This is a genomic window from Blattabacterium cuenoti (assembly GCF_014252095.1).
Taxonomy (GTDB): Bacteria; Bacteroidota; Bacteroidia; order Flavobacteriales; family Blattabacteriaceae; genus Blattabacterium; species Blattabacterium cuenoti_F.
The window spans coordinates 455,078-501,251 of record NZ_CP059210.1 but is presented as its reverse complement, the minus strand read 5'-3'; the positions used below and the strand labels follow the sequence as shown (position 1 = coordinate 501,251).

Genomic DNA, 46,174 nt, shown 5'->3' with positions numbered 1-46,174 from the left:
AAATAACGGACATATTTTGTAGGATAAAAAAAAAGTAGATCTTCATATGTATGAATTTGTAATTCTATATTAAATAAACGTGTTTTTTTTAAACTGAATCCCTTTAAATATTCTATAGATTTTTCTAATACATTATGTGACATTTTTTTTATATTATATCTCGCATTAAAATGATACAATGATGATTGTAATAATAATAAAAATATTTAATTTTGTCCTGAAAAATGGACATTTAGCTCAGGTGGTTTAGAGCGCTACTTTGACAGAGTAGAGGTCGTCGGTTCAAATCCGATAGTGTCCACATTGTTTTTTTACATTATTTTTTATGGTATTAATTACAACAGTTAGAGAGGGAGAATCCATTGAGAAAGCTTTGAAAAAATGCAAAAAAAAATTTGATAAAACGCGGATTTTAAAGGAATTTAGAGAAAAACAACAATATATAAAACCTTCTGAAGATAGGAGAAATGAAATTTTACGAGCTAGATATAGAGAACGTATGCGATTAAAGAAAGAAGAATAAAAAAAAATAGAGATACATCATTCTATGTATCATGATAGCTTTTATAAAAAACGAGTTTTTGGATTAGTAGGAAGAGGAATTAGTTATTCTTTTTCAAAAAATTATTTCATGAAAAAATTTAAAAAAGAATCTATTTCTGAAGTCACTTATGAAATCTTCGATATTCCAAAAATAGAAGATGTTTTATGGATTTTTAAAACCCCATCCTTGAAAGGATGCAATATCACTATTCCATATAAAAAGAGCATTATTCCCTTTTTAAATAAACTTATGCCAGAAGCAAAATCTATTGGATCTGTTAATGTAGTAAAGATAAATGAAGAGAAACATCGGATTGGTTATAATACAGATGTTTTGGGTTTTGAGTTTTCTTTCAAAAAGGACATAAATAAATTATCATCTAAAAATCAAAAGGCTCTGATTCTTGGAACAGGTGGGGTATCTAGATCAGTTTCCTTTATTCTAAAAAGAATGGGAATCCCATACAGATATGTTTCTCGAAAAAAACATAAAGATTTTTTGGTTTATGAAGAAGTGAACCAGGATCTTTTAGAAGATCATAAAATTATTATTAACTGCACTCCATTGGGAACTTTTCCAAATATCCATTTATGTCCACCATTACCTTATCAATTTCTTTCTTCTAAACACTATCTCTATGATTTGGTTTATAATCCATCTAAAACTTTTTTTTTAAAAAAAGGAGAAGAAAAAGGATCTATGATCAGAAATGGTTTAGAAATGTTACGTATTCAAGCAGAAGAATCTTGGAAAATATGGAATTCATAAAATAGGGAAGAAATGAACCATGATAAAATCTTTATGCATAGGGCTATTCAATTGGCAAAAAATGGATTAGGATTCACTTCTCCTAATCCTATGGTAGGATGTTTAATAGAAAGAAATGGTTTGATTTTATCAGAAGGATGGCATTATAAAGTAGGAATGAATCATGCAGAGGTAAATGCTATCAATAGGGTTAAAAATCCATCTTTATTAACTGATTCGACCCTTTATGTCACATTAGAACCATGCGCGCATTTTGGAAAGACCCCTCCTTGTGTTGATTTAATCATTAAAAGTAAGATACCTAGAGTTGTAATCGGAATACAAGATCCTTGTAATAAGGTAAACGGTTTTGGGATACAAAAATTAAGAAAAAATGGGATAGAAGTGATAGAAAATGTTTTAAAGGATCAGTGTAGAATTTTAAATAAACGTTTTTTTACTTTTTATGAAAAAAAAAGACCTTATATTATATTGAAATGGGCGCAAAGTGATGATGGTTTTATAGACTCATGGAAAGGGAATGATAAAAAAAAAAATCCTTCATGGATTAGTGGAATTTATTCTAGACAATTGAGTCATAAATGGAGATCTGAAGAGGACAGTATTTTAGTAGGAAGAAAAACCGTGTTTAATGATAATCCAAAATTAGATGTTAGAGAATGGTTTGGGTCAGATCCAATTAGAATTTTTATGGATAGAAAATTAAGTATATCTACTTCTTATTTTATTTTGGATGGGACGAAAAAAACAATTGTTTTTACCGAAAAGAAAAAAGAAAATCAGAAAAATATAGAATTTGTTCAGATTTCTTTTGAGAAAGAGATTATCAAACAGATCTTAGATTATCTACATCAGATAAACATTTTTTCTTTAATTGTAGAAGGAGGAAGAACGACCTTAGAGAGTTTTATCAAAGATAATATTTGGGATGAATCTAGAATATTCGTCTGTAATATCTTTTTGAAAGATGGATTAAGGGCTCCTGTCATAAATGGAAGAGTTATCAAAAATATGTATATAGAAGAAAAGGATAAACTTATTATTAAAATTCCATCTTAATTTTTTTCTGTAAGGAACTTGATTGTATCAATATTGTCTGAATAATCCCATAATTTAGGGAATTGAGTTTTTCCAAAATCAACTTCGTTTTTACATATATTTCTTGAGACTAAGCATTGTAAATGTTTTCTATTTTTGTGTATCAATTTTTTTAATTGGTTTACATTGGAATAAAATTCATAATATACCACTGATATTGGACTATGGTAGTCTTTGCTTTCTATTAAAATCATCATAGGATTTCTTTTAATAACTATGTTATTTAGAGTATATATGGAAAGATAATAATTATAATTATCCATGTACTTATAATTTTTCATTACATAAGATGATAAATTTTGATCCAAGATGAGATGAAGATCATAATTTTTAGGAATGAATATCTTTCCCACATTTCTACATCCTCTTCCAGAATAAGTTAAAATGTCTTTATTTAAAGAAATTAAATTTTTTTTACTTTCATTTCCTTGTAGAATAGCTATAGAAGTTCGTCTTTTTCGAAGAATCATGGGGTATTTTCTAAAGTAGTATTCAAAATAACGAGCTGTATTATTACTGCAACTTGCTATAACAGAATCATATTTTTCTTTAAAAAAGTTTTTAGAAAATTTTATTTTTTTTTCGAGTAAAGGATTTATATGAGTGATTATTTTGCATAAAAAAGGAAGTAACAAATTATCCTCTTCGGATAATTTTATTAAAATTCGATGTCCTGATAAAAGAACACATAAAAAATCATGAAACCCTACTAGGGGAATATTTCCCGGCATAATAACTAAAATAGTTTTTATTGGGTTCTTTTTCTTAATAAAAGAATATTTATTTAACCAATATTCTAGTTTTTCTTTTGTAAGTATTTTCCCCCATTGTTCAATAGTGATGAATAAATCTTCTGTTCTAAACCAACTATTGATAATGGAGGTTTTTTTTATAATATTCCGAAATGGAAAAAAAAATTTTTTAAAATTTTCAGAAATATATTTTTCATGTGCATAAAATTTCTTAAATTCTCTAAGAAAAAAACCTAATTTATAGAAAGTCTGAATCAGATTGTTCATTAGATTATAGAATCTACATTAAATTTAATTTAAATGTCTATAAAAATCACAGAAGAATGTATAAATTGTGGCGCCTGTGAATCTGAATGTCCTAATCATGCAATTTATGAAGGAGGAAAAGTATGGAGGATGTCAGATGGAACTTCTTTGTGGAAAAAAAAAATGTCAGAAGGTTTTTTTATGGATCCAATGTTTCCTCAGGAACCAAAAAAAAAGGATATTTATTTTATAGTAGCAGAAAAATGTACAGAATGTGTTGGGTTTTATGAAGAACCACAATGTGTAACAATTTGTCCAGTAAATTGTTGTATTCTAGATGATAATCATGTAGAATCTAAAGAAGATCTTCTTAAAAAGAAAAATTTTTTGCATGATTCTTTTTAAAAGAATTTTTCATTTCAATGAATCCTCAATATTTAGAAATTAAAAAAGCATTTAAAAATTGGAAAGATATAGCAAAACTTTATTATCCAAATAATTGGAAAGCTTTTATTCAAATTTTAAATACTTTTTTTCCTTTTGTTTTCATTTGGATAACAATAGTCTTTTGCATCTTCAATTATTCCAAGTATATAACAGTTTTCTTATCTATATTCAACTCCTTTTTTTTGATTAGAATATTCATCATTCAACATGATTGTGGACATCAATCATTTACCTCTTCAAAAAAAATTAATAATATCATAGGGTTTATTTGTAGTCTTTTTACTTTAATTCCGTTTAAATATTGGGCTAAATCACATAATTATCATCATGCACATAATTCTCAATTGGATTTTAGAGATATAGGTGATATAACTATTTTAACTGTTAGGGAATATCAAAAACTGAATTTTTGGAAAAAAATAAAGTATAGAATGTATCGATCTTTTATCGTCATGTTTTTTTTAGGACCTATCTATTATATTTTTATACATAGTAGATTACCATTAATTCATATAAAAGGTTGGGAAAAAGCAAAAGTAAATCTTTGGATCAGTAATTTTTGTATTTTTTCTTTTTATATTTTTATAGGAAATTTTATTGGTTTTTTTAAATTATTATTTATTCAATTTCCAACTATTGTTTTTTTTTCTATTGTGGCTATATGGGTTTTTTATGTTCAACATCAACATAATCCTAATTACAAAGAATGGAAAACTAATTGGGATTACTGTATAGCCGCTATAAAAGGTAGTTCTTTTTACAAATTACCTAAAATAATTCATTGGTTTACAGGAAATATTGGATATCACCACATCCATCATTTAGTTCCCAGTATTCCATTTTATTATTTACCTGACTGTCATAGTCAAAATCCTATTTTCGATAAATATGTGACAAAAATGAACTTTTCAGGAAGTTTAAAATGTGCAAAATATAAACTTTGGGATGAGGAAAATAAAAAAATGATAAGTTTTAGATCTTATGAAAAAAGAAATATTAATAAAAAAATTTCTGAACATAAATGAGGATTGGTTTTTTTTCATAAAAGAGGAATGGGATCAGCCTTATTTTCAAAAACTATTAAGATTCCTTAGGATAGAATATAAAAATTCTGTTTGTTTTCCAGAAAAAAAAAATATCTTTTCTTCGTTTAATTATTGTTCTTTTTCTAAATTAAAAGTAGTTATTCTAGGGCAAGATCCTTATTATAAAAATAATCAAGCTGATGGTCTATCCTTTTCTGTTCCGGATGGAGTAGCAATTCCTCCTTCTTTAAAGAATATTTTTATAGAAGTGAATAATTGTTTTCAAAAAAAATCATTACCTATTAGCGGCTCTTTAATTTTTTGGGCCACCCAAGGTGTTTTACTACTTAATTCTGTTTTAACGGTAAGAAAAGGACTTCCTGGATCTCATAGAAATAAAGGTTGGGAGATTTTTACCGATAAAATCATTCGAATAATTTCGGATAAAAAAAAGCATATTGTTTTTTTATTGTGGGGAGAGTTAGCCAAAAAAAAAGATTCTCTAATTGATTTTCATAATCATTTTATATTAAAAACCTCACATCCATCTCCTCTTTCTGCAAATTTTGGTTTTTTAGGATCTCAACAGTTTTTAAAAACTAATCAATTTTTGAAAAAAATAGGAAAAAAACCTATAATGTGGTAATTACATGTGTATGGCTTTATTTTCAAAACTCAACAAGGCGGCTTCTTTAAAAGATTCGCTAAAAGTAGGATGCGGGTGGCAAATCCTATAGATATCTTCTGAAGATGCCCTAAATTCAAGAGCTACAGAAGCTTCCATTATCATATCGGAGGCATGATCGCCTATCATATGAACTCCTAATATTTCATCTGTTTTTTTATGAGATAGCATTTTTACAAAACCTTCTGTAGATCCGCTAGCACGAGCTATTCCCAATATTCTCATAGGAAAGAAACCTATATTGTATTCTATTCCTTTATTTTGGATTTCTTTTTCTGTAAACCCAATACTAGATACTTCAGGATTAGTATATAGAACAGATGGAACTAAATTATAATTTAGTTTATTTGGTTTTTGTCCAGCTAGATGTTCTGCGACATATAAACCTTCTTCTTCCGCTTTATGTGCTAACATTTTTCCGCCTATGACATCTCCTATCGCATAGATATTTTCTACAGAACTTTGTAAAAAATCATTAACTAAAATGAACCCTTTTTGATCTTTTTGAATTCCTATATGTTCTAATCCAAGATTTTCTGTATAAGGGGACCTCCCAATTGATATGAGGCAATAATCCCCTATATATTTCATTTTTTTTCCATTATTTTTATTTTTAACATAAACTGAAATTTCATTAGTTTCTAATAAAACTATATCCTGGATTATAAAGGAGGTTTTTATTTGAATTCCAGATTTTTCTAATATTTTTTGGATTTCTTGACTTAAAGAATGATCCATATTTGAAATTATTCTATCCATAGTTTCAATAATAGTTACTTGACTTCCTAACCTATGGTAAATAGAAGCTAATTCTAATCCGATTATTCCTCCTCCAATTATTATTAATTTTTTTGGAATTTCATCCATAGAAAGAGCCTCCGTAGAGGAAATAATTTTTTTTCTTTTCTCAAAATTTGATAATGGAAGACTTATTGGTTTAGAACCTGTAGCTATTATACAATATTTAAATTGTATATCTTCAATAGTTTTTCTATCTGTGATAGAAATCACATGATTTTTTTTAAATGTAGCTATGCCATTATATAAATCAATATTATTTTTTTTCATGAGATATTTCACTCCTTCATTTGTTTTTTTCACGATCTCATTTTTCCTTTTCATCATTTTTTCGAAATCCAAAGATAATTTATCATAAATAATTCCATGGGAATGATGATGATTTTTTGCAAAGAAAAAATATTTAGAAGAATATAAAAGAGATTTTGAAGGAATACAACCCACATTTAAACAGGTCCCGCCTAAATCTTGATATTTTTCTATAAGTGCAGTATGAAGTCCGAGTTGACTTGCACGAATGGCTGAAACATAACCTCCTGGACCAGAGCCTATAACGACAAGATCATATAAATTATTCATGACTTACTAAAAGATTTTATTTAATAAAGTTATACAAATCTGTTTACTTACATATCTAATATATAAGCAAAAATTAATGGTGCTACAATAGTAGCATCTGATTCAATAATAAACTTAGGAGTGTCCTTATCTAATTTTCCCCAAGTTATTTTTTCATTAGGAATAGCTCCTGAATAGGAGCCATAACTGGTAGTAGAATCAGAAATTTGGCAAAAATATGCCCAATAAGGAGTATGTTTCCATCCTATATCTTGGGAAAGCATAGGGACTACACAAATAGGAAAGTCTCCGGAGATTCCTCCACCTATCTGAAAAAATCCTACTTCATTTTTCACAGATTCTTTTTTGTACCATTTAGCTAAATAAATCATATATTCGATTCCATTTTTTACAAGAATTGGTGAAAATAATTTTTTCATACAATATGAAGCGAAGAGGTTCCCTATTGTGCTATCTTCCCAACCAGGAACAACCAGGGGTAAATTTTTTTTTGCGGCAGCCAAGACCCAACTATCTTTTGAATTGATATCATAATATGGTTCTAAAATATTTTCTAATAATAATTGATAAATATATTCATGAGGAAAATATCGTTCAGATTTTTCCTTAGCTCTTTTCCATATATTGAGAATATGTTTTTGTAGAAATTTAAAAGCTTGATCTTCTGGAATACAAGTATCTGTTACACGATTAAATCCTTTTTTTAAAAAAGTTTTTTCTTCATCAGGGGTTAAATCTCTATAATTAGAAATTTTCTTATAATGTGAATGAGCTATTAAATTCGTTATATCTTCTTCTAAATTAGCACCAGTACAAGAAATAATATGAACTTTATCTTGTCTGATCATTTCAGCTAATATTTTTCCTAATTCTGCAGTACTCATTGCACCTGCCAATGTAATCATCATTTTTCCATTATTTTTAATATGATGTTTATAAGCTTTAGCTGCTTCTGATAAAGTTAGAGCATTAAAATGAAGAAAATATTTTTCGATAAAGGAAGTAATAGAATCTTTCATAATTTATAATTAGATTTTATCTAGCTATTTGTACAGCTCTGGTTTCTCTGATCACTGTTACTTTTATTTGTCCAGGATAAGTCATTTCGTTTTTTATTTTCTCTGTTATATCAAAAGATAACTGAAAAGCTTTTTGATCATCTATTTTTTCGCTTTCTACTAAAACTCGTAGTTCTCTGCCTGCCTGTATAGCAAAAGCCTTATTTACCCCATCAAAACTCAAAGCGATATCTTCCAAATTTTTTAATCTTTTAGAGTAAGATTCAAAAGAATTTCTTCTTACTCCAGGACGAGCTCCACTAATAGAATCCGATACTTGTACGATAGGAGATATTAGAACTTTCATTTCTATTTCATTATGATGAGAACCTATGGCATTACAAACTTCTATATTTTCTCCGTATTTTTCAGCCCATTGCATTCCTAAAATCGCATGAGGAAGTTCGGATTCTGTTTCAGGAACTTTTCCTATATCATGTAATAAACCTGCACGTTTAGCTAATTTTGCATTTAATCCTAATTCTGAAGCTAATATTCCTGATAAATGAGCCACTTCTCTAGAATGTTGTAACAGATTTTGTCCATAAGAAGAACGATATTTCATCCTTCCTATCATTCTAATTAATTCTGGATGTATCCCATGAATTCCTAAATCGATTATGTTTTTTTTTCCGATTTCTACTATTTCTTCTTCAATTTGTCTTTCAGTTTTTGCGACGATCTCTTCAATTCTTGCTGGATGGATTCGTCCATCTATCACTAATTTATGAAGCGATAACCTAGCTACTTCTCTACGTATAGGATTGAAACAAGATAATAAAATAGCCTCTGGAGTATCATCTACAATAATTTCTACTCCCGTTGCTTTTTCCAGAGCTCTTATATTTCTTCCTTCTCGTCCAATAATGCGACCTTTTACGTCATCTGATTCTATATTGAATACAGAAACCGCATTCTCAACAGCTTGTTCTGTTCCAATTCTTTGAATAGCTTGAATGACTATTTTTCTTGCTTCCATTTTTGCAGTGAGTTGGGATTCTTCTATAATATTTTGTATATGTGTTTGTGCCTTGACTTTTGCTTCTTCTTTAAGGAATTCAATTAATTCATTCTTAGCTTCTTCAGAAGAATAATTGGATACTTTTTCAAGCAGTTCTACTTGTTTTCTCTGCATGTTTTTAAATTCTTCTTGTTTTTTTTGAAGAATTTTGAATTTTTTTTCACAATCATGTATTTGATTTTCTAAACGATTATTTCTTTTAAAATAAATTTCAATTTCTTTAGATAATCTAGATTCTTTTTCTCTTGTTTGATTTTCTATATCCGTTATTTTTCTTTCTCTAAGACGAATATCTTTTTCATGTTTAGATTTAAGTTCTATAAATCTTTCTTTTGCTTGAATGATTTTCTTTTTTTTTATAGACTCTCCTTCTTTTTCTGCATTTTTTATAATTTTTTTTGCTTGAATTTTAGCTTTTTCTAATAAATGAATATATCTTTTCAAGATGGTTTTTTTTCCAAAGAAATAACATGTAATAATCCCAATTGTAAACCCCATGAGAACCGAAAATCCAACATTTATTTTCATATGTACTCAATTTAAATAAAAATAAAATAGACATTTTAATAACATTTTTAAAACAAAAGGTAATAAGTAGAAGCCTTATAAAAAAAGACTTTAAGAAAGGGTAAATATACAAAATTAATAACGAGAGAATTGGTTTATATTTTTTTAATCAACGGAATTTGAATAAATTAGAATAAAATTTTCTAGTTTTTTAACTAAACTATGCAACTTAATTCTATTCTTTATGAAAAGAGCATACTTAGATAATGCAGCTACCACTCCTGTAAGAAGCGAAGTTATAAAAGTCATGGTAAATACATTAAAATATTCATTTGGAAACCCGTCTTCTACACAACACAGTTATGGAAGGCTAGCACGTTCCATAATAGAAGAATCAAGAATACGTATAGCAAAGGATATCAATGCTTCTCCGTCTGAAATTCTTTTTACCTCTAGTGGAACTGAAGCTAACAATCTAGTTTTGAGATCTGCTGTTTGTGATTTAAAAGTCAAATATATTTTAACTTCTCCATTGGAACATGATTCTGTATTACAAACCGTTATAGATTTAGTTCAGAAGAATAAAGTTGTTGTTGAATTTATTCAAATTCATAATCAAGGAGTTATAGACTTAAATTATCTCGAAAAAATATTAAAAAAAAATTATCCGAATAAAATACTTGTAAGTTTAATGTACGCTAATAATGAAATTGGAAATTTATTGGATATAGAAAAAGTTGGATTTCTTTGCAAAGAATATCAAGCATATTTTCATTCGGATACTATTCAAATCATTGGAAATATTCCTGTCAATATGAGACAATTACCTTTTGATTTTGCTACTGCTAGTGCACATAAGTTTTATGGACCAAAAGGAATAGGTTTTGTTTTTATTAGAGAAAGAATCATTAGAGATATCAAACCATTTATTACAGGAGGTTATCAAGAGCATGGGATTCGTTCAGGAACGGAAAATATTTATGGAATAGTAGGACTAGCGGAAGCTTTACATTTATCCTATTGTGATTTTCCAAACCATATAGAAAAAATTAGGAATTTAAAATTCTATTGTATTTCAGAATTGAAAAAAATCATTCCAGACATTATTTTTAATGGATTATCAGAATCTATGGATAAGAGTCTTCCTAACATATTAAATATTTTTTATCCAAAAAAAGATCATTTATTATATTTTCATTTAGATCTAATGGGAATAGCTATTTCTAAGGGAAGTTCTTGTCAATCAAGAAATTTAAAAAAAACCTCTCATGTGATTCTTTCTATAACCAGCAAACATTTCTTAAAAAGAATGATGCCTATAAGAATTTCTTTTGGAATTTTCAATGAAAAAAAAGATGTTGATTTATTAATTGAAGCTTTTCAAAAAATCAAAAACTGATAATTTTTAAAAAAAAAATAAATATCTTTACGATAGATAGTAATTCGCAATTAAATCAGTGATTCAATCTCGTTTTATTCAATCTTCTATTGGAAGAAAAGTAGTTATGGCAATTACGGGGATCTTCCTGATGTGTTTTTTGTTATTACATTTGAGTGTTAATCTTTTTCTTTTTTATGGAGAAGAAGCGTTTAATAACGCTGTCTCTTTCATGAGAAGAAATTTTCTTGTCAAAATGCTAGAATATGTTCTTGCTTTAGGTTTTATTATTCATATTTTTTTTGGAATTAAATTACATTTAAAAAATAAAAAATCAAAAGGAAAAATGGATTATGCGATGATAAGACCTTTATCGACATTTAGTAGTCGGACTATGGTTTATACGGGAGTTTTAATCTTTTTTTTTCTAGTTCTGCATTTAATAAATTTCATGATTCCTATGAAATATTCTCATACTTCAGATTATATTTTAGTCATCTCCTTATTTAAAAATCCTGTATATACATTCATCTATGTTTTCTCTTTCCTAGTTTTAGGATTTCATTTAAACCATGGATTTCAATCTTCTTTTCAATCGTTGGGGTTATCTAATAAAAAGAAATTATTCTGGATACGAAAGTTTAGTTTTTTTTATTTTTTGTTTATTTGTTCTGGTTTTTCTATTATCGCTATTTGGTTCTTTTTCAAAGGTTATATATAATATATTTCTTGAATGATTAAAAACTCTTTAAAATTAAATTCTAAAATTCCAAGTGGTCCTTTAACTCATAAATGGATCCATCATAAATCTATTTTAGAATTAGTCTCTCCCAACAATAGATCTAATATGGAAATTATTGTAATTGGAACAGGACTTGCTGGTGGATCTGTTTCGGCTACTCTAGCTGAATTAGGATATAAAGTAAAAGTTTTTTGTTATCAAGATTCTCCAAGAAGAGCACATTCTGTAGCTGCTCAAGGTGGTATTAATGCCTCTAAGAATTATAAGGGAGATAATGATTCTGTTTATCATCTTTTTTATGATACTATTAAAGGAGGAGATTACAGATCTCGTGAGGCTAATGTTTATCGTTTATCAGAAATATCTTCAAACATTATTGATCAATGTGTAGCTCAGGGAGTTCCGTTTGCTCGAGATTATGCTGGATATCTGAAAAATAGATCTTTTGGTGGGACTAAAGTTTCAAGAACTTTTTACGCTAAAGGACAAACAGGGCAACAGCTTTTGCTCGCTTGCTATTCAGCTATGTCTAGACAAATAGGAAAAAGAAGAATAAAAATGTACAACCGTCATGAAATGTTAGATTTAGTAGTAATAGAAGGTTTAGCTAGGGGGATTATTGCTAGAAATTTAATTACTGGAGAAATTGAGCGTCATGCAGCTCATGCTGTTGTTATTGCATCAGGAGGTTATGGAAATGTGTTTTTTTTATCTACTAATGCTATGGGGTCTAATGCTAGTGCTATATGGAAAGTTCATAAAAAAGGAGGTTTTTTCGCTAATCCTTGTTATACTCAAATACATCCTACTTGTATTCCAGTACATGGGAACTATCAATCTAAATTAACATTAATGTCCGAGTCATTGAGAAATGACGGACGCATATGGGTTCCAAAACAAATAGAAGATGCTATTTCTATACGAAATGGAAAAAAGAACCCTGAAGATATTAAAGAAGAAAAAAGAGATTATTATCTTGAAAGACGTTATCCATCATTTGGAAATCTTGTTCCAAGAGATATAGCATCTAGAGCTGCTAAAGAACGTTGTGATCATGGTTTTGGAATAGAAAATAATGAAACAAAAGAAGGAGTATTTTTGGATTTTTCTTCTTCCATAGAAAGATATGGAATAGAAAAAGCCAATGAACTTGGAATAAAAAATTCAAATGACATGAAATTTATAAAATTTGGAGAAGAAGTTATGGAATCTAAATATGGGAATTTATTTCACATGTATGAAAAAATTACTAATAAAAATCCTTATAAAACTCCTATGAAAATTTATCCAGCTGTTCATTATACCATGGGAGGAATATGGGTGGATTACAATTTAATGTCTTCTATATCAGGGTGTTATATTATAGGTGAAGCGAATTTCTCCGATCACGGTGCTAATCGTCTTGGAGCTTCTGCTTTAATGCAAGGTTTAGCTGATGGTTATTTTATTTTGCCTTATACTATAGCAGATTATTTATCTAGATATATAGGTATGAAAAAAAACATATCCATAAAACATAAAGAATTTGATAAATCCGAGAAAAATGTAAAAGAAAGAATTCAAAAATTTTTTTCCTCCAATGGAAAAGAATCTGTTGATTTTTTCCATAAGAAACTTGGAAATATCATGTGGAAATATGTCGGAATGAGTAGAAATGAGAATGGGTTATCTAAGGCGATCAAAAAGATCCAAGAACTTCGCGAAGAATTTTGGAAAAATGTTTTTGTTCCTGGAAATATTCGAGATGGATTCAATTCAGAATTGGAAAAGGCAGGACGTGTATCCGATTTTTTAGAATTGGGAGAACTCATAGCTATGGATGCTTTAAATAGAAAAGAATCTTGTGGAAGTCATTTTAGAGAAGAATTTCAAACAACAGAAGGAGAGGCTCTTCGTGATGATCTTCATTATAAATATGTTTCTATATGGGAATATCAAGAAGGAAAATCTATTCGTGAAGAAATTATGCATAAAGAAGATTTAACTTTTAATTTTGTTCAACCGCAATCGCGTTCTTATAAATGAATTATTATGAAAAGATTACTCAATTTTATATTAAAAGTATGGAGACAAAAAAATAGTAAAGAAAAAGGCGAGTTTAAAACTTATAAAGTTGATCAGGTTTCACCTGATAGTTCTTTTTTAGAGATGTTAGATTTGTTAAATCATCAAATTTTATCTAAAAAAAAAGAACTCCCTATTTCATTTGATCATGACTGTCGTGAAGGAATTTGTGGGATGTGTTCTTTATATATTAATGGTAGAGCCCATGGACCTCAAGATTTGATTACAACATGTCAGCTTCATATGCGTCATTTTAATAATGGAGAAACTATATACATAGAACCTTGGAGGGCTAAGTCTTTTCCTATTATTAAGGATCTTGTTGTAGATAGATCTTCTTTTGATAGAATTATGGAATCAGGTGGTTTTATTTCTGTAAATACTTTTGGAAAAACGGTGGATGGAAATATCATTCCTATTCCAAAAGAAGACGCAGACAATGCTTTTGATGCAGCTGTCTGCATTGGTTGTGGAGCTTGTGTAGCTACATGTAAAAATAGATCTGCCATGTTATTTGTTTCTGCAAAAATAGCGCAATTTTCTCTTTTACCTCAAGGAAAGATTGAAAGAAAAAAACGTGTATTGAATATGATAAAAAAAATGGATGAAGAGGGTTTTGGAAATTGTACGAATACTCAAGCTTGTGAAATCGATTGTCCAAAAGGGATTTCTACAGAAAATATCTCTATTATGAATAGAGAGTATATTCAGTCTTTTATATAATCATGGAATATTTAGATTTTGAAAAACCTATACAAGAAATTCAGGATCAATATATTAATTGTTTGATGATAGAAAAAAAGAGCGGAGTGAATATGAAAGAAGTCTGTAATCAGTTACAACATAAGTTAGAAAAAACCATCAAACAACTACATAATCACTTAACTCCTTGGCAAAGAGTCCAACTATCTCGTCATCCTAATAGACCATATACTTTAGATTATATATTATCTATAACAAAAAAAGAGTCTTTTATTGAATTGCATGGAGATCGTCATATTGGAGATGATAAAGCTATGATAGGAGGATTTGGGAAAATAGAAAATCAGACTTTTATGTTTATCGGAACACAAAAAGGAAAAAATACAAAAGATAGACAATATAGAAGATTTGGAATGCCTAATCCTGAAGGATATAGAAAAGCGCTACGTCTTATGAAATTATCGGAAAAATTCCGTAAACCTATTGTAACATTTATAGACACTCCAGGAGCTTTTCCTGGAATAGAAGCAGAAGAAAGAGGTCAAGGAGAAGCTATTGGAAAAAATATTTATGAAATGATGTGTCTGAAAGTTCCTATTATTGTTCTAATTATAGGAGAAGGAGCTAGTGGAGGCGCATTAGGAATAGGAATAGGAGATAAAGTTTCTATGATGGAGAATTCCTGGTTTTCTGTTATCTCTCCTGAGAGTTGTTCGACAATACTTTGGGGGAATTGGAAAAATAAGGAACAATCTGCAGAAGCATTGAAACTCACAGCAGGAGATATGCATAAATTAAATCTTATAGATGATGTAATCAAAGAACCCTTAGGAGGAGCGCATTTTTGTCCAGAACAAGCTTATAAAACGATCAAGAAAAAAATAATAAAATACTATAAAGAATTATCTTGTATTGATATAGAAGAACTTATCTTATCTAGAAAAAATAAGTACATTTCTATAGGGGTTTTTAATGATTAGAACAAGTATATCATGAAAAAAATAAGTGGATATGATCAAAGAAGAAGATAGGATCCATTATCCTAGTCATAATTTTCTTAAAAATGGAAAACTCCCTCCTCAAGCATTAGATTTAGAGGAGGCGATTATAGGTTCTGTTATGATTGATAAAAAGGGGTTAGATGAAATTATAGATATACTTTTTCCAGAAGTATTTTATAAAAAGGAACATCAAGAAATATTTCGTTCCATACAACAGTTATATCAGAATTCTCAACCAGTAGATATTTATACTGTATCTAATCAACTTCGTAAAAATGAAAAACTTGAAGAATCAGGAGGAGAGTTATATCTAATCAAATTAACACAGAAAGTTATTTCATCTGCTCACATAGAATATCATAGTCGCATTGTGCAACAAAAATTTATTCTGAGAAAATTGATTAGCATTTCTTCAAATATTATAGAACATTGTTATGAAGATAGTACAGATGTTTTCGAACTTTTAGATAAAGCAGAATCTAAACTTTTTGAGATAAATCAAAAATATTTAAGAACAAAAAAGTATGAAACGATTCAATTTCTTATAAGAAAAGCTATTGATAGGATAAAAGAGGTAGAAAATAATAAAGAAGGGCTGAGTGGAATTTCATCTGGATTTCAAAAATTAGATAAAGTGACTTCTGGATGGCAAAATTCAGATTTGATAATACTTGCTTCTAGACCTGGAATGGGAAAAACAACTTTTATGTTATCTATGGTTAGAAACATTGTTATTGAACAAAAGGTTCCTGTAGTGATTTTTTCATTGGAAATGTCTTCTATTCAATTAATCACGAGATTAATCTCCTCAGAAACTGGAATTTCTTCCGGAAAAATTAAAAATGCCAATCTTTCTGATATAGACTGGAAACATTTGTTTTATAAAACTAAAAAGTTGAAAACTTCTCCACTTTTTATAGATGATACTCCATCTTTATCTATATTTAATTTACGCGCAAAATGTCGTCGTTTAATTTCTCAACATGGAGTAAAATTGGTGATGATAGATTATATGCAATTAATGGGAATTAGTGATCCTGTTTCAAAATTTAGAAATCGAGAACAAGAAATATCCATAATTTCTCGTAGTTTAAAATCTCTTGCGAAAGAGTTAGATATTCCTATCATAGCCTTATCACAGTTGTCTAGAGCAGTGGAAATAAGAGGAGGAAGTAAAAGGCCATTGCTATCTGATTTGCGTGAATCCGGAGCTATTGAGCAAGATGCAGATATCGTTTTATTTATTTATAGACCTGAATATTATGGATTTAACACTTGGGATACAGAGGAAAAGGATTCCTGCATAGGTCAAGCAGAAATAATTATAGCTAAACATAGAAACGGAGGTTTGGATCGGGTTCGTTTAAAATTTATAAGTGATCAAGCAAAATTTATGAATTTTGAAGAAAGGGAAAATTCTTCTTTAATGTGGGAGGAAGATTATCAAAAAAATATTTTTGAAAAAGAAAATTGTTTTATAGAGAATTCTCATGAAAATGAAAAAAATTTGAATTATGATAAGGAGTCTTTAAAAGATGAAGATAATTTTTCATTTTAAATGAAAAATCATTGAATTTTGAATGGTTTTTTTCTAGAAAAACAATTTGGAAAGATTGTAGAAAAAATAAAATATTACGCACTATAGTTGTAGTGACACAATCCACTATAGGATTCAGTGTAATTATAAGTATTTTAACTTTTTCTGTAGGTTTTGGGTTTAAAACAGTAATCAACCAGAAATTATTAAATATTCAAGGTCAAATTGTTATTGTAAATAATCCGAAAAAAGAGGCCTGTTTTCTTTCTTTAGAAAAGAAAAACTTATTTTTTTTTAATTCCATTAGTTTTGTTTACCCTTTTTCTGAAAAAGATGTAATAGTATGTAAAAATATATGTGAAAATAAAGGAATAGAAGATGTGGAAAGATTTGTTTTCAAAGGAATATCAAAAGATTATAATCCTGTTTTTTTTAAAAATTTTTTGGTATCAGGGTCAAATAAAAATTTGTTTTCCCGTCCTGAAATTCTTTTATCCAAAAAAATTTCGATTTTATTGAAATTAAACAAAGGATCCTCTATTTTAATAGGTTTTATTTCCATGAAAAATGGGAAACCTTTTGTTTTTTATAAAAAATTTTATATATGTGGTTTATACGATACAGGAATTCCTGAATTTGATAATGTTTATCTGATTGGTGATATGAAACATATACAGAGTATGAATGGATGGAAAAGAGACTCTGTAGAAGGATTTGAAATTTTTATATCTTCTCTTGATCCTAAAAGAATTAAATCTCTAAAGAAAGAAATTAATCAGAAATATTCTGATCAATTTCTAGTTAAAACTATATACGATCAATCTCATCAAGAGATTATAGAATGGTTAAATGTTTTTAATGTTAATATTTTTGTTATTATTTTTTCTGTCATGATAGCTGTTATATTTAATATAATAGTATTTTCTATAATACTCCTTTTAGAAAGAATGAAAACCATAGGAATTTTAAAAACTTTAGGAGCTAGAAACAAAATCATATATAAAATATTTTTATATTATATTATGCATATTTTAACACCTCCGTTAATCATAGGAAATAGTATTGGTTTTTTGTTTTTAATACTGCAAAAAAAATTTCGATTGATATCATTAAATCAAACACAATATTATGTTGATGTTGTTCCTGTTTATTTAAATATAAATCACTTTTTATTTATTAATATATCTATTATATTAGTATGTCTTTTTTCCGTTTTTCTTCCTTTTTTATTTATTATTAGTAAAATTCCTCCTATTAAAGTCATTAAATTTGAGTAATTCTCAAGAATTAATTTTGTATTTTTGTTATATAGAAAAATCCAATTAATTTTTGACACTTGTAAAATCTTCATCTGGAATAAGAGGTACACTGGGAGGGAAAAAAGGGGAAGGTTTTTCTCCTCTAGAGATTATCAAATTTTCAGCCGGATATGTTTCCTGGATGAAAAGAAAATATAAGGATAAAAATAAATATTTAGTAGTATTAGGTAGAGATGGACGTATGACATCTTCCATTTTTCAACGATTTTTGGTTATAACTTTTCAGAGTCTTGGAGTCAATGTCATTGACATTGGCTTATCTACCACCCCTACTGTTGGTGTAGCTGTTATGAATGAAAAAGCAGATGGAGGTGTAATGTTAACAGCTAGTCATAACCCAAAAAATTGGAATGGGTTAAAAATGTTTAATTCCCAAGGAGAATTTTTGTCTGAAGAAGACTTTAAAAAAGTATTTCATATAGTGGAAAAAGAGTATTTCCATTTTGTTTCTTTTAAGAAATTAGGAACTCATTGGTGTAAAAAAAATTATATTCATAAACATATAGATACTATTCTTTCTTTACCATTGGTCAATCAAGAGATTATTAAAGAAGCTCGATTTAAAATTGTTGTAGATGGGATCAACTCTACTGGAGGAATTGCGGTGCCTATTCTTTTAAAATGTTTGGGAGTAAAGGTCATAAAAATGTATTGTGATCCCCATGGAGATTTTATTCATAATCCTGAGCCTATTGAGAAAAATCTAAAAGAAATTTGCAAAGAAGTACCAAAAATGAGAGCAGATTTAGGAATTTCCGTAGATCCAGATGTGGATAGAGTGGTATTTATTTGTGAAAATGGAGACTTTTTTGGAGAAGAATATACTTTGGTATCAATTGCAGATTATTTATTGGGAAATAAAATAGGACCTATTGTTTCTACTTCATCTTCTTCTCAGGCATTAAAAGACTTATCTACGAAGAAAGGAGCCCCCTATTATTCTACTTCTGTAGGAGAAGTGCATGTTGTGAAGAAAATGAAGGAAGTTCAAGCTATTATTGGAGGAGAAGGCAATGGAGGGGTAATTTACCCAGACTTACGTTATGGAAGAGATGCTTTGGTAGGTATTGCATTATTTTTAACTCATGTAGCTAAACTTTCTAAAATATCGTTAACTAAATTAAAAAAAAGATATCCTAATTACTTTATGTCTAAAAGGAAAATTCGATTAGCTTCTAATCAAAAAATTGGAGAAATCCTAGAAAAAATAAAAGATAAATATAAAGGAAAGAATATGGATCTTGAAGATGGAATTAAGATTCACTTGCTAAATAATGAATGGATCCATATAAGAAAATCTAATACCGAAAATATTCTTCGGTTACATATAGAAAGTTCATCAAAAAAAAGAACAGATTTTTTGACAAAAAAGATTCTATATGAGGTAAAAAATACTAATTAATTTTATAACGTATGTCAAAGAAAAATTGTGTGAATTATATAGAAGAAAAATTTCTTCAAAAGAAGAATTTTCCTCCATTTAGTTCTGGAGATACTATCACTGTTTTTTTTGAAATTAAAGAAGGAGAAAAAAAGAGAATTCAATCTTTTAAAGGAGTTGTTATTAAAAAACAAGGAAAAGGATTAACAAAAACTTTCACGGTTCGTAAAATGAGTGGAGAAATAGGAATAGAACGTATATTTATTTCCAATCAACCTAGTATACAAAATATTGTGATAAATAAAAAAGGAAAAGTACGTAAATCAAAAATTTATTATTTCAGATTTCTTCGAGGAAAGAAGGCAAGAGTAAAAAGTAAATAAGGCCATATGAGAACCAAAAGAGAAAAAATTTGAGCTTTTCCTCTCTTTTATCTCTTCTCTTTTGTTTTTTTGTTTTTTGTTTTGGTGGCTACTTCTCTTTACTTTATATTCTTTTCGTTTTCTTCTGAAGTTACCTTATCTTTTTCTTTATTGTTATTAGATGTTGAATCTTCATTTTTTGAATTGGAAGTTTCTTCCTCACTAGATGTAGAAGGAGGGGTAGTAGGAGCAGGATTTGTTGTATTTTCATTTGTATTAGCTGTCTTTTCCTCTTCTGTTGCAGTAGGATTTCCATTTTCGTTTTTAGATTTATTATTACAACTATTTGTAAATAAAAATACTGCTAAAAAAATTGTGGTTACAGTAATTCTTAATTTTTTCATCATAATCAATAATATTTCAGTTATAACATATTCTGGGCAAATTTATATAAAAATTTGGAATGAAAAAATATATCATTATTTGATTTTTTTTTTTTCAATGAAAGATGACATATTGAATACTAATTTTTTCTTTTTTATTTAGTTTGAAAATAAGAAGATTAGATCTGAATGAATCACTTAAATTATTTAAAATTATATATATCTTAAAAAAAACTATCAAGATTATGTCTTTAAATAAAAAAATTTTAAAAGAAGCATTAACCTTTGATGATGTATTACTCGTCCCTTCTTTCTCTTCTACTCTTCCATCAGAAGTATCTCTTAAAACTTCCTTGACATTTGATATAACTCTTAATATTCCCATATTAAGCGCTGCTATGGATACAGTAACGGAATCTTCTCTAGCTATATCTATAGCTAGAGAAGGTGGAATAGGAATTATTCACAAAAACATGAATATAAAAAACCAATCGGAAGAGGTTTATAAAGTAAAAAGAAGTGAAAGTGGAATGATTGATGACCCTATTACACTATCCAGAAAATCAACACTTCGAGAGGCACAATCTCTTATGAAAAAATACCATATATCTGGACTTCCCGTCATTGAAAAAGATCATACTTTAGTAGGGATTATAACTAATAGAGATATTAAATATCGCATGGATTTAGATTCTTTGGTTGAAGAGGTCATGACAAAAGAAGAATTGATTACTTCTAAAAAGAACATAACTTTAGAAGAGGCAAAAAATATTCTTTTGAAAGAAAGAATAGAAAAACTACCTATTGTAGATGATTTTAAAAAATTGGTTGGTCTAATTACTATTAGAGATATAGATAATTTGATAGAATATCCAAATGCTTGCAAAGATTCTAGAGGACGTTTACGTGTGGGAGCAGCTGTAGGCATAGAAAAAAATACTTTGGATCGAGTAGACTCTTTAGTAAAAGTAGGTGTAGATCTGATTGCTATAGATTCAGCTCACGGTCATTCTCTCAGTGTATTAAAAATGATTAAATCCATTAGAACTTCTTTCCCTAAGATTGTTTTAATAGCTGGAAATATAGTAACTATGGAAGCGGCTAAAGATTTAATAGATGCAGGTTCTACTATTTTGAAAGTGGGGATTGGTTCCGGATCTATTTGTACAACCAGAGTTGTTTCTGGAGTAGGAATGCCTCAAATCACTGCTATACAAGATGTTTGTGAATATGCAAAAAAAAGAAATGTAAATATAATTTCGGATGGAGGAATCAGATATTCTGGAGATGTGGTAAAAGCTATTGCTGCTGGAGCCAGTTCTGTGATGATTGGTGGTTTATTTGCAGGAACTGATGAAGCTCCAGGTGAAGAAATAATTTTTCAAGGGAGAAAGTTCAAAACTTATGTAGGAATGGGGTCATTAGTAGCTATGAAAAGAGGAAGTAAAGATCGCTATTTTCAAAAAGAAAAATATGTTCCAGAAGGAATAGAAGCAAAAGTCCCTTATAAAGGAAAAATGAAAGATGTTCTCTATCAAATTTGTGGAGGATTGCGTTCTGGAATGGGATATTGTGGAGTCTCTACTATTCCAGAACTAATGAAAATGGGAAAATTTGTAACAATTACTAATTCTGGATTAAAAGAAAATCATCCACATAGTGTGAGTATTACAAAAGAATCTCCAAATTATTTCAATTATAAAAAAATAGGGGAGTAGAAAGAATACCCGGGACGGGATTTGAACCCGTACGATCTTAACAGATCACAGGATTTTAAGTCCTGTGTGTCTACCGATTCCACCACCCGGGTGGTAGTTTTTAGTAAAAGCGAGAAACGGGATTCGAACCCGCGACCCCAACCTTGGCAAGGTCGTACTCTACCAACTGAGCTATTCTCGCTTGTTAAAAAATAACGGCATAAAGGTAAAAACACTTTAATATATGTCGCAAATTTATTTTCTTTTAAAGAAATAATTCATAATTTTTTTTAATAGAAAAAAGGCTTTTTTCTTGAAGAAAATTTTAGGATTTTCTTGAAAAAATTGATTTTTTTTATCTAATGTTTTTAATATTTCTTTCGCTCTGTAGATTATTTTTATGGGCATTCCTGAAATTTTTGCTACGTGAATTCCAAAACTATGTTCGCTCCCTCCATCAATCAATGTTCGCATAAAAATAATATTTTCATTAATTTTTTTTACAGAAATGTGGTAATTTTGAATTCTTTTGAAAAAAGAACTCATCTTGTTTAATTCATGATAATGAGTAGCAAACAAAGTTAAAGGTCTAAAAGAATTTTCATGTAAAAATTCTACAATAGACCAAGCAATAGATATTCCATCATATGTACTAGTTCCTCGTCCAATTTCATCTAAAATAAGAAAACTTCTTTTAGAAAGATTGTTTAATATGTTTGCAGTTTCATTCATTTCTACCATGAAAGTAGATTCCCCTAAAGAAATATTATCGGAAGCTCCAACTCTGCTAAATATTCTATCTACTAAACCCATTTTTACATATTGAGCAGGAACGAAGCTTCCAATATTTGCCATTAATATAATGATAGCTGTTTGACGTAATACAGCTGATTTTCCGGACATATTAGGTCCTGTTATAATCATAATTTGTTGATCTGCTTTATTTAAAAACACATCATTAGGAATATAGGAAATTTTAGAAATAAATTGTCTTTCAATTACTGGATGTCTTCCTTTTTTTATACATAGGTTAAAAGAATGATTTATTTCTGGTTTTACATAATTATTTTCTAATGCAGAAATAGAAAATGAACATAAAACATCTAATTTTGCAATTATTTTTGCATTTTTCTGTAAAGGTTTTATATATTTTAATAGTTGGTTGATTAGATTATGGAAAATTTCTTTTTCAAGAGAGAATATTTTTTGTTCTGAATTTAAAATTTGTAACTCATAATTTTTTAATTTCTCGGTAGTATATCTTTCTGAGTTAGTTAATGTTTGTTTTTGGATCCAATGAGATGGAACTTTGTGTTTTTTTGTACTTCTAATTTCAAAAAAATATCCATAAATGTTATTATAACCAATCTTTATGGGAATACCTGTATTTAATTGTTCAATAGAACGGAGTTTTTCCAGATATTCTTTTTTGGAAAAATATAGAAAACGAATTTTGTCTAATTCTTGAGAGAATCCTTTTACAATTACATTTCCTTTTTCAATATGATTTGGAGGATCAGGGTGGATGGTTTTTGTAATTTTTTTAGATACTACATGACAATTTTGAAAACTATTTCCTAATTCTAAAAGAATTTTAGATTGTTGAGATAACAAAATTTTTTGTATTTTACCAATAGCTATCAAAGATTGATGTAATGTAATGATTTCACGTGGAGAAATTTTTTCAATAGACATTTTGGAAATCATTCGTTCTATATCATAGATTTCTTTAAGTTTTTTTTGGATAAAATCACGAATTGAAATATTCGAAAATAATTCTTCTACTATTTGGTGACGTTTTTGTATGGAGGGGATATTGATTAAAGGAAAATAAATCCAATGTTTTAGTAATCTACTTCCCATAGGGGTTAATGTCTGATCTATGATATCAATCAAGGCAGCTCCTTTTTTATTCAGACCATGAAATATTTCCAAATTTTGGAAAGTAAAATCATCAATCCACATGTATTCTTCTTTTTTGATTCTTTTTATGTTTGAAATGTGTTTTATCTTGTGATGTTGTGTATCATCCAAATAAGTTAATATAATTCCAGCCGCTATAATTCCTAATTTTAGATTTTCAATTCCAAATCCTTTTAAAGAATTTGTTTGAAAATGAGATAGTAATTTTTCATATGCAAATGGATAATTGAACATCCAATCATCCATAGGAAAGGTATAATACTTTTTTTGAAATAATTCCTCAAAATACTTTTTTTCTTTTCTCTGAAAAAGAATTTCACTTGGATTAAAATGTTTTAAATAGTGTAGCAGATTTTCTTTAGTATCTTCTACTATGAAAAATTCTCCTGTAGAAATATCTAAAAAACTTAATCCTAAATATTTTTTATCTGCATGAATAGAGGCTAAAAAATTATTTGATTTAGTTTGTAAAATATTTTCATCTATGGCTATTCCCGGAGTGACTAGTTCTATGACCCCTCTCTTGACAAGATTTTTTCCTTTTTTTGGTTCTTCTAATTGATCACAAATGGCAACACGATATCCTGATCGTATTAGTCTTGGTAAATAAGTATTTAAAGAGTGATAAGGAAAACCAGCTAAATGAGTAGTATTTTTTTGATTATTTGATCTTTTAGTTAAAACTATATCTAATATTTTAGAACACTTTATGGCATCTTCTCCAAAAGTTTCATAAAAATCTCCTACCTGAAATAATAATATAGTATCTGGATATTTAGCTTTGATATCATTATATTGTTTGAATAATGGAGTTTCTTCCTTTTTTAAATTAGAATTTTTTTTTTTATTCATAATGTAGTAATAAAATAGGGGATTTTTTTATAAAAAAAGTTTAATTATAAGGATAAAGACCTTTTTTTTGAATTTTTATTCATTATGGAAAAAATATTTAGCGAGTATAAAAACCTAGATCTTAAAAAGATTGCTACAGAAATATATAAATATTGGAAAAAGAAAAATATTTTTCAAAAAAGTTTTCAATATAGAAATATTTCTGAGAAGAAAGCATCTACCTATATTCTTTATGAAGGGCCGCCATCTTTAAATGGAAGTCCAGGACTACACCATATGGTAGCAAGAACTATAAAAGATCTATTTTGTAGATATCATACTATTAAAGGAAAAAAAGTCATTAGAAAAGCTGGATGGGATACTCATGGATTACCTATTGAGCTCAATGTAGAGAAAAAAATGGGAATTACTAAAAATGATATAGGAAAGAATATCAGTATAGAAGAATATAATAGGCTTTGTCAAAGTTTCGTTAACGAATCCATGAAAGAATGGATAAAATTTACGAAAAAGATAGGATACTGGTTAGACATGAGGAATCCATTCATTACATATAATTCAAAATATATAGAAAGTGTATGGTGGTTAATCAAAACATTATACCAAAAAAAAATTCTTTATAAAGATTATGCCATTCAACCATATTCACCGGTGGCAGGAACTGGATTAAGTCATCATGAGTTAAACCTTCCAGGAACCTATAAGGAGGTGAAGCAAATAGCTCCTACTTTAAAATTTAAAGCAAGAAAAGAAACTCTTCCAAAAGAAATTCGGAATTTTTCAGGAGACATTTATTTTCTATCTTGGACTACTACTCCCTGGACTCTTCCATCTAATACTGCATTAGCTGTAGGGGCTAATATAGATTATCTTTTAGTGAAAATTTATAATCCGTATACTTTTTTAAAAGAAAACATTGTTTTTGCTGAAAGGTTAATTCATCAAATTTTATCTCCAAAAAAATTCTATTCCGTTTCAAATAGTAGTGAATTTGATCATATAAAAATCAGAAAAAATAGATTTCCTTATTTTATTGAATATCGATTTCAAGGAAATCAATTAATTCAAAGTAAATATGAACAATTAATTCCTTGGTTTAAACCTCATCAAGAAGAAAAAAATGCCTTTCGAGTTATAGAAGGAGATTATGTCAATGCACTAGAAGGGACAGGAATTGTTCATGTAGCTCCTACATTTGGAATAGAGGATTTAAAAATAGCTAAAAAACATAATATTCCACCTCTATTAGTCTTAAATCAAGAAAAAAAGCTAGTTCCTTTAGTAGATATGCAGGGAAGGTTTTTAAAAAATTTTCCTCATGGATTTGGTGGAAAATATGTCAAGAAGGATTTTGAATCAAACAAAAATAACAAACAAGTTTCTGTAGATCAAAAAATAGTTTCTTTTCTTGAGAAAGAAGATAAAGTTTTTCAAGTAGAAATGTGCACGCATTTTTATCCACATTGTTGGAGAACAGAAAAACCTATACTTTATTATCCTTTAGATTCATGGTTTATAAATACCACTCAAATAAAAAATAAAATGATTCTTTTAAATAAAAGTGTCAATTGGTATCCGGAGTTTATAGGAAAAAAACGTTTTGAATCTTGGCTAGAAAATGTCAAAAACTGGAATTTATCACGTTCTAGATATTGGGGGACTCCATTGCCTATTTGGAGAACAAAAGATGGAAAAGAAGAAATAGTCATAGGATCTATTAAAGAATTATTTATAGAAATTCAAAAATCTATTGAACATGGATTTATGCATCATCATAAACCATGGGAGAATTTTACTCCAGGTGATATGAAAGATGAAAACTATGAAAAAATAGATTTACACAAACATTTTTTGGATAAGGTCATATTAGTTTCTAGTCAAGGAGAACCAATGAATCGAGAACCTGATGTAATAGATGTATGGTTTGATTCTGGAGCTATGCCATATGCTCAATTTCATTATCCATTTGAAAATAAAGATTTTATAGATAAAAATTTAGTTTTTCCCGCAGATTTTATTGCAGAAGGGATAGATCAAACAAGAGGATGGTTTTTTACATTACATGTTATTAGTTCTATTTTATTTAATTCTAAAGCATATAAAAATGTTATATCTACTGGTTTAGTTTTGGATGAAAAAGGACATAAAATGTCTAAAAGCAAAGGAAATACTATAAATCCATTCAATTTAATAGAAGATTATGGACCGGATGCTATCCGTTGGTATATTATATTTAATTCTGAACCTTGGGATAATTTAAAATTTAACATAAAAGAAATTCATACAGGGGTCAAGAAATTTTTTGGAACTCTTTACAATATTTATTCTTTTTTTGTTTTATATGCTAATATAGACGGATTTTTCTATAAAGAAGAAGATTGTTATTCAGAACATAACACAGAATTAGATTTTTGGATTCTTTCTGAATTGAATACAATGATTAAGATAGTAGATGAACATTATTCAAATTATAATCCTACTAAAGCTGCTCGTTTTATTTTTTCTTTTGTATTAGATAAGTTAAGTAATTGGTATGTCAGGTTATGTAGAAGAAGATTTTGGAAAGAAGAATATGCGAAAAGTAAAATATCTGCGTATCAGATTCTTTATAAATGTTTGATTACAATTGCTAAATTAATTTCTCCTATTACTCCATTTTTTTCAGAGAAATTATATATGGATTTAAACTCTGTTACAAAAAAAGAAAATTTTGAAAGTATTCATTTAGCTGATTTTCCAATTTATAATTCCAATTTTGTCAATAAAGAATTGGAAAAAAAAATGGTTATTGTTCAGAAAATTACTACGATGGTTTTTTCTGTTAGAAAAAAGAATAGGATAAAAATTCGTCAACCTTTACAAAAATTACTTGTTTTAGTTCATGATCCTAAAATACGTTTAGAATTACAAAAAATATCTGAAATTCTTAAACAAGAAATTAATGTAAAGGAAATCGAATATCCGGATTCTCCTAAATCTTTAGAATTAAAAAAGCGTATTCAACCAAATTATAGATCTCTAGGTCCTAGATTTGGAAATAAAACTCAAAAAATTTCTGATATCATCAAAAGATTCACTCAGAAAGAGATCCAGGAAATAGAAATTAAAAAGAAATATGTTTTTTTTCTTCAAGGAGAAAAGGTTGTACTTTTTTTAAAAGATGTTAAAATAACCACTGAAATTATTAAAAATTGGTCTATTTTATTTGATAAGGAATTGACAATCGCTCTAGATCTTCGCATTAATAATTCTCTTTGGGAAGAAGGGTTTATAAGAGAATTGGTTAGGGAGATACAAAAACTGAGAAAAAAGTGTAACTATAAGGTTGTAGAAAAAATATTAATCCATATAAATGCCATTCAAAATATAAAATCTCTTATACAGAAACACAAAAAATATATTTGTCAAGAAACTCTATCTGTAGATATTTCGTTAGAAGAAAACATAGAAAAAAAAGGAATAATGGTTAATTATGAAGAAAATTCCATATGTATATTGATTCGGAAAATCGAAAACATATAAAAATGAAAATAAAAACAAAGATCTTCGATGGAAGAGAGGAATGAGTTTCGGAAACTGATACTTGAAAAACTAGAAAAAGCTAAACAAGATTTGTTAATCCTTATAGAATCCTTTATTAAGGATCAAAAATCACGTTTAATGGCAGTTCCGCATACTATTTTCAGTATTGAAGGAAAAAGGAGAGTTGAAAAAAAAAGTAAATTTCTAATTTTTTGAAAAAAATTTTTCTAAGTATTTTCTCTATTTTATTAACAGATCAAATTTTAAAAATTTATGTAAAAACTCATTTTGAATTGGAAAGTGGAGTATCTATTTTTCCATTTTTTTGGATTTTTTTTGTAGAAAATCCTGGAATGGCCTATGGGATTTATCTAGCTCCTGGATATTTAGGAAAAATTCTTTTAAGTATTTTTCGTATTATACTAGTTGTTTTTCTCTCTATTTTTCTTTACAAAAAAATCAAAATAAAATCTTCTAATTATTTAATAATTCCTACCACTTTTATCTTATCGGGAGCTATGGGAAATTTTTTGGATAGTGTCTTATATGGATTGTTATTTGATACAGGAACTATTTATGATAAAGGATCTCATAAATGGATTTCTTATGCAGGGGTGTCTAAAATAAATTTTCATCTTCTATCCAATAAGGGATATGCAAATTTCATGGAAGGATGCGTAGTAGACATGTTTTATTTTCCGATAATAGATACTTACATCCCGGATTGGATTCCATTTTGGGGGGGTGAGCATTTTCATTTCTTTAAGCCCGTTTTCAATTTATCTGATCTTGTGATATTTCTCGGAGTTGTTTTATTGTTTATTTTTAAAAATAAAATCAAACATGTAAAAATTTTTTGAGAGTCATTATTTTTTTGAGAATTATAAAAATCTCTATAGATTTGTACCTACCTGATTTCCATAGTTAGGGAATAACTATTTAATTCGTATGATAAAATAAAAATAGCCGGTGTAGCTCAGGTGGCAAGAGCACGTGATTTGTAATCTCGGGGTCGTGGGTTCGAATCCCTCCACCGGCTTTTTTTTGGAGGGGGAGATACTCAAGTTTGGTTAACGAGGACAGACTGTAAATCTGTTGGCTTTGCCTTCACAGGTTCGAATCCTGTTCTCCCCATATTAGGCGGAAGTAGCTCAGTTGGTAGAGCATCAGCCTTCCAAGTTGAATGTCGCGGGTTCGAATCCCGTCTTCCGCTCTACTTATTATTATGAATGAAGGCCAATGTAGCTCAGGGGTAGAGCACTTCCTTGGTAAGGAAGAGGTCACGGGTTCAAATCCCGCCGTTGGCTTTTTCTTGAAAAAGAATTATTAAAAATTTTAGAAACTATCATGGCAAAAGAAAAATTTAAACGTGACAAGCCACATTTAAATATAGGTACAACTGGTCACGTAGATCATGGAAAAACAACTTTAACAGCTGCTATTACAAAAGTATTATCAGAAATAGGATTAGCAGAGGAGAAAAGCTTTGATGCAATTGATAATGCTCCAGAGGAAAAAGCTAGAGGAATAACTATTAATACTTCTCATGTAGAATATGAAACCATGAAGAGACATTATGCCCATGTAGACTGTCCAGGACATGCAGATTATATTAAAAATATGATTACGGGAGCCGCTCAAATGGATGGAGCTATTTTAGTGGTTGCAGCTACAGACGGACCGATGCCTCAAACTAGAGAACATATTTTATTAGCCCGTCAAGTGGGAGTTCCTAAAATAGTTGTTTTTATGAATAAAGTAGATCAAGTAGATGATCCAGAATTATTGGAATTAGTAGAAATGGAAATTCGAGAGTTGCTTTCTAAATATGAATATGATGGAGATAATATTCCTATGATTAAAGGATCTGCCTTAGGGGCTTTAAATGGAGAAAAAAAATGGGTAGAAAAAATACAAGAATTGATGAATGTATTAGATGAATATATTCCAGAACCAGTTCGAGAACTGGATAAAGAATTTTTAATGCCAGTAGAAGATGTATTTACCATTACAGGAAGAGGAACAGTAGCTACTGGTCGTATTGAAAGTGGAATCATTCATACAGGGGATTTAGTTGATATTATTGGAATGGGAGAAGAAAAACTCTCATCTACAGTAACAGGAGTAGAAATGTTTCGTAAAATTTTGGATAAAGGTCAAGCTGGAGATAATGTAGGACTTTTATTGCGTGGAATAGAAAAAAAAGATATCCGACGTGGAATGGTTATTGGAAAACCAGGATCTATAAAACCTCATAAGAAATTTAAAGCGGAAGTTTATATTCTTACAAAAGAAGAAGGGGGTCGACATACACCTTTTCATGATAAATATCGTCCACAATTTTATTTGAGAACGACAGATGTTACGGGAGAAATTCATCTGTCCGATGGAATAGAAATGGTGATGCCTGGAGATAATATTTCTATGGAAGTATATTTACATCAACCGGTAGCTTTAAGTGAAAATTTGCGTTTTGCTATTCGTGAAGGAGGAAAGACTGTTGGTGCAGGACAAGTTACTAAGATTATGGATTAATATATAATAATACGGATGTAGCTCAGTTGGTAGAGCCTCGGTCTCCAAAACCGAATGTCGTAAGTTCGATTCTTACCATCCGTGCGATAAATCGTAGGTAAAGAATGAAAAAAAAAAATTTTTTTTTGGAAATTTACAATGAATTTGTTTATTGTATCACTTGGCCTAGGTGGGTAGATTTACAAATGACTACGATAATAGTATCGTTTTTTTCTATATTTTTATCCTTATTTTTATATGGAGTGGATAGTTTTTTTATTTTTTTTATTAAAAAATTATTTTCCTTAAAATAAAAATATTGATGAGTGATTTGGAAAGAAAATGGTATGTATTAAAAACCATTAGTGGTCAAGAAAATAAGGTAAAGTCCTATATTGAGAATGAAATTAGAGATAATGGATTTCAAGAATATATTGGGAAGGTTTTAGTTCCCATTGAAAAAGTTATTCAAATGAGAAAAGGGAAAAAAATTCATAGGGAAAAAGTGCACTATCCAGGATATGTTATGATAGAAGTCTCTCTTGAGGGAGAAGCGGTCCATGCTATCAAAAATGTTCCTGGTGTGATAAATTTTTTAAGTGAAGGAAAAGGGGGTTCTGCTATTCCTATGAGAAAAGAAGAGGTTAATAAAATGTTGGGAAAGATAGATCAATTATCAGAAGAAAATTTTAGTATCCCTTTTGTAGTTGGAGAAACGATAAAAGTAATAGACGGTCCTTTTAATGGTTTTAATGGAACCATTGAGAAAATTCATGAAGAAAAAAGAAAACTGGAATTAGCAGTTTTGATTTTTGGAAGAAAAACCCCCTTAGAATTGAATTTTACACAAGTAGAGAAAATTTAGAATAGAATAATGGTTAGTCAAAAAAAAATAGTAAAAAAAATAAAAATACAAAAGATTAATGGAGGAAATGCTAATCCAGCACCTCCTATTGGTCCTATTTTAGGGAGTTCAGGAGTGAATATCATGGAATTTTGTAAACAATATAATTCTAGAACTCAAAAATGGAAGGGGAAGATATGTCCAGTGATTATTACTGTATATGAGGATAAATCTTTTTCTTTTCTAATTAAACAACCTCCTGTATCTATTCAGTTAATCAATCTGATAAAAGCAGAAAAAGGATCCAGAGAACCAAATCGTTCTAAAATTGGAAAAATTAGTTTGGATCAAATTAGAATGATTGCAAAAAATAAAATGGAAGATATGAATTGTTTTTCCATAGATTCTGCTATATCTATGATCTCCGGAACTGCACGTTCTATGGGAATAGAAGTCGATAAATAAATATTCATGTCAAAGAAGTTAACTAAAAATAGAAAAAAAATTCTGGAAAAAATTGATAAGAATAAGAAATATTCTCTAGAGGAAGCATCAATTCTTCTTAAAGAAATATCTTTTGTTCGATTTAACGCTTCAGTGGATATTTCTGTTCATCTGAATATAGATACACGTCTTCCAAATCAAATAGTACGGGGTACAGTTCGATTACCACATGGAACAGGAAGAAATGTTCGTGTTTTAGCTCTAGTTACCAAACATAAAGAATTGGAAGCTAAAGAAGCCGGGGCCGATTATGTAGGATTGGATTATTTAGAAAAAATAAAATCTGGATGGCGGGATATTGACGTTATTGTAACTATGCCGTCTGTTATGGATCAATTAATTCCTGTAGGAAAAATCTTAGGACCAAGGGGATTAATGCCAAATCCTCAAATGGATACAGTTTCTATGAATCCAGGAAACTCTATTAAGGAAATTAAATCTGGAAAGATTTCTTTTAAAACGGATCGTTATGGAATTATTCATGCTTCTATAGGGAGGGTGTCTTTTAATTCTCAATTAATATCAAATAACGTAAAGGCGTTTATAAATAAAGTTATTCGTAGCAAACCTTCTTCTTCTAAAGGATCTTATATAAAAAGTATTTATTTATCGACTTCTATGAGTGTTAGTGTTTTAGTAGATTCTAAAAGTTTTATAAAAAAATGAGGAAAGAAAAAAAAAGAAAAGAATTATCAAAATTAATTTCTATATTATCGGATAATGATACAATATATTTAATTGATATATCCGATTTAAATTCTAATCAAATTTTTATTCTTAGAAAGAATTTTTATGAATATAATATTCAAATGAAAGTAATCAAAAATACTTTATTGAAAAAAGCTTTAGAAAATATTAAAAATAAAAAATTAGATTCTTTTTTTTCTATTTTAAATGGGAATACTTCTATTTTAGCTTGTAATTCAGATTTAGGGAATATTCCATCAAAAATTATAAAAAATTTTCATGTTTCAGAAAAAACAGAAAAACCTTATTTAAAAGGAGCATATGTAGAAGAGTTTTTTTATTTTGGAAATAAAGATTTAGATATATTAATTAATATTAAATCTAAAAAGGATCTCATGAGAGATATTTTAAAATTGCTTCAATCCCCTATTGAACAGGTTATTTTATCCATAAAAAATGGAGAAAATCAGATTTTTAGAATTCTAAAAACGTTATCTATATCTAAAAAATAAACGTGTTTTCTAACAAAAAAAAATAATAAAATGATAAAAAAACTAGCAGAACAATTGGTTAATTTAACTGTTCAACAAGTTAATGAATTATCTAATCTCTTAAAAAATGAGTATGGAATTGAACCATCTGATACTTTGATTGTTGATTCTTCAAAAAAGAAGAAAGAATCTTCAGAAAAAGAAGAAAAACATATTTTTAACTTAATCTTAAAATCATCAGGAAATTCTAAATTATCTGTGGTAAAATTAGTTAAGGAAATTACTGGAAAAGGGCTTAAAGAATCTAAAGAATTAGTAGATAATGTTCCAAACGTTATTAAAGAATCTATTGATAAAAAAGAAGCAGAAGAATTGAAAAATAAACTTGAAGAAATAGGAGCTGATGTGGAATTGAAATGATAAATAAAGATTTATTTTTTTTTGTAAGTTAAAATTACTGTTAGATTTGGTGAACACAGAAAACGTCTCAGAAAGGATAACTTTTGCCTCAGTGGCAAAACAAGTAGAGTATCCTGATTTTTTGGATATTCAAATAAAATCATTTAAAGAATTTTTTCAATTAGATACAAAACCAGAAAATAGAAAAAATGAAGGTCTTTTTAAAGCTTTTACAGAAAATTTTCCTATTTCTGACGCAAGGAATTCCTTTGTTTTAGAATTTAAAGGATATTCTATCGATACTCCTAGATATTCTATAGAAGAATGTATTGAAAGAGGATTAACTTATAGTGTTCCTTTAAAAGCAAAATTAAAATTATATTGTACAGATCCAGAACATGAGGATTTTGAAACTGTATATCAAGATGTCTATTTAGGAACTTATCCGTACATGACTCCTTCTGGTTCTTTTATATTCAATGGAGCAGAACGGGTGATAGTTTCTCAATTGCATCGTTCTCCTGGCGTATTTTTTGGACAATCTTATCATGCTAATGGAACGAAATTATATTCCGCAAGAATAATTCCTTTTAAAGGTTCTTGGATTGAATTTGCTACGGATATCAATAATGTTATGTATGCGTATATAGATAGGAAGAAAAAATTACCCATGACCACTTTACTTCGTGCTATTGGATATGAAAGAGATAAAGATATATTAGAAATATTTAATTTAGCAGAAGAAGTAAAAATAACAGAAATAGAAGATAAAAAATCTCTTTTATCAAGATCGTTGGCAGCTAGAATATTGAATATTTGGCATGAAGATTTTGTAGATGAAGATACAGGAGAGGTAATTTCTGTAGAAAAAAATGAAGTCTTGATAGATAGAGACGTCACCATTACACAAGAGCATCTGGATTTAATGATTCAACATGAGATAAAAACAATTTTATTGCATAAAAAGGAAGGAAAGAAGAAAGATTATTCTATTATTTATAACACTCTGCAAAAAGATCCTACTAATTCTGAAAAAGAAGCTGTAGAGTATATATATAGACAGCTTAGAAATACAGAACCTCCAGATGAAGAAACGGCTAGAGGCGTCATAGATAAGCTTTTTTTTTCTGATACTAGATATAGTTTAGGGCCTGTGGGCAGGTATCGTTTGAATAAACGTCTGGGATTAAACATTGATCCTGATTCTTTAGTTTTAACTAAAGAAGATATTATTGCTATAGTTGAACATTTAAATGCTTTATTCAATTCTAAAAGAGAAGTGGATGATATAGATCATTTATCTAATAGACGTGTGAGAACTGTAGGTGAACAACTTTATGCACAATTTAGTATTGGTTTGGCTAGAATGTCTAGAACAATAAAAGAACGGATGAATGTTCGGGATAATGAAGTTTTTATGCCGGTAGATCTTATTAATGCAAAAACTTTATCTTCCGTTATAAATACTTTTTTTGGAACTAATCAATTATCTCAATTTATGGATCAGACTAATCCATTATCTGAACTTACTCATAAAAGAAGATTATCAGCTTTAGGTCCTGGAGGATTATCAAGAGAAAGAGCAGGATTTGAGGTTAGAGACGTAAATTATTCTCATTATGGAAGACTCTGTCCTATTGAAACTCCAGAAGGTCCAAATATTGGGTTGATTTCTTCTCTTTCTGTTTTTGCAAAAATTAATAATATGGGATTTTTAGAAACTCCTTATCGATCTATTTATAATGGAAAAGCAGATTTAAAATCTAAGGTTAAATATTTAAGTGCAGAAGAAGAAGAAGGGAAAATTATTGCACAAGCTAATGCTATAGATCAATATGGAAATTTTCATTCTGATAGAATCATAGTTCGTGAAGATGGAGATTTTCCTATAGTCATTCCAAAAAGAGTGGATTATATTGACGTAGCTCCTAATCAAATCGCTTCTATATCTGCTTCTTTAATTCCTTTTTTGGAACATGATGATGCAAATAGAGCACTTATGGGTTCTAATATGATGCGTCAAGCTGTTCCCTTATTAAAACCTGAAGCTCCAATTGTAGGAACTGGATTAGAAAAACAAGTAGCTAGAGATTCTCGGATTTTAATTAATGCAGAAAGTGATGGATTAGTGGAATATCTTGACGCAAGAAGAATAATTATACGTTATGAAAAAACGGAAAAAGAAGCTTTGGTCAGTTTTGAACCTAAAGTGAAAACTTATGATTTGATTAAATTTAGAAAAACTAATCAGAATACATGTATTACTTTGAAACCTATTGTTAAAAAGGGAATGAAAGTAGTAAAAGGACAGATTTTATGTGAAGGATATGCTACTGAAAATGGAGAGTTAGCTTTAGGAAGAAATTTAAGAGCAGCTTTTATTCCATGTAATGGATATAATTTTGAAGATGCCGTTTTAATTTCAGAAAAAGTAGTAAGCGAAGATTGGTTTACTTCTATCCATATAGAGGAGTATTCTTTAGATGTACGTGATACAAAATTAGGAATGGAAGAATTGACAAATGACATTCCAAATGTTAGTGAAGAAGCTACTAAAGATTTAGATGAAAATGGAATTATACGAGTAGGTGCAGAAGTAAAACCTGGTGATATTTTGATTGGAAAAATCACTCCTAAAGGAGAATCTGATCCTACTCCAGAAGAAAAATTATTGAGAGCTATTTTTGGAGATAAAGCCGGAAATGTAAAAGACGCTTCTTTAAGAGCAGGACCTTCTTTATTTGGAGTGGTGATAGACACGAAATTATTCACTCGTAGTATAAAAGATAAAAAATCTAGAGTTCAGGATAAAATACAGTTAGAACGCCTAGAAAAAGAATATGATAAAAAATTTTCTGATTTAAAAAATCATTTTTTTCAAAAATTGCATACCGTTTTACATGGAAAAGTTTCTAAAAAAATTATTCTTAATGAAAAGACACAGAAAATTATAGAAGAAGGAACTAAATTCACGGAAAAATTACTTCATAAAATATATGATTATATAGGAATTATTCCGGAAAATTGGACTACTGATGTAGAAACTAATAATCTTCTATCGGAAATACTACATAATTATCAAATTTCTTTGAATGATTTAAATAGTATGTTAAAACACAAAAAGTTTTCCATTACTGTTGGAGATGAATTGCCTTCTGGAATTATTAAAATGGCTAAAGTTTATATTGCAAAAAAAAGAAAATTGAAAATTGGAGATAAAATGGCTGGTAGACATGGAAATAAAGGAGTTGTTGCCCGGATTCTTCGCGAAGAAGATATGCCGTTTTTAGAAGACGGAAATCCGGTAGACATAGTTTTAAATCCATTAGGAGTTCCCTCTAGAATGAATATTGGGCAAATCTACGAGACAGTGTTAGGTTGGGCAGGTTATAAGTTAAATGTTAAATTTTCAACTCCTATATTTGATGGAGCTACTATAGAGAAAATATCTGAATTTACAGATAAAGCTAATATTCCTCGTTTTGGAACTACTTATTTATTTGATGGAGGGACAGGAGAGAGATTTGATCAACCAGCAACAGTAGGGGTAATATACATGTTAAAACTAGGTCATATGGTAGATGATAAAATGCATGCTCGTTCTATAGGTCCGTATTCTCTTATCACTCAACAACCTTTAGGAGGAAAGGCTCAATTTGGAGGCCAGCGTTTTGGAGAAATGGAAGTTTGGGCTTTAGAAGCTTTTGGAGCTTCTAATATTTTGCGTGAAATATTAACTGTTAAATCTGATGATGTAGCAGGAAGAGCTAAAACTTATGAAGCCATAGTAAAAGGAGATCCGATGCCAGAACCCAATAATCCAGAATCTTTTAATGTATTATGTTATGAGTTAAAAGGACTTGGACTGGATATTAATTTAGAAGAATAAAAATTTTCAGTTTCATATATTTTATGAAAGAATGAGTAGAAAAAAAAATAACAAATTTAATAAGATTATTATTCGATTAGCTTCTCCAGAAGCTATATTGAAAGAATCTCATGGAGAGGTTTTAAAACCGGAAACAATCAATTATAGAACTCATAAACCAGAAAGAGATGGTCTTTTTTGTGAGAGAATTTTTGGTCCAGTCAAGGATTATGAGTGTGCTTGTGGAAAATATAAACGAATCCGTTATAAAGGAATTGTTTGTGATAGATGTGGAGTAGAAGTAACCGAGAAAAAGGTACGAAGAGAACGTCTGGGGCATATTAATTTGGTAGTTCCCGTGGTTCATATTTGGTGTTTTCGTTCTTCACCTAATAAAATAGGATACTTGTTAGGATGGCCATCTAAAAAACTTGATATGATTATTTATTATGAAAGATATGTGATCATTCAGGGAGGTGTGGCTACTCGTTCAGATGGAACCTTGTTTCAAAAAGGAGATTTTCTTACAGAGGAGGAATATTTATATATTTTAAATAAACTCCCAAAAGAAAATTTTTATTTAGAAGATACGGATCCTAAAAAATTTATAGCTAAGATGGGGGCTGAGTGTATAGAAGATCTTTTGAATCGTTTAGATTTAGATAGATTATCTTTTGATTTGAGAAATCAAGCTCATAATGAAACCTCTAAACAAAGACGTATAGAAGCTTTAAAACGTTTACAAGTAGTAGAATCTTTTAGAGAGGGGAAAAAAAATGGAGGAAATGTTTCTTGGATGATTATTCATATTTTAGCTGTTATTCCTCCTGAATTACGTCCTCTTGTTCCTCTAGACGGAGGTCGTTATGCGGCTTCTGATATGACGGATTTATATCGTCGTGTTCTTATTAGAAATAATCGTTTAAAAAGGCTTATAGAAATTAAAGCTCCTGAAGTTATTTTACGAAATGAGAAAAGGATGCTTCAAGAAGCTGTAGATTCTCTTTTTGACAATTCCAGAAAACTATCTGCAGTAAAATCTGAAGCTAATCGTCCTTTAAAATCCTTATCGGATTCTTTAAAAGGAAAACAAGGTCGTTTTAGACAAAATCTTCTTGGAAAGAGAGTCGATTATTCTGCTCGTTCAGTTATTGTAGTAGGACCTCATTTAAAGTTACAGGAGTGTGGACTTCCTAAAGATATGGCCGCTGAACTTTATAAACCATTTGTTATAAGAAAGTTAATTGAAAGAGGTATTGTAAAAACTGTAAAATCTGCTAAAAGAATTATAGACAAAAGAGATCCCATGATTTGGGATATTTTGGAGAATGTATTAAAAGGACATCCTGTTTTGTTGAACAGAGCACCAACTTTACATAGATTAGGGATTCAAGCTTTTCAGCCTAAATTAATAGAGGGAAAAGCAATTCAATTACATCCTTTAGTTTGTGCTGCTTTTAATGCAGATTTTGATGGGGATCAAATGGCCGTTCATCTTCCTTTATCTTCTGGAGCTATTTTAGAAGCTCAACTTCTTATGTTGGCTTCTCAGAACATTTTAAATCCTGCTAATGGTTCTCCTATCACCGTTCCATCTCAAGATATGGTATTAGGTTTATATTACATGACAAAACCTTTAGTTTCCAAAAAAGTAAAAGGAGAAGGACTTATTTTTTATTCTCCGGAAGAGGTAGAAATAGCATATAATCAAAATGTGGTGGAATTACATGCTTTAATCAAAGTGAAAGTGAGTGTTCGAAAGAAAGAAACTTTGTTGGATAAATTGATAGAAACTACTGTAGGAAGAGTTTTATTTAACCAAGTTGTTCCTAAACAAGTAGGATTTATTAATGAATCCCTTACAAAAAAATCTTTAAGGGAAATTATTGGAAAAATTTTGCACTTAACAGATGTTCCTACCACGGCAAAATTCTTAGATGACATTAAAGAATTAGGGTTTTATAATGCTTTCAAAGGAGGTCTTTCTTTTGGGTTAGGAGATATAATTATTCCAAGTGATAAAAAAAACATGGTAAATTATGCTATAAAACAAGTAGACAATGTAAAAATGAATTATAATATGGGGTTAATAACAAATAATGAACGTTATAATCAAGTTATTGATATATGGACAAATACAAATGCTATGTTAACAGAAAAAGTAATGAAGCATATGCGTGAAGATAGACATGGTTTTAATCCCGTATATATGATGTTAGACTCTGGAGCAAGAGGATCCAAGGAACAGATTCGCCAGCTTTCTGGAATGCGGGGATTAATGGCTAAACCTCAAAAAGCAGGATCTTCTGGTGGAGAAATCATTGAGAATCCTATTTTATCTAATTTTAGAGAAGGACTTTCTATTTTGGAATATTTTATATCTACTCATGGAGCTCGCAAGGGATTAGCTGATACGGCATTGAAAACGGCAGATGCAGGATATTTGACAAGACGTTTAGTAGATGCAGCTCAAGATGTAATTATAAAAATGAAAGATTGTAATACGTTACGTGGTTTAGAAATATCAGCATTGAAAAAAAACGAAGAAGTAGTTGAAACTTTATTTGATAGAATTTTGGGCCGTGTATCTTTAAACGATCTTTTTCATCCAAAAGACAATGAATTAATAGTTTGTTCTGGAGAAATAATTGATGAACGAATTGCAGGATTAATTGAAAAATCTGGAATAGAGTTTGTTGAAGTCCGATCTCCTCTGACTTGTGAAGCTAAAATGGGGATTTGTTCTAAATGTTATGGGCGTAATCTATCTACAGGAAAAATAGTTCAAAAGGGGGAAGCAGTAGGAGTTATCGCAGCGCAATCCATTGGAGAACCAGGAACCCAATTAACTTTACGTACTTTTCATGTTGGGGGAACAGCTGGAAATATAACAGAATCTTCACAGATACGAGCAAAATCTGATGGAATTATAGAATTTGAGGATTTAAAAATTGTTCAAACTGAAAATGATTTTGGAGAAAAAGTTGGAGTTGTGGTTTCTCGTTCTACAGAAATGAAACTATTTAATAAGAACAAGTCATCCATTTTAATGATTAATAATATTCCTTATGGAGCTACTTTATATGTTAAACATCAGGATGAGTTAAAAGAAGGAGATAAAATTTGCCAGTGGGATCTTTATAATGCAGTTATTGTTGCAGAGTATGCTGGAAAAATCTCTTATCAACATTTAGAACAGGGGATGACTTTTCAAGTAGAAATAGATGAACAAACTGGATTTCAAGAAAAGGTTATTACAGAAATAAGAAATAAAAATTTAATACCTACATTAAAAATTTTGGATGAAAATGATAAAGAATTGAAGGTTTATAATTTACCAGTAGGTGCTCATTTAATGGTAGAAGATCAAGAAAAAATAAAAGTAGGAAAAATTTTAGTTAAAGTTCCCAGGAGATCCGCTAAGTCTTCTGGAGATATTACAGGAGGATTACCTCGTTTATCTGAATTATTTGAGGCTCGTAATCCTTCTAATCCAGCTGTAGTATCAGAAATGGATGGAATAGTCAGTCATGGAAAAATAAAAAGAGGAAATAGAGAAATTATAGTAGAATCTAAAACGGGAGAAATTAGAAAATATTTAGTAAAACTTTCTAATCAAATTCTAGTTCAAGAGAATGATTATGTAAAAGCAGGAATGCCTTTATCCGATGGAGCAGTTACTCCGAATGATATTTTAAATATAAGGGGTCCAAGAGCTGTTCAAGAATATTTGGTAAAAGAAATACAAGAAGTATATCGTTTACAAGGTGTTAAAATTAACGATAAACACTTTGAAGTGATTGTTTTGCAAATGATGCGTAAAGTGGAAGTGATTGAAGTAGGAGATACCAAATTTTTAGAAGGAAATATTGAATATAAGGATGATTTCATAGAAGAAAATGATAGAATATTTCAACTGAAAATAGTTGAATCTCCTGGAGATTCTCAAAATTTTAAATCTGGAGATTTGATTAGTTATAGAGATTTGAGGAATGAAAATGCTGTTTTAAAATATAAAAATAAGAAATTGATGAAAACTAGAAATGCTATACCAGCTACTGCAAGACCTATATTACAAGGGATAACCAAAGCCGCTTTGCAGACTAAATCTTTCATATCTGCAGCGTCTTTTCAAGAAACTACTAAAGTTCTAAGTGAAGCAGCTATAAGCAGTAAAACTGATCATTTGTATGGATTAAAGGAAAATGTAATTGTAGGACATAAAATACCTGCAGGAACTGGATTAAGAGAATATGAAAATACGGATGTAGAAATTTTTTAATTACTTGTTATTTATTTTTTTCCATTGATCTTTAAGAAAAGCTGTTTTATGGAAAATGACTTCTTCTTTATTATTATTTAGATCGACATCTGCATAGAAATACCCAATTCTTTGGAATTGAAAGCGATCTCCTTTTTTAGCTTTTTGTAAGGACGGTTCTGCATAGGCAACAATCTTTTCCATAGATTTTAAATTTATGTGTTCTTTAAAATTTTCTTTTTCTGGATTTTTGATTGAAAAAAGTTGGTGATATAGATATATTTTTATAGGAATAGAATGTTTTATAGAAACCCAGTGTATAGTAGTTTTTACTCTTTTTTTATTTTCATTTTTGTTTCTTTTTCTAGATTGACTTTTTGGATCATAAGTACAATGTATTTCTTTTATTTTTCCATTAGAATTTTTGACTACAAAATTTGCTTTAATGATATAAGCATTTTTAAGTCTTACTTCATCTCCAATTGAAAGTCTAAAAAACTTTTTTACTTTTTTTTCTAGAAAATCATTTTCCTCAATATATAAAAATTTTGAAAAAGGGATTTTTCTACATCCATATTTTTGATTTTCTGGATTATTATCTGCTTCTAGCCATTCAGTAGAATTTATAGAATAATTATCAATGACTAATTTTATTGGTTTTAATACCACCATAACTCTAGGTGAAATTTTATTCAAATGCTCTCTAATTCTAAATTCTAAAAGAGAGGTATCAATAAGATTTTTTCTTTTTGTGATTCCTATTTTTTGAATAAAATTTTTTATAGCTAAAGATGTGTATCCTCTACGACGCAATCCAGATATTGTTAAAATACGTGGATCATCCCATGAGGAAATCACATTTTTTTCAATCAAGTATTGTATTTTTCTTTTACTAGTTATGGTATGACTTAAATTTAGCCTTGAAAATTCTATTTGTTTTGGCCTGATTTTATTATTATTTTTTTCAAAAATTTGATCTAGATACCAATTATATAATGGACGTCTATTTTCAAATTCTAAAGAACATAAAGAATGAGATATTTGTTCAATATAATCACATTGACCATGGGTCCAATCATAAGTAGGATAAATACACCATTCATTTTTAGTACGAGGATGTTTTTTTTTCAAAATTCTATACATGATTGGGTCTCTCATGTTCATATTGGATGATTTCATATTGATCTTAGCTCTGAGGACACATGATTCTTCTTCAAAAATTCCATTTTTCATTTTTTCGAATAAATATAAATTTTCATTTACAGATCTATTACGATAGAAACTGTTTATTCCTTCTTCAAAAGGAGTTTTTCTTTGATTTTTTATGATTTCTTTAGGTTGATCATCTACATAAGCTTTATTCTTTTTAATAAGCTCTACAGCCCATTCATAAAGTTTTTGAAAATAATCCGAAGCATAGCATTCTTGATCCCATTCAAATCCCAAAAATTTGATATCTTTTTTGATAGATTCTATGAATTTTTTTTCTTCTCCAATAGGATTTGTATCATCAAATCTTAAATTGACAGGAGCTTTATACTTTTTTCCTAATTCAAAATTCAAATATATAGCTTTAACATGTCCAATATGAAGAAAGCCATTTGGTTCTGGAGGAAATCGAAATCTAATTTTTTCAATAGGGAAACCTCTTTTTAAATCTCCTTCTATAATTTTTTCGATAAAGTGTAAATATGTTTTTATTATTTCAGAGTGTAATAATGATCCTCGATAAATTTAATGAATTTTTTAAAAAAAATCTAATTTTGTCATATTATTAAATTTCTATATTTAGTGAATTACTCTGAAACTATTCAATGGATTTTTAATCGTCTTCCCATTTATCAAAAAACAGGATTAAAATCCTATAAACCTGGTTTGAAAAGAATGAAATTTTTTTGTTCTTATTTAGGAAATCCACAAAATTTTTTTAAAAGCATTCATGTTGGAGGGACTAACGGAAAGGGATCAACAGTACATATGTTATCTTCTATATTACAAGAAGAAAGATATAACATAGGTTTATTCACTTCTCCTCATTTAATAGACTTTAGAGAGAGAATCAGTTGTAATGGTCTTTTAATAGAAAAAGATTTTATTATTAATTTTATTGAAGAAAATAAGAAAATTATTGAAAAAGAAAAAATGTCATTTTTTGAAATGAATACAGCTTTAGCATTTCAATATTTTAAGAAAAAGAAAGTTCATCTAGCTATTATTGAAGTAGGATTGGGAGGACGTTTAGATTCCACTAATATTATAAATCCTGAAATTTCCATTATTACTAATATTAGTGAAGATCATACAGAATTATTAGGAAATGATAGATCCAAAATAGCTTTGGAAAAAGCAGGAATTATAAAGAGAAACACATCGGTCATAATTGGAAGCGGGATTTCTCAAGAAATCAAATTTGTTTTTTTTAAAGAAGCTTTAAAAAAAAATGCTCCAATATATTTCTCAAATTATGTAAAAGATTATTCCAAATATCAAATTCCTTTTGAAGCAGATTATCAAAATTTGAATAGAATCATAGTTTTAAAAACTATAGACATTTTACAAAAAAGAAAAAATATATTAGTTTCTAATGAATCTATAAAAAGCGGATTAAAAAAAGTTATTGAAAATACTAATTTGAAAGGACGTTGGCATATCTTAAAACGAGATAATCCAAAAATCATTTGTGATATAGCTCATAATGAAGAAGGGATTCTAATGATCAATCAACAATTGAAAAAAGAATCATATGAAAATTTACATTTAGTATTAGGTTTTGTAAGGGAAAAAAAAGTAGAAAAATTATTAAAATATTTTCCTATTGAAGCATTTTATTACTTTTGTCAACCTAATATAGAAAGAAAATTTTCAATAGAAAATTTAAAAATTTTGGTCAAAAAAATGTTTAAAAATAATAGAAAAATGTTTTTTTACCCTTCTGTAAAGAAAGCTTTTTTATCAGCAAAATTTCAAGCTAAAAAAAAAGATCTAATTTTAATAAGTGGGAGTACTTTTACTGTATCTGAAGTTTTATTAAGTTTATAAATTTTTCTTTACATTTGAAGATCTTTTTAGGGCAATTAGCTCAGCATGGTTTAGAGCACCTGTTTTACAAGCAGGGGGGCACTGGTTCAAATCCAGTATTGCCCATTTTTACTTTGTTCAAAATAAAATACAATATTTTTTCTTCATCTTTTGGATGAAACCATGTAATAGAAGGATCTTTTCGATACCAAGTCAATTGTTTTTTTGCATATTTTCTGGTATTTTTTTTTATTTCTTCTATTGTTTCATGGAGAGATTTTTTTTTTTAGATAAAAAATCATAAATTTCTTTATACCCTATGGTATCTAAGCTATTTAAATATCTGTAAGAATAATGTCTACTAGCTTCTTCTAATAAACCCATTTGAATCATTTTTTCTACTCTATTATTTATTCGGATATAAATTTCTTCTCTTGGTAAAGTTAATCCAATTTTTAAAGTGGAAAAAAATCTTAAATTTTTTTTCTGAAAAAAGAAAGAAGGATTTTTTCCTGTAGATCTAACTATTTCTAGATATCTTATCAAACGTCTTGGATTATTCATATCTATATTGGTAGGAATTGGGGATAATTTTTGAATTTCTTTTTGAAGAAAAAAAATTCCTTCTTTTTTAAAATGATAGATTAGATTATTTCTAATATTCAAATCAATATTTGGAATATCCGATAAACCTTCTGTGATCGATTTTTCATATAATCCAGACCCTCCTACCATAATTAAAATAGAATATTTTTTAAATAATTGTTTCATTTTTTTTAATGAATCTTTCTCAAAACGTTTAGCATTATAAGATTGATGAATAGTTAAATGTCCTATAAAATGATGTGGGACAGATTGGAGTTCTTTTATAGTAGGCCTATAAGATCCTATTTTTAATTCTTTATAAAATTGTCTAGAATCACAAGATAAAATTTCAGTTTTTAATCTCTTTGCTAAAAAAAGGGACATAGACGTTTTTCCAACACCAGTTGGACCTAAAATAAAAATTAGAAAATAAGGTTTCAATTCCTTATTGAAGAATATTTAGATAATTTTCTATACATCCAATAATCAGCTAAAACTAATGCCGTCATAGATTCTACAATAGGAATAGCACGAGGAAGTACACAAGGATCATGTCTTCCCTTTCCTTCCATAAGAACCAAATTTCCTTTTTTATCTATAGTTTTTTGTTTT

Annotated in this window: 38 protein-coding genes and 9 tRNA genes (1 of these 47 only partly in view); 35 read left to right on the top strand and 12 right to left on the bottom strand. The window is 28.8% G+C overall.

Annotated elements, in window-relative coordinates:
- The first annotated feature begins 226 nt into the window (after positions 1–226).
- The 4 genes from H0H45_RS02485 to ribD all read left to right on the top strand — a co-directional run bounded on the left by H0H45_RS02485 (position 227) and on the right by ribD (position 2,371).
- Positions 227–301, top strand: a tRNA-Val gene (locus H0H45_RS02485).
- A gap of 24 nt (positions 302–325) precedes the next feature.
- Positions 326–523, top strand: coding sequence for a 30S ribosomal protein S21 (gene rpsU, locus H0H45_RS02480; protein ID WP_185866484.1), 198 nt, complete (start codon positions 326–328; stop codon positions 521–523).
- Positions 524–547: 24 nt separating this feature from the next.
- Complete coding sequence (locus tag H0H45_RS02475) at positions 548–1,312, top strand: shikimate dehydrogenase family protein (protein WP_185866483.1); 765 nt, start codon at positions 548–550, stop codon at positions 1,310–1,312.
- Positions 1,313–1,324: 12 nt separating this feature from the next.
- Positions 1,325–2,371, top strand: coding sequence for a bifunctional diaminohydroxyphosphoribosylaminopyrimidine deaminase/5-amino-6-(5-phosphoribosylamino)uracil reductase RibD (gene ribD, locus H0H45_RS02470; protein WP_185866482.1), 1,047 nt, complete (start codon positions 1,325–1,327; stop codon positions 2,369–2,371).
- Here ribD and H0H45_RS02465 read toward each other — a convergent pair.
- A complete protein-coding gene (locus tag H0H45_RS02465; protein ID WP_185866481.1) occupies positions 2,368–3,429 on the bottom strand; it encodes an acyl-CoA reductase in 1,062 nt (353 codons plus the stop codon). The genes ribD and H0H45_RS02465 overlap by 4 nt on opposite strands.
- Before the next feature lie 33 nt (positions 3,430–3,462).
- Between H0H45_RS02465 and H0H45_RS02460 the strand changes: the two genes are divergently transcribed.
- Genes H0H45_RS02460 through ung form a run of 3 tightly spaced genes read left to right on the top strand, consistent with a single transcriptional unit; the run spans position 3,463 to position 5,526 of the window.
- Positions 3,463–3,813, top strand: coding sequence for a 4Fe-4S dicluster domain-containing protein (locus H0H45_RS02460; protein ID WP_185866480.1), 351 nt, complete (start codon positions 3,463–3,465; stop codon positions 3,811–3,813).
- 17 nt (positions 3,814–3,830) lie between these two features.
- Positions 3,831–4,880 carry a fatty acid desaturase gene (locus H0H45_RS02455; RefSeq protein WP_185866479.1) on the top strand — a complete coding sequence of 350 codons (1,050 nt, stop codon included), beginning with the start codon at positions 3,831–3,833 and terminating at the stop codon, positions 4,878–4,880.
- Positions 4,837–5,526, top strand: a complete 690-nt coding sequence (ung, locus tag H0H45_RS02450; protein ID WP_185866478.1) for a uracil-DNA glycosylase — start codon at positions 4,837–4,839, stop codon at positions 5,524–5,526. Before H0H45_RS02455 ends, ung begins: the two co-directional genes overlap by 44 nt.
- Here the strand turns inward: ung and lpdA are convergent, their stop codons facing one another.
- Genes lpdA through rny form a run of 3 tightly spaced genes read right to left on the bottom strand, consistent with a single transcriptional unit; the run spans position 5,527 to position 9,549 of the window.
- Positions 5,527–6,942, bottom strand: coding sequence for a dihydrolipoyl dehydrogenase (gene lpdA / locus H0H45_RS02445; RefSeq protein WP_185866477.1), 1,416 nt, complete (start codon positions 6,940–6,942; stop codon positions 5,527–5,529).
- A 47-nt stretch (positions 6,943–6,989) separates the two neighbouring features.
- Positions 6,990–7,961, bottom strand: a complete 972-nt coding sequence (locus tag H0H45_RS02440) for a deoxyhypusine synthase family protein (RefSeq protein WP_185866476.1) — start codon at positions 7,959–7,961, stop codon at positions 6,990–6,992.
- Between the two features lie 16 nt (positions 7,962–7,977).
- Positions 7,978–9,549, bottom strand: coding sequence for a ribonuclease Y (gene rny / locus H0H45_RS02435; RefSeq protein ID WP_185866475.1), 1,572 nt, complete (start codon positions 9,547–9,549; stop codon positions 7,978–7,980).
- Positions 9,550–9,772: 223 nt separating this feature from the next.
- Between rny and H0H45_RS02430 the strand changes: the two genes are divergently transcribed.
- Genes H0H45_RS02430 through rplS form a run of 9 tightly spaced genes read left to right on the top strand, consistent with a single transcriptional unit; the run spans position 9,773 to position 20,035 of the window.
- Positions 9,773–10,927, top strand: coding sequence for a cysteine desulfurase family protein (locus tag H0H45_RS02430; RefSeq protein WP_185866474.1), 1,155 nt, complete (start codon positions 9,773–9,775; stop codon positions 10,925–10,927).
- Positions 10,928–10,985: 58 nt separating this feature from the next.
- The gene (locus tag H0H45_RS02425; RefSeq protein ID WP_185866473.1) at positions 10,986–11,627 is read left to right on the top strand and encodes a succinate dehydrogenase cytochrome b subunit; all 642 of its coding nucleotides are present in this window, start codon (positions 10,986–10,988) and stop codon (positions 11,625–11,627) included.
- A 12-nt stretch (positions 11,628–11,639) separates the two neighbouring features.
- Positions 11,640–13,673 (top strand): fumarate reductase/succinate dehydrogenase flavoprotein subunit, encoded by a 2,034-nt coding sequence (locus tag H0H45_RS02420; protein ID WP_185866472.1) that lies wholly within the window; start codon positions 11,640–11,642, stop codon positions 13,671–13,673.
- A 6-nt stretch (positions 13,674–13,679) separates the two neighbouring features.
- Positions 13,680–14,435: a succinate dehydrogenase/fumarate reductase iron-sulfur subunit gene (locus tag H0H45_RS02415; RefSeq protein ID WP_185866471.1), complete on the top strand. Its 756-nt coding sequence runs from the start codon at positions 13,680–13,682 to the stop codon at positions 14,433–14,435.
- A gap of 2 nt (positions 14,436–14,437) precedes the next feature.
- Positions 14,438–15,394, top strand: coding sequence for an acetyl-CoA carboxylase carboxyltransferase subunit alpha (locus H0H45_RS02410; RefSeq protein WP_185866470.1), 957 nt, complete (start codon positions 14,438–14,440; stop codon positions 15,392–15,394).
- A 31-nt stretch (positions 15,395–15,425) separates the two neighbouring features.
- Entirely contained in the window at positions 15,426–16,973 is a 1,548-nt protein-coding gene (gene dnaB / locus H0H45_RS02405; RefSeq protein WP_185866469.1) for a replicative DNA helicase, read from the top strand.
- An 11-nt stretch (positions 16,974–16,984) separates the two neighbouring features.
- Positions 16,985–18,229, top strand: a complete 1,245-nt coding sequence (locus H0H45_RS02400) for an ABC transporter permease (RefSeq protein ID WP_185866468.1) — start codon at positions 16,985–16,987, stop codon at positions 18,227–18,229.
- 52 nt (positions 18,230–18,281) lie between these two features.
- Complete coding sequence (glmM, locus tag H0H45_RS02395; protein WP_185866467.1) at positions 18,282–19,673, top strand: phosphoglucosamine mutase; 1,392 nt, start codon at positions 18,282–18,284, stop codon at positions 19,671–19,673.
- Between the two features lie 11 nt (positions 19,674–19,684).
- A complete protein-coding gene (gene rplS / locus H0H45_RS02390) occupies positions 19,685–20,035 on the top strand; it encodes a 50S ribosomal protein L19 (protein WP_185866466.1) in 351 nt (116 codons plus the stop codon).
- 98 nt (positions 20,036–20,133) lie between these two features.
- Here the strand turns inward: rplS and H0H45_RS02385 are convergent, their stop codons facing one another.
- Positions 20,134–20,421, bottom strand: a complete 288-nt coding sequence (locus H0H45_RS02385) for a hypothetical protein (protein WP_185866465.1) — start codon at positions 20,419–20,421, stop codon at positions 20,134–20,136.
- Between the two features lie 221 nt (positions 20,422–20,642).
- Here H0H45_RS02385 and guaB point away from each other — a divergent pair, with 221 nt between their 5' ends.
- A complete protein-coding gene (gene guaB / locus H0H45_RS02380) occupies positions 20,643–22,115 on the top strand; it encodes an IMP dehydrogenase (RefSeq protein WP_185866464.1) in 1,473 nt (490 codons plus the stop codon).
- Between the two features lie 6 nt (positions 22,116–22,121).
- Here guaB and H0H45_RS02375 read toward each other — a convergent pair.
- The 3 genes from H0H45_RS02375 to mutS all read right to left on the bottom strand — a co-directional run bounded on the left by H0H45_RS02375 (position 22,122) and on the right by mutS (position 24,869).
- A tRNA-Leu gene (locus tag H0H45_RS02375) sits at positions 22,122–22,207 on the bottom strand.
- A gap of 16 nt (positions 22,208–22,223) precedes the next feature.
- Positions 22,224–22,296: transfer RNA gene (locus H0H45_RS02370), tRNA-Gly, on the bottom strand.
- A 53-nt stretch (positions 22,297–22,349) separates the two neighbouring features.
- On the bottom strand, positions 22,350–24,869 hold the full coding sequence (gene mutS / locus H0H45_RS02365; RefSeq protein WP_185866463.1) for a DNA mismatch repair protein MutS: 2,520 nt from the start codon (positions 24,867–24,869) through the stop codon (positions 22,350–22,352).
- 84 nt (positions 24,870–24,953) lie between these two features.
- On the opposite strand from mutS, the gene ileS reads away from it, so the two are divergent.
- The 16 genes from ileS to rpoC all read left to right on the top strand — a co-directional run bounded on the left by ileS (position 24,954) and on the right by rpoC (position 41,980).
- A complete protein-coding gene (gene ileS / locus H0H45_RS02360) occupies positions 24,954–28,391 on the top strand; it encodes an isoleucine--tRNA ligase (protein WP_185866462.1) in 3,438 nt (1,145 codons plus the stop codon).
- 212 nt (positions 28,392–28,603) lie between these two features.
- Positions 28,604–29,251 (top strand): lipoprotein signal peptidase, encoded by a 648-nt coding sequence (locus H0H45_RS02350; protein WP_185866460.1) that lies wholly within the window; start codon positions 28,604–28,606, stop codon positions 29,249–29,251.
- Positions 29,252–29,356: 105 nt separating this feature from the next.
- A tRNA-Thr gene (locus H0H45_RS02345) sits at positions 29,357–29,430 on the top strand.
- A gap of 11 nt (positions 29,431–29,441) precedes the next feature.
- Positions 29,442–29,525: transfer RNA gene (locus tag H0H45_RS02340), tRNA-Tyr, on the top strand.
- Between the two features lie 6 nt (positions 29,526–29,531).
- Positions 29,532–29,604: transfer RNA gene (locus tag H0H45_RS02335), tRNA-Gly, on the top strand.
- A 22-nt stretch (positions 29,605–29,626) separates the two neighbouring features.
- Positions 29,627–29,698: transfer RNA gene (locus H0H45_RS02330), tRNA-Thr, on the top strand.
- 40 nt (positions 29,699–29,738) lie between these two features.
- Positions 29,739–30,926: an elongation factor Tu gene (gene tuf, locus H0H45_RS02325; RefSeq protein WP_185866459.1), complete on the top strand. Its 1,188-nt coding sequence runs from the start codon at positions 29,739–29,741 to the stop codon at positions 30,924–30,926.
- An 11-nt stretch (positions 30,927–30,937) separates the two neighbouring features.
- Positions 30,938–31,010: transfer RNA gene (locus tag H0H45_RS02320), tRNA-Trp, on the top strand.
- Positions 31,011–31,030: 20 nt separating this feature from the next.
- Complete coding sequence (locus H0H45_RS02315; protein WP_185866458.1) at positions 31,031–31,219, top strand: preprotein translocase subunit SecE; 189 nt, start codon at positions 31,031–31,033, stop codon at positions 31,217–31,219.
- Positions 31,220–31,227: 8 nt separating this feature from the next.
- Entirely contained in the window at positions 31,228–31,770 is a 543-nt protein-coding gene (nusG, locus tag H0H45_RS02310; RefSeq protein WP_185866457.1) for a transcription termination/antitermination protein NusG, read from the top strand.
- A gap of 9 nt (positions 31,771–31,779) precedes the next feature.
- Positions 31,780–32,214: a 50S ribosomal protein L11 gene (gene rplK, locus H0H45_RS02305; RefSeq protein ID WP_185866456.1), complete on the top strand. Its 435-nt coding sequence runs from the start codon at positions 31,780–31,782 to the stop codon at positions 32,212–32,214.
- A 6-nt stretch (positions 32,215–32,220) separates the two neighbouring features.
- Positions 32,221–32,919 (top strand): 50S ribosomal protein L1, encoded by a 699-nt coding sequence (gene rplA / locus H0H45_RS02300; RefSeq protein ID WP_185866455.1) that lies wholly within the window; start codon positions 32,221–32,223, stop codon positions 32,917–32,919.
- Positions 32,916–33,452 (top strand): 50S ribosomal protein L10, encoded by a 537-nt coding sequence (rplJ, locus tag H0H45_RS02295; RefSeq protein WP_185866454.1) that lies wholly within the window; start codon positions 32,916–32,918, stop codon positions 33,450–33,452. Before rplA ends, rplJ begins: the two co-directional genes overlap by 4 nt.
- A 30-nt stretch (positions 33,453–33,482) precedes the next feature.
- Entirely contained in the window at positions 33,483–33,851 is a 369-nt protein-coding gene (gene rplL / locus H0H45_RS02290) for a 50S ribosomal protein L7/L12 (RefSeq protein ID WP_185866453.1), read from the top strand.
- Positions 33,852–33,900: 49 nt separating this feature from the next.
- Entirely contained in the window at positions 33,901–37,719 is a 3,819-nt protein-coding gene (rpoB, locus tag H0H45_RS02285; protein ID WP_394366647.1) for a DNA-directed RNA polymerase subunit beta, read from the top strand.
- A gap of 31 nt (positions 37,720–37,750) precedes the next feature.
- Positions 37,751–41,980: a DNA-directed RNA polymerase subunit beta' gene (gene rpoC, locus H0H45_RS02280; RefSeq protein WP_185866452.1), complete on the top strand. Its 4,230-nt coding sequence runs from the start codon at positions 37,751–37,753 to the stop codon at positions 41,978–41,980.
- Here the strand turns inward: rpoC and glnS are convergent, their stop codons facing one another.
- Positions 41,981–43,639, bottom strand: coding sequence for a glutamine--tRNA ligase (glnS, locus tag H0H45_RS02275; RefSeq protein ID WP_185866876.1), 1,659 nt, complete (start codon positions 43,637–43,639; stop codon positions 41,981–41,983). It abuts the gene before it with no gap.
- Positions 43,640–43,750: 111 nt separating this feature from the next.
- On the opposite strand from glnS, the gene H0H45_RS02270 reads away from it, so the two are divergent.
- Both H0H45_RS02270 and H0H45_RS02265 read left to right on the top strand, forming a co-directional pair.
- Entirely contained in the window at positions 43,751–44,998 is a 1,248-nt protein-coding gene (locus H0H45_RS02270; protein ID WP_185866451.1) for a bifunctional folylpolyglutamate synthase/dihydrofolate synthase, read from the top strand.
- Between the two features lie 29 nt (positions 44,999–45,027).
- Positions 45,028–45,103 (top strand) — tRNA-Val (locus H0H45_RS02265).
- On the opposite strand, the gene H0H45_RS03150 is transcribed toward H0H45_RS02265, so the two are convergent.
- The 3 genes in view from H0H45_RS03150 to aroC are tightly spaced (at most 53 nt apart) and all read right to left on the bottom strand, a layout consistent with a single transcriptional unit that may run on beyond the window.
- Positions 45,063–45,230, bottom strand: coding sequence for a hypothetical protein (locus tag H0H45_RS03150; RefSeq protein ID WP_262887304.1), 168 nt, complete (start codon positions 45,228–45,230; stop codon positions 45,063–45,065). The two genes, H0H45_RS02265 and H0H45_RS03150, sit on opposite strands and share 41 nt — an antisense overlap.
- 5 nt (positions 45,231–45,235) lie before the next feature.
- Positions 45,236–45,946, bottom strand: coding sequence for a tRNA (adenosine(37)-N6)-dimethylallyltransferase MiaA (gene miaA / locus H0H45_RS02260; RefSeq protein ID WP_262887303.1), 711 nt, complete (start codon positions 45,944–45,946; stop codon positions 45,236–45,238).
- 53 nt (positions 45,947–45,999) lie between these two features.
- Positions 46,000–46,174: the 3' portion of a chorismate synthase gene (gene aroC, locus H0H45_RS02255; protein ID WP_185866450.1), read on the bottom strand. 905 nt of this gene lie beyond the right edge of the window; only the last 175 of its 1,080 coding nucleotides appear in the window; the start codon falls outside the window, past its right edge — the gene reads right to left on this strand; it ends in the stop codon at positions 46,000–46,002.

What these genes read in the sequence shown, in the direction of transcription:
- rpsU (WP_185866484.1), top strand. Translation starts at nt 326, where the DNA reads ATGGTATTAATTACAACAGTTAGAGAGGGAGAATCCATTGAGAAAGCT.
- H0H45_RS02475 (WP_185866483.1), top strand. Translation starts at nt 548, where the DNA reads ATGTATCATGATAGCTTTTATAAAAAACGAGTTTTTGGATTAGTAGGA.
- ribD (WP_185866482.1), top strand. Translation starts at nt 1,325, where the DNA reads ATGAACCATGATAAAATCTTTATGCATAGGGCTATTCAATTGGCAAAA.
- H0H45_RS02465 (WP_185866481.1), bottom strand. Translation starts at nt 3,429, where the DNA reads ATGAACAATCTGATTCAGACTTTCTATAAATTAGGTTTTTTTCTTAGA.
- H0H45_RS02460 (WP_185866480.1), top strand. Translation starts at nt 3,463, where the DNA reads ATGTCTATAAAAATCACAGAAGAATGTATAAATTGTGGCGCCTGTGAA.
- H0H45_RS02455 (WP_185866479.1), top strand. Translation starts at nt 3,831, where the DNA reads ATGAATCCTCAATATTTAGAAATTAAAAAAGCATTTAAAAATTGGAAA.
- ung (WP_185866478.1), top strand. Translation starts at nt 4,837, where the DNA reads ATGAAAAAAGAAATATTAATAAAAAAATTTCTGAACATAAATGAGGAT.
- lpdA (WP_185866477.1), bottom strand. Translation starts at nt 6,942, where the DNA reads ATGAATAATTTATATGATCTTGTCGTTATAGGCTCTGGTCCAGGAGGT.
- H0H45_RS02440 (WP_185866476.1), bottom strand. Translation starts at nt 7,961, where the DNA reads ATGAAAGATTCTATTACTTCCTTTATCGAAAAATATTTTCTTCATTTT.
- rny (WP_185866475.1), bottom strand. Translation starts at nt 9,549, where the DNA reads ATGAAAATAAATGTTGGATTTTCGGTTCTCATGGGGTTTACAATTGGG.
- H0H45_RS02430 (WP_185866474.1), top strand. Translation starts at nt 9,773, where the DNA reads ATGAAAAGAGCATACTTAGATAATGCAGCTACCACTCCTGTAAGAAGC.
- H0H45_RS02420 (WP_185866472.1), top strand. Translation starts at nt 11,640, where the DNA reads ATGATTAAAAACTCTTTAAAATTAAATTCTAAAATTCCAAGTGGTCCT.
- H0H45_RS02415 (WP_185866471.1), top strand. Translation starts at nt 13,680, where the DNA reads ATGAAAAGATTACTCAATTTTATATTAAAAGTATGGAGACAAAAAAAT.
- H0H45_RS02410 (WP_185866470.1), top strand. Translation starts at nt 14,438, where the DNA reads ATGGAATATTTAGATTTTGAAAAACCTATACAAGAAATTCAGGATCAA.
- dnaB (WP_185866469.1), top strand. Translation starts at nt 15,426, where the DNA reads ATGATCAAAGAAGAAGATAGGATCCATTATCCTAGTCATAATTTTCTT.
- rplS (WP_185866466.1), top strand. Translation starts at nt 19,685, where the DNA reads ATGTCAAAGAAAAATTGTGTGAATTATATAGAAGAAAAATTTCTTCAA.
- H0H45_RS02385 (WP_185866465.1), bottom strand. Translation starts at nt 20,421, where the DNA reads ATGATGAAAAAATTAAGAATTACTGTAACCACAATTTTTTTAGCAGTA.
- guaB (WP_185866464.1), top strand. Translation starts at nt 20,643, where the DNA reads ATGTCTTTAAATAAAAAAATTTTAAAAGAAGCATTAACCTTTGATGAT.
- mutS (WP_185866463.1), bottom strand. Translation starts at nt 24,869, where the DNA reads ATGAATAAAAAAAAAAATTCTAATTTAAAAAAGGAAGAAACTCCATTA.
- ileS (WP_185866462.1), top strand. Translation starts at nt 24,954, where the DNA reads ATGGAAAAAATATTTAGCGAGTATAAAAACCTAGATCTTAAAAAGATT.
- tuf (WP_185866459.1), top strand. Translation starts at nt 29,739, where the DNA reads ATGGCAAAAGAAAAATTTAAACGTGACAAGCCACATTTAAATATAGGT.
- H0H45_RS02315 (WP_185866458.1), top strand. Translation starts at nt 31,031, where the DNA reads ATGAAAAAAAAAAATTTTTTTTTGGAAATTTACAATGAATTTGTTTAT.
- nusG (WP_185866457.1), top strand. Translation starts at nt 31,228, where the DNA reads ATGAGTGATTTGGAAAGAAAATGGTATGTATTAAAAACCATTAGTGGT.
- rplK (WP_185866456.1), top strand. Translation starts at nt 31,780, where the DNA reads ATGGTTAGTCAAAAAAAAATAGTAAAAAAAATAAAAATACAAAAGATT.
- rplA (WP_185866455.1), top strand. Translation starts at nt 32,221, where the DNA reads ATGTCAAAGAAGTTAACTAAAAATAGAAAAAAAATTCTGGAAAAAATT.
- rplJ (WP_185866454.1), top strand. Translation starts at nt 32,916, where the DNA reads ATGAGGAAAGAAAAAAAAAGAAAAGAATTATCAAAATTAATTTCTATA.
- rplL (WP_185866453.1), top strand. Translation starts at nt 33,483, where the DNA reads ATGATAAAAAAACTAGCAGAACAATTGGTTAATTTAACTGTTCAACAA.
- rpoC (WP_185866452.1), top strand. Translation starts at nt 37,751, where the DNA reads ATGAGTAGAAAAAAAAATAACAAATTTAATAAGATTATTATTCGATTA.
- miaA (WP_262887303.1), bottom strand. Translation starts at nt 45,946, where the DNA reads ATGTCCCTTTTTTTAGCAAAGAGATTAAAAACTGAAATTTTATCTTGT.